Genomic DNA, 57671 nt, shown 5'->3' with positions numbered 1-57671 from the left:
GCGGTCTGTCGCCGAGCCAATCTCACCGACCGCTATTTCTACGAAAGCTTCAGCAGCCGAGACGAACTGCTCGACGTGCTCTACCGTCAGGTCGCCGAGGAGTTCCTGCAGCCGATGACCGCGTTCGCCGCGGCCGACGAGCCGTCCCGGGATCGCGAACTGGCCCAGATCCTGGTCGACAAGGTGCTCGCCGATCCCCGCAAGTCCCGGCTGTTCCTGGTCGAGCCGTACTCCAGCACCGGCCTCGGGCAGACCACCATCTCGGTGATGCCCGAATTCACCCGGTTGATGCAGGACCACCTGTTCGCCCACATCGACGACCCGGTCAAGCGCAGGCTCGCCGCGGTCACCATGGCCAGCGGCAACGCGGGCATGTTCTCCGCCTGGCTGAACGGCTCGCTGCGCGCCACCCGCGACGAGATCGTCGACCACTGCGTCGCGGTGCTCACCGCGTACCGCTCGATGTACCGCGCCTGAATCGCCGCGTGCGCGGCTCAGGCACAACAAGATTGGGCACTGCGACCGCGGTCACATCGGGTTGCCAACGTTTCCATTCGGGTGTTTACTGGCCACCGCAAGGTGCCGATCGTTCGCTGAGGCTCCTTCACGGAAACAGGCCAGCGACCCCGAACGTCGAGAGACGCCCCGGGTCAGGACAGATCTCCCCGGCTTAAGGGGTGATCCCGATTGGCTCCCGGTCCGCCGGGTTCACGCCGTGAAGTGCCAAAGGTCTTACGAGGAGGGGTGCCCACCGGCGTTTTTGCCGGGTTCCCCTGCTGTGCTCTGCAACGATCAAGTCATGACGCGCGGTGGATGCCGTGTGCCGAGAGGCGAGGGAGGTGAGCCGGATGCCCGGCGGTAACAGTCCGAATACCAGTTTGCCCATTATTCACCCAGCGACCACCCCGCCAGCGTTCCGAAGGCGGCCACCGCGGCATACCCTCGCGCGATACCCGGCGCACGGGCGCCGGCGAGTACGCCACGTGGACAAAGCAACCTCGTGACCTAGCCGAGCATCGGCTCGGCGCGGGCACGGGCGGGCGGCGCTGATTGTTCAGGAGTGCGGTCATGACAACAGTGGAAATGATCCTCCGGCTGCTCACCGGCGTCGGTCTGGGCGCGGCCATCGGCTTCGAACGGCAATACCGGGCCCGGATGGCGGGCCTGCGCACCAACGCGCTGGTCGCCGCGGGGGCCACCCTGTTCGTGCTGCTCTCGGCGCACGGCTTCGCGGGCGGCACCGCCGACCCGACCCGGGTCGCCGCGCAGATCGTGTCCGGCATCGGCTTCCTCGGTGCGGGCGTCATCATCCGCGACGGGCTCAACGTGCGCGGCCTCAACACCGCGGCGACGCTGTGGTGCGCGGCCGCCGTCGGCGCGCTCGCGGGTGCCGGGATGTACAGCACGGCCGCGGCGGGCACCGTGGCGGTGGTCGTGGTCAACATCGCGCTGCGCGCCGCCGGACGCGCGGTCGACCGGCAGCCCGAGGCGGGCGGCGAACAGCCCGCGTCCTATGCCTTCGCCGCCGTCACCAACGACGACAACGAGGCGCACGTCCGGGCCTTGCTCGTACAAGCGTTGACGCGCACCGACTTTCAGCTCGTCTCGATCTCCAGCGCGAACACCGGCACGCCGGGCCGGGTCGAGGTGCGCGCCGAACTGTTCGGCGATCAGCGCGACGACCGGCAGATGGAATCCGCGGTCAGCAGGCTGAGCCTGGAGCCGTCGGTGACCAGCGTCGGCTGGCACATCGCGGGTACCGCCGAGGCGAAGGGACCGCAGGCATGACGCTGTTGCGCTCCTACCCCGCCGGGGCCGCGCTCGACCGGCCCCGCAACCGGTACGCCGATGTCGTCGTGTTCGTCGGCGCGGCGGTCCTGGTCTGGCTGATCGTGCGCGTCTCCGCGAGCGCGAACGTGCCGTTCGACCAGGCCGCCGCGCCCGCGACGGTGTCCACCGATCCGGATCAGCTCCCCTACTACGCGGCCCGGTCGCTGCTGCGCATGTTCGCCGCACTCGGGCTCTCGATCCTGTTCACCTTCGTATACGCGACCGCGGCCGCCCGGCTGCGGCGGGCCCGCACGGTGCTGCTGCCGCTGCTGGACATCCTGCAGTCGGTGCCGATCCTCGGCTTTCTCTCGATCACCGTGGCCGGGTTCATCGCGCTGTTCCCCGGCTCGCAGCTCGGTCTCGAAAGCGCTTCCATCTTCGCCATTTTCACCTCACAGGCGTGGAACATGGCGTTCGCGTTCTACCACAGCCTGGCCGCGCAGCCGCGCGAGCTGGACGAGGCGTCGCGCAACCTGAGACTGTCACGCTGGCAACGGTTCTGGCGGGTCGACGCGCCCAGCGGCATGATCCCGCTGGTCTGGAACGGCATGATGAGCTTCGGCGGCGGCTGGTTCTTCCTGGTCGCGTCCGAGGCGATCAGCGTCAACAACCACGAGTACGCGTTGCCCGGCATCGGCTCCTATGTCGCCACGGCGACCGCGGACGGCGATCTCGGCAAGGTGTTCATCGCGATCGGCGTGATGGTCCTGATGGTGGTCGGGGTGAACTTCCTGTTCTGGCGACCGCTCACCGCCTGGGCCGAGCGCTTCCGGGTCGAGGACACCGGCGCGGCCGACGCACCGCGCAGCATCGTGCTGAATCTGTTGCGGCGCTCGCACATTCCGCTGCTGCTCGGCAAGGTGCTCGGCCCGTTGGTCGCGCCGCTGGATCGGGTGATGAGCGTCTTCGGGCTCGCCGAATACCCGCTGCACAGCTCGCCGCTGCGGCGTCGGGCCGGCGATCTGGTGTTCGCCGCGGTGATCGCGGCCGCGGTCGCCTACGGCGCCTACCGGGTGGTCGGCTACATCGACTCGACCGCCGGATTCGGCGAAGTCGGGCACGCGTTCGGGCTCGGCTTCCTGACCCTGCTCCGGGTGGTGGTACTGCTGGTGCTCGCGACCGTGGTGTGGGTGCCCATCGGGGTGTGGATCGGGTTGAACCCCAAGGTTTCCCGGCTCGCCCAGCCGGTCGTGCAGGTACTGGCCAGCTTTCCCGCCAACTTCCTGTTCCCGTTCATCACCGCGGTGCTCGTCTGGAGCGGAGCCAGCCTGAACTGGGCGGGCACCCTCCTTATGGCGCTCGGTGCGCAGTGGTACATCCTGTTCAACGTCATCGCCGGGGCCAGCGCGGTGCCGACCGATCTGCGCGAGGCCGCCGCCAACCTGCAACTCCCGCGAAAGCTGTGGTGGCGCAAGCTGATGCTGCCCGCCATCTTCCCCAGTTACGTCACCGGCGGGATCACCGCAGCCGGCGGAGCCTGGAACGCGTCCATCGTCTCCGAGGTGGTCGACTACGGCTCGACCACCCTCGTCGCCGCCGGACTCGGCTCCTACATCCACGAGGCCACGAAAGTGGGTGACTCGCCGCGGATCCTGATCGGCGTGCTGGTCATGAGCATCTACGTGGTCGGCATCAACCGGTTGTTCTGGCGGCGGCTCTATGCCCTGGCGGAGCGGAGGTACTCGCTGTGAACACCGTACGCACGCTTGCTCTTTCACCGGTCCATCCGCGAAATGATCTTGGCCGGTTCGCTCTTCGCTCGACAGGAGGTCACTCATGACCACGTCCACCACGTCCGAAGTACTGCTCGACATCGCCGCGGTCGGCAAGCGGTTCACCGGCGCGGCGGGCGACGAGCTGCGGGTGCTGGACGGCATCGACCTGCAACTGCGCAGCGGTGAAATCGTTGCACTGCTGGGACGTTCAGGCTCGGGCAAGTCCACGCTGCTGCGCATCATCGCCGGGCTCATCGCGCCGTCCGACGGCGAGGTCCGGTACCGGGGCACGCCGCTGAACGGCAGTAATCCCGGTGCGGCGCTGGTCTTCCAGTCCTTCGCGCTGATGCCGTGGCTCACCGTGCAGGACAACGTCGAGCTGGGGCTCGCGGCACGGAATGTGGCGCCCGCCGAACGCAAGCAGCGCGCCCTCGCCGCGATCGACATGATCGGCCTCGACGGCTTCGAATCCGCCTACCCCAAGGAGCTTTCCGGCGGTATGCGCCAGCGGGTCGGGTTCGCCCGGGCGCTGGTGCTCGAACCGGATCTGCTGCTGATGGACGAACCGTTCTCCGCGCTCGACGTGCTGACCGCGGAGAACCTGCGCACCGAGCTCGTAAACCTGTGGGCCACCGACGATTTCCCCACCAAGGCGATCTGCGTCGTCACGCACAACATCGAAGAGGCGGTGCAGCTGGCCGATCGGGTGCTCGTGCTCGGCGCCAATCCGGGACGGATCATCGCCGAGATCGCGGTATCGCACCCGCGTCCGCGCGATCGGCGGGCGCCGTGGTTCGAGGCCATGGTCGATCAGATCTACGGTCTGCTGACCGGGCGGGACACCGAGCCGGTCGTCACCGGACCGGACAAGGCCACGCCGACGGCCCAGCCGCTGCCCGACGCCTCGGTCGGCGGGCTCGCCGGGCTGGTCGAACTGGTCTACGCCGGTGGCGGGCGGGCCGATCTGCCCGATATCGCCGACGAACTGAACTTCGAGATCGACGATCTGCTCCCCCTGGTCGACGCCGCCGAGCTGCTCGGGTTCAGCACCGTCGAGGACGGCGATGTCCTGCTCACCGATATCGGCACGGCGTTCACCAGCGCCGATATCCAGGAGAGCAAGCGCATCTTCGCCGAGCAGGCCCGCCACCGCGCCCCGCTGGTCCGCACCATCTGTAAAGGCTTGGCGGGCAGCTCCGACGGCAGCCTGCGCGCCGGCTTCTTCCTCGACCTGCTGCGCCGCGGCTTCGGCCCCGACGACGCCCGCCGCCAACTCGACATCGCCATCGACTGGGGCCGCTACGCCGAGCTCTACGACTACGACACCGACTCCGACAAGATCACCGCCGACCCCGCCGCCAAGGTCTTCGCCGGCGTCCGCGGCCGCTGGACCGCCTAGGGTCGTCCGGGTCGATTACCTCGGGGGTAATCGACCCGGTGGGGTGTGCCGAAGCATGCTCAGAGCATGCGAATTACTAGTGCGCTGCGCGGTCTCGCGGTGGGCCGGATCGTCCTCGGGGTCGCGGCGCTGGCCGTCCCCGGGCCTTTCGCGAAAGCGTTCGGAATTCGGCCCACGCCGGAACTGACCTATATGACAAGAATTTTCGGTGCCCGGGCAATCGCGCTGGGGCTGGGATATCTCGGCGCGGCGGGCGCGGAGCGGACACGGTGGCAGCGGCTGGCATTGCTGGTCGACCTCATCGACACGACGCACGGCGCGGTGCACAGTGTTCGCGGGGATGTTCCGCGGCCGGTCGCGCTCGCCATGACGACCCTGACCGGGAGCTATCTGGCGGTCGGCGCGACCAAAATGGCTCGCGATCTGAGGTGACGCGCGGTCAGGGGTCGAGGCGGGATTGCCAGTGGGTGAGGTTTTCCCGGGTGCGGACGGTGTCGGGGTGATCGGGGCCCAGGATGCGCTCGCGGTCGCCGAGCAGTGCGGTCAGTTCGGCGACCGCGCCGGGCACATCTCCGTTCCTGGCGCGGTAGGCCGCGAGGTTGTTGCGGGTCAACAGGGTTTGCGGATGCTCGGGGCCGAGGACGCGCAGCTGATCCGCGAGCAGCGCCCGACTTTCCGCCTCCGCGGCCGCCACCTGCCCGGCTTCGGCTCGGAAGGCCGCGAGATTGCCGCGGGTGACGAAGGTGTCCGGGTGGTCGCGGCCGAGGACCCGCACCTGGTCGTCCAGCACCAGCCGCGCCTCGCGCAGTCCACTGTGCAGGTCACCGTTGTTCGCTCGCAGATAGGCGAGATTGCCTCTGGTGTAGAGGATCTCGCGGTGATCAGGCCCCAGCACCTTGATTCGCTCGGTCAGCGCGCTGTACAGCTCCTGTATCGCCGCGTCCAAGTCCCCGCCGCGCGCCCGATAACCGGCCAGATCGGCCCGCGTGCGCAAGGTGGCGGGATCCTCGGGACCGAGCACGCGCACCTGATCGGCGAGCAGCACCTCGCCCGCGGCGATCGCCCCGGCGGTATCGCCGCCACGGGCTCGCGCGGTGGCGAGTTTGGCCCGGGTGAGCAGTACGCGCGGGTCATCGGACGCCAGCACCCCCAGCTGCTCAGCCAGCAAACTCTGTAGCTCGTCGACGGTAGTCGCCGAATCACCGCCCATGACGCGATATCCGGCCAGATTGCCCCGAGTCGCCAGGGTCTCGGGATGCGCCGGACCGAGCACTCGACGCCGAATCGCCAGCAGCTCTTCGGTTTCGGCGATCGCACCGGCCAGATCGCCCTGTATCGCGCGCAACGACGCCAGCTTGCCGCGGGTACGCAGCGTATCCGGATCGTCCGCGCCGAGGACGCGGCGCTGGTCCGCGAGCACGTCTTCCAGTGCCGCCGCGGCGCCCGCCGGATCGCGGATCTCCCCGCGCGCGGCCGCGAGCCGATAGCGGGTCGACAGGGTGTTGCGATGGTCGGCGCCGAAGATCGCGATCTCGTCGGTGAGCACTCGCTCGTAGTCGGCGACCGCACCGCGGAAGTCACCGCTGTCCGCCCGCCGCGTCGCGAGATACTCCCTGGCGCGCAACGTATCCGGATGCCGATCGCCGATCGCGGCCGCGATCGAGGGCACCCACGCCGCCCACATGTCCCGGTTGTCGGCGGCGCGGGCGGTTTCGAGTTCGACGAGGTGATCGACCGCCCGGCGGCCGTCGCCGCCGGCGAGATAGTGCCGCGCGCCCGCCGCGCGCGCGTATTCCTGGCTCCGCTCGCCGCCGCGCGTCCGGATCGCCAGCAGGATCGCGGTGTGCGCGTCGTCGATGCTCGCCTGCAGCGCACCGCAGACCTGCGTCAGTCCGGCGAGCAGCACGTCGTGCGCGATGCCGAGCGCTTCGTCCGCCGTCCCGGGGCGGCTGCGGGTGAGCAGGGCGCCGAGTCCGGCTGCGGCGTCCCGGATTCCGGCGATACGCAGCGGCCGCTGCCATTCGGCCAGCGCGGCCTCCAGCACCTCGATGGGCAGGACCGGCCCCACGCCCGCCGCGACGAGGATCGCGACCATCCGGCCGATGGCGTCCGCGACCGCCGGTGCCGCGGACTCCTCGGCCAGCCGAAGACGTTGGGCGGCAAGGGTATCGATGTCGGCGCGGAAGGACAGCCGGTCGCTCGCGCGCGGATGGAGTTCGCGCAGCAGCTTGGCCAGCAGCCACCCGGACGGAACCCGTGGATCGGCGGCGGGCCCGAGATCCCCGCTCAGGTAGTCGATGCCCTGGTACCCGGTATCGGCGGAGTGCGCCGGCCGATCGCCGCGCTGCACCTCGGCAGCGATCTCACCGACCCCCGGCCCGGTGATCGCGATCGGATGCATGTGCCCGAGCCGGGGATCGGCCTGCGCCGCCGCGCCGGCCCGGACGCCGACGATGACCCGGACGTGCGGCAGCTCGGGCCGTTCGGTCAGCTCGGCGACGGCGTCGATCAGCAGATCCCGGCTCCCCGGCTCCGGTAGATCGAGTCCGTCGAGCACGAGCGTGATCCGCTGCCCTGCCCGGCGCAATCGGGCCAGCGGGGCGGCCAGCTCGAGCTCGAAGATATCCGGCTCGCCCGCCCCGGCCCAGGGCACGCGGGCGGCGCGGTTATACCCGGGCAGCCGATCCGACAGCTGCTCCGCCAGCTCCCCGACCGCGGTCTCGAGCGAGCTGCTCGCGGTGAGAAACACTGCCGCGGTAACGTATTCGGGCGCAATCGGCAGTCCCTCGGCCACGCTCGGCCGGATCAGCAGTGCCAGCAACGTCGACTTGCCCGACCCGACCGGCCCGACCACCGCGCGCAGGCGCCGCCCGCCCGCTTCGACGAGATCGATCAGGCTCTCGCGCAGCGCGTCGGTCACCACGACATCCCGCGTGAGCTGATCCAGCAGTCCGGCCGCGGGCCGCCCGGTCAGCGCGTCGCGTCGCCGAGCGGCGTTGGGCACCAACCACAATCCGGGATCGCCGCCCGCCGTGCCGGTCACCGTGCCCGCGGTGAAGGACAGGTGCTGTGGTTCCTGGAGCCGGCAGCTGCGCGCGATCGGGTCCACCAGATCGTGGGCGAGCAGGGTCTCACCGCGCAACGGCAGGCCGGTGTCGAATGTCGCCAGCACCGTGCGCGTGAAGCACCCGGAGTACGCGGGCCCGGCCCCCGAGGCGACCAGCAGCTCCATCCGGCCCGCGGCGTCGGCGAGCAGATCGGTCCATCGGGTGGCCGCGCCGCGGAGGCCCTGTTCGGTCTCGCAGGCGTCGATCAGCACGATCAGTCCGTCCAGCGTCGACTCGTTCAACCGTTCCCGGATGCCCTGGGCGAGGTGAAAAGCGTTGTGCGAGCGCGGCACCGCCGGAGAATCGTGCGCGAGCAGGAAGAAGTCGCCGGCACCGGTCGCGACCCCGTGTCCGATGAACGCGACGAGCAGGGTCGCTCGCTGCTCGGACGCGACCCGGAACGCCTCGTCCATCGCCGACACCAGCTCGGCGGCAGTGGGATTCAGCACCGGCCCGGCCGTACCGGTCGCCGCCGACCATCCCCCGGACCGGCACAGACCGCCGTACAGGTCACCGGCCAGCGTTTCGGTGAACCCCAACTCCCCCAGCGCGACACACTCCGACCCCACCACCAGCGCGAGCCGTCCTCCCATGCAAGCAAGATACCCGGCGGACCGGACCGCGCTATCCCGCGAGCCGGGCGCGCCAGTGCGCAAGGGTGGTCTGCGTGCGGATCGTCGCGGCATGGGTCGGACCCAGGGCGCGGAGTTCGGCCACCAGCAGGACCTCCAGTTCGGCGATCGCTGTGCCCAGGTCGCCGTGCTCTGCCTGCCGGGAGGCCAGGTCGTTGCGGGTCGCGAAGGTGTCGGGATGGTCGGGACCGAGCACCCGCAGGCGATCGGCCAGCAGCTGTTCGAGCTCGGCGATGGCACAGGGCAGATCACCCGCGTCGGCGCGATACGAGGCCAGCGTGCTCCGGGTGGTGAGGGTGTCGGGATGATCCGCGCCGAGCACCCGGAGCCGGTCGTCGAGCAGGTGCGTGAATTCGGCGCGCGCACCGGCGATATCGCCGCTGCGCGCGCGAAACGCCGCGAGATTGTTGCGGGCGCTGAGGGTGGCGGGATGGTCCGGGCCGAAGATGCGCAGGCAGTCGGCGAGCAGCTGCTCGAATTCGTGCAGGGCGGCCGCGACGTCGCCGTGCTCGCCGTGCCAGTAGGCGAGGCTGTTGCGGGTGCGCAGGGTCTGCGGGTCGTCGGGGCCGAGGATGCGGGCACGGTCGGCGCGCAGGGCTTCGAAATCGATGATCGCGCCGACCAGGTCGCCCTGGTCGGCGCGGTTGGACGCCAGGTCGTTACGGGTGCGCAGGGTATCGGGATGGTCGGGACCCAGCAGCCGGATCTGATCGGCGAGCAGGCGCTGGTAGTCCGCCCGAGCACCGGGATAGTCGCCGCACCGGGCGCGATAGGTGGCCAGATTCGTGCGCGTGCCAAGGGTTTTCGGGTGATCGGGGCCCAGCACCCGGAGCCGGTCGACGAGCAGCTGCTCGAAAGCCGTGATGGCGCCGAGGTAGTCACCGCTCTCGGCCCGGTGATAGGCCTCACGGCTGCGGGTCGTCAAGGTGTCGGGATGGTCCGGGCCGAGGGTCTCCACGAACGCGGGCACCCAGGCTGCCCACAGATCCCGGTTGTCGGCGGCGCGCGCGGTCTGCAACATCTCCAGGAAGTGCAGCGCGCTGGTGGAATCCCGGTAGGCCAGGCAGTGCCGCACCGCCGAGCCGCGGGCGTAGTCGGCGCCGCGATCGCTCTGACTGTGTTTGATGGCCGCGACGATGGCCCGGTGCGCGTCCTCGATCTCCACGCCGAGCTGCTTGCATTCCGCGCGCAGGCCAGGCAGCAACGCGCCGTGTGTCACGCCGATCGATTCCCGCAGCGTGCCGGGGTGACTGCGGGTGACGAGCGCGCCGAGCGCCACCGTGATATCGCGGATCCGGGCGATGTGCAGGTCGATGCCGAGCGAGGTCAGCGCCGCGTCGGCGAGTTCGATCGGCAGTACCGGCCCGACGCCCGCGGCGATGAGCACGCCGAGATAGGTGCCTGCGGCGCGCACGGTTTCGGGCTGCATCCCGCGCAGCGCCGCGTCGACGCGCAGCGTGACGATCCGGTCCAGGCCGATCCCGGCGGCCACCGCGCCGTCGGTGATGCTCGGGGCCACCTCGAGCAGCATGCGCGCCAGCAGCCAGCCGCCGGAGACCACGTGGGTGTCGTCCTCGACGGCCGTCGGTGTTTCGGACAGCAGGCCCTGGATCCAACGGACCCAGTCGGCGGGGTCGGCCGGCGCACCGGTGCCGCGCGCCGATCCCACCACGGTGGCGATATCGTCGGCGGCGGGCTCGCCGACCTCGATCCGGTGCATGTGCGCCAGCGCAGGCTCGTCTTCCACGCCGGTACCGTCGCGCACGCCGGCGATCACTCGAACATGGCGCAGGTCTTCGCGTTTCGTCAGATCGCAGATGGCGGCGCAGAGCAGTCGCCGGGTGCCCGGCTGGGGCTGGTTGAGCCCGTCGAACACCAGCGTCACCCGGCGGCCCGCGGTGGACAGCCGCGCCAGCGGATGACGCACCGCGATATCGAAGATGTCGAACTCGTCGCGCGATCGGTGCGCGCGCACGGACCGGGCGGCATCGGCGAAACCGGGCAGGCGCGCGCTCAATTGGGCGGCGAGCTCGGCCGCGACCGCCTCGATCGAGCTCGCGGCGGTGAGAAACACTGCCGCGGTGATGTATTCGGGGGTCACCGCCAAGCCCTCGACCAGGCTCGGCCGAATCAGCATGGCCAGCAACGTCGATTTGCCCGCGCCGGTCGGTCCGATCACCACGCGCAGGCGATGCGACCCCGCGTCGACGATGGCGTCCAGGTGCTCGCGCACGTCGGGAGTCACCAGCAGCCCGCGGGTGAGCTGGTCGACGAATCCCGCCGCGGAGCGCCCGCTCACGGCGTCGCGGTGCCGGGCGGTGTTGGGCACCAACCACAGTCCCGGGTCGGCGCCGTGTTCCACCGATACCGCGCCTGAGGTGAACGAAAGGTACTGCGGCTGTTGATGAACGCACTCGCCCGCGATCGGGTCGACCAGATCGGCGGGCAACAGGTTCTCCCCGCGCAGCGGCAACCCGGCGCCGAAGGTGGACAGCATGGTCCTGGTGAAACACCCGGAGAACGCCGGGCCGTCGCTCGCCGCGACCAGCATCTCCATCCGCCCCGCCGACTGTGCGAGCAGATCGGTCCACCGGCGCGCCGCGCCGAGCACGCCCTGCCCGGTCTCGCAGGCGTCGACCAGCACCACCAGCCCGTCCAGCGCCGACTGGTTCAGCCGCTCCCTGATCTCCTGCGTCAGATGAAAGGCATTGTGCGAGTTCGGGTTCGCGGGTGAGTCATGGCCGAGCAGATAGAAGTCCTCGGCGTTGGTCGCCACACCGTGGCCGATGAAGGCGAGCAACAGCGTCGCCTGCCGCTGCGCGGCCGCCGTGAACGCCTCGTCCACCGCCGTGACCAGTTGCGCCGCTGTCGGATTCAGTACCGGACCGTCCTCGTCCGTCGCCGCGCGCCACCCACCGGCCTCGGTCAAACTCCCATACAAACCCGTCGCGAGTTCGCCGGTGAAACCCAGCTCCCCCAGCGCCACACATTCGGACCCGACCACCAATGCGAGCCGTCCTCCCATGCAAGCAACATACCCGCGCGCACCTCGGCATACTGAGACACCCGCAACCCGGCCGTTCGCCCCCTACGCCCGCGCGCGGAGCAACTCCCGTGGTCACGAACCGGATTCACCCAGCCCCGTCGCCTGGGAAACCCGCTGTCCGGGACGTAGTGTGACCACTCGGACTGTCAGTGGGAGGAGATCGGTGCGATGAGCGACCCCGTGGTCGGTTTGACGGGTACGCTCACCTCGCCCATCCGGGGTGCGGGCAGGTTAGGGGAGGTCTTGGTGGCGATTCGCGGAGGCACAGAGCTGTACATCGCCCGTGCGGCCGAAGCGATTCCGGCCGGCGCCGCGGTGCTGGTCATCGAGGTCCATCCCGGACGCATCGTCGATGTGGTGCCCTGGATTCCGCTGACCCCGGAGCCGGCCGAAGGAATTTGAAACAGTAAGGGAGACAACCGTGCTGGGTTACCACGTACCCGACCCGGACGAGGCGATGCTGATCAGCGGCGCCAAGAGCAAGGACAACACGCCGTTCAAGGTGGTGATCGGCCGCGGCAGCTGGGTGGTGCCGCTGTTCCGCAAGGTGCGCTACCTTTCGCTGGCCATGTTCGAGGCCGAGATCAAGGAGCGCTGCGTCACCAAGCAGGCGATCCAGCTCGAGGTGCGCGCGGTGATCGCGTTCAAGGTCGCCAACGACACCCAGTCGATCGTGAATGCGGCGCAACGCTTCCTGTCCGAACAGGAAAAGGAGATGTCGGTGCTCACCGGCCGCATCTTCTCCGGCCACCTGCGCTCGATCGTCGGCTCGATGACGGTCGAGGAGATCATCCGGGAACGCCAGAAGCTGGCCGACGAGGTGCTGGTCGCGTCGAAGGTGGAGATGGGCAATATCGGCCTCTGGGTCGATTCGTTCCAGATCCAGTCCATCGACGACGGAAATCTCGGCTACATTCAGGCGCTGGCCGCGCCGCACAATGCCAGCGTGCAGCGCGACGCGCAGATCGCCCAGTCCCAGGCGGCGCAGCTCGCGGCCCAGGCCGAACAGGAGTCGCTGCGCAGGCAGGCCGAGTACCAGCGCGAGACCGCGATCCTGCGCGCGCAGTACCAGCGCGATATCGACAAAGCGAATGCCGAAGCGGCACAGGCAGGTCCGCTCGCCGAGGCGATGGCGTTGCAGGAGGTGCTCACCGCGCAGGCCGAGCAGGCGCGCAAGGAAGCTGAGCTGCGCGAGCAGCAGCTGCAGACCGAAGTCGTGAAACCCGCTCAGGCGGAGGCGGATCGGGTGCGCATCCTGGCCGAGGCCGAGGCCGATCGCACCCGGATCCAGGCCGCCGCGGCCGCGTCGAACAACCGGATCGCGTTGGACCAGTTGCTGATCGAGCAGTTGCCCGAAATCGTGAAGCAGGCCTCGAACGGACTGGCGAACGCCAATCTCACCGTGCTCAACGGGCCGGACGGAGTCGGCGAACTGGTGAACGGAATGGTCGGTCAAGGGCTCACGGTTTTCAATTCATTACAAAAGGCGCTTTCGTCCAACGACGAGGATAAGGCGGGCTAAGGTGACCGGGTAGTGACCGCGTGGCGAGGAGTGGGTGTTGGTGTCCATCGGGAAATTGGTCTCGTTCGACAGCTCTCGGGGATTCGGTTTCATTCGACCGGAGGACGGCGGTCCGGACGTATTCGTGCATGTCAACGACATCGGCCTGGATGAGGACGAGTTACGCCAGGGCCGGGTATTCGAATTCGACATGACCGAGGGCGATCGTGGGCCGAAGGCGGTGAACCTGACGGTGGTCGGCGGCCAGCCGAACCCGCCGGTGCTACCGCACAAATCGAAACACCGGCCGAACTCCGGGCACCTCACGGTCGCCGAACACAAACGCCTCATCACCGAGCTGCTGCTGGACGCCAGTCCCGCATTGACCGCCGGAGAGATCCTCACCATCCGCGACCGGCTCACCGCCTTCGCCGAGCAACACGGTTGGCTGGACAACTGATCCGTGTTTCGCCGCAGCCGTCAATTCCCGATCTTGTCGGCTGCGGCGCTTACGATCATCGGCAAGTGCCGATGAATTCTGCTCGAACGTGCCGTCTGCATCGGTAAGGAACACGAACCGAGGAGGGTAGTTCGCGTGGACTTACCGGTGATGCCACCTGTCCGGCCGATGCTGGCCAAAACCGCGCCGGGCGTGCCCCGTGAACCCGGGCTCAGCTATGAGCCGAAATGGGACGGCTTCCGCTGCATCGTCTTCCGCGACGGCGCCGAGGTGGAGCTCGGCTCCCGCAACGACCGCCCGCTGACCAGGTATTTTCCCGAGGTCGCCGAGTTGCTGCAGCAGGCGCTGCCGGACCGATGCGTGGTCGACGGCGAGATCGTCGTGGTCACCGATCAGGGCCTGGACTTCGACACGCTGCAGAACCGGCTGCACCCGGCCGCGTCCCGGGTCAACAAGCTGGCGGTGGAGACGCCGGCCAGTTTCGTCGCGTTCGATCTGCTCGCCCTCGGCGACCGCGACCTGACCGAGGAGCCGTTCGCCGAACGCAGGCGACTGCTGGAGACCATCCTCGACACCAAACCCGCTCGGGTGCACCTGACTCCCATCACCCAGGACCCCGACGTCGCCGAGGACTGGTTCACCCGGTTCGAGGGCGCGGGCTTCGACGGCGTCATGGTCAAGGCCGACGGGCTGGCCTACCTGCAGGACAAGCGCGTGATGTTGAAGGTCAAGCACGAACGCACCGCCGACTGCGTGGTCGCCGGCTTCCGCTGGCACAAGGACGGCGAAGGCGTCGGCTCGCTGCTGCTCGGGCTCTTCGACGACGAGGGAAACCTGCACCATGTCGGCGTGGCGAGCAGCTTCACCGCGGCCCGGCGCAAAGATCTGGTCGAAGAGCTCGCGCCGCTGCGGGAGAACGCCCTGGAAAATCATCCGTGGCGCGAATGGGCCGACGCCGCGGCACAGGCCAGGGCCGACGGCAAGATGCCCGGCGGGGTGAGCCGCTGGACCGGCGGCAAGGACCTCTCGTGGGAGGCGTTGCGCACCGAACTGGTCGCCGAGGTCCGCTACGAACACGTGCAGTCCGGCCGGCTCCGGCACGGCGGCAGGCTGGTCCGGTTCCGCACCGACCGCACCCCCGAATCGTGCACCTACGCACAGCTGGACGAGGCGCCGCCCGCCGAGCTGAGTGAGATCTTCAGCGAGGTGCAGTCGTGAGCGAATCGGTCGATATCGAGGTCGACGGCCGGACCGTCACCATCAGCAACCCCGGCAAGGTCTACTTCACCAAGCGTGGCGAGACGAAGCTGGACCTGGTCCGCTACTACCAGGCGGTGGCCGAACCGTTCCTGAGGGTCGTCGGCGGGCGGCCACTGCTGTTGGAACGGTATCCCGATGGCGCGTCCGGGAAGTCGTGGTTCCAGAAGCGGGTGCCCAAGTCGGCGCCGGACTGGTTGCACACCGTGGAGGTGTCCACACCGAACGGCACCACCAGCGACGCGCTCGTCGCGCACGACCTCGCGCACATCCTGTGGGCGGTGAACCAGGGTTGCCTCGGCTTCCACGTGTGGCCGAACCGGGCGGACAATCTGAAGATCGCCGACGAACTGCGCATCGACCTCGATCCGTCGCCCGGCATCACGTTCGACGATCTGAAACAGGCCGCCGTGCTCACCCGCGACCTGTTCACGGAGCTGGGCATCGAGTCGCGGATCAAGACCTCCGGCTCACGCGGCCTGCACATCTATGTTGCGCTGGCACCGAATTGGGACGGCTACCAGGTGCGCGCGGCCGCCGTCGCGCTGGCCAGGGAGCTGGAGCGCAGGCATCCGGACGAGATCACCGCGCAGTGGTGGAAAGAAGAACGCGGCAATCGCGTATTCGTCGACTTCAATCAGAACGCGCCGCACAAAACGGTTTTCGGCGCGTGGTGCGTGCGCCCGAAGGTCGGCGCGCAGGTGTCCACGCCGATCACCTGGGACGCGTTGGCCGAGGTCGTGCCCGACGAACTCACCATCGCCACGGTGCCCGCGCGGCTGACCGAGCTCGGCGATCCGTGGGCCGACCGCACGCCGCAGTCGATCGCGCCGCTGTTGGAGATGTCGGAGCGGGATAGTGGCCTCGGGGTCTGCTCGACGCGCCGTGGCCGCCCCAGTATCCGAAGATGCCGAACGAACCGCCGCGGGTGCAGCCGAGCCGGGCCAAGAAGGAAGAGTAGACCGGGGCCGGTTATTCGGTCGTCCACAGCGCCCAGGTGCCGTTGCGCCCGGGGTTCTCGCAGATCAGCGCGCGGCCGTCGGCGGTGCGGGCCGTCTTGCCCGTGGTGCCGTCGCATTTCGTGCCCGGCTGCTGCGTCGTCGTGGACACGTTGACCGGACCGGACCACTGGTAGCTGCTCGCGCTTTGCAGGCAGAGCAGCGTCGTGCCGTCCGCCCCGGTGCCGATCTGCCCGGCCTGCGACTCGGTACAGGCCGAGCCCTTCTTCAGATTGCTCTGACTCGCCGAGGTGGCGGTCACGCTCGGGGCCGCGGACGGCGGGACCACGGTGGTGATCGCCGGCGGCGCCGGTCGATCCGTCGTGGCCTGCGCGGACAGGTTCATCGTCGGCTTGGTCGCCCGGGTCACGCTGTCCGGCAACACGTTTCCGGCCAGCACGAAGAACCCCACCAGGGCCGTCACCTCGGCCACGCCGATCAGCAGCGCGAACAGCGCCATCACCCGGCCCCGCGGATGTGAGAAGGCGATGAAGCCGAACACGATCGCGACCGGGAACAACCCGAGCAACGCCGCCACCAGCGCCACGATCGCGTAGGGGTTGACGATGGGCGGGATCTCCACCCGCAGCCGTCCGGTGCGGCGCCGGCTCGGCGCGGGCTCCTGCCACCGCTCGTCGGGGTCGGGTTCGGCCCAGCGCTGCTCCTCCGCCGCCTCCGGCCACCGATCGTCCTGCTGCGCTGCCGCAGGCCAGCGTTCCGTTTCACGGCGTTCTGCCCGTGCCATGCCAGGTTCCCTCTCCACACCACACACCGCGCAGGAACCTCGGACGATCCGGACCCGCCCCGATATCCCGACCCACAATAGGGGTCCGGCGGCGACCGGAACATCCGAAAGGTCGAAATACGGTGATGCAACCGTAATAACGAACCGACAACGTTGCGCGCGGTTTCGTGCAAGGACGGTTCATGCTGAGCACACCGTGCGGTCTCGCACGCGCTCCGTGTCACTGATCTTGCGCTGACTCTCAGGAGGAACCATGTTCGGTAGCACCGACCCCGACGGCCGCGACGATCGGCCGTGGCATGCGCAAGCCGGCGATCTGCTCGGCGACAACTACAACGTGCCCGGTTTGATCCTGTGCGCACTCGGCATCGTCGCGATGGCGTGCACGCTCACCGCGGCCGGGTACGGATTCAGCGAATGGGTCCAGATCGGCGCGATCGCGACCGCGACGCTCTGGATCCTCGGTGTCGGTGCGCTGTTGGTCGAGCACCGGCGCTCGGAAGTCATCGAGCTGAAGTACGGGCGGCAGGGGCACGCACCGGGCACGCTACGGCCGGTGCGCTACAGCGCGGCCCCGTCGGCCGCCGAGGTGGTCCCGGAAACGGGCAGCTGACCGCGCGACCGCGGGCACGCTCAGTGCCTGCGGTCCACCCGCGGCAGCGATTCGGTGACCAGGGTCATCAGCATGTCGGCGAGCAGATCGTGCACCTGCGGCCGGGTCAGGGTGGCGCGGGTGATCCATTCGCGCCCCGCCACTTTCACCAGCCCACCGTAGGCGCGGACCATCGCGCGCAATGCCGCACTGCGTGCCGAATCGGCCAAGCCGATCATGAGCAGCAACCGTTCGGCCGCGGCATCGTCGGCCTGATCGAGGATCTGCTGCACCTCGGGGTCGTCGCCGACGCCCTCGTGACTGGTCACCTTCACCCAGGTGCTGCCGTGTTCGGCGATGGTGTCCAGCAGCCAGTGCACACTTGCGTCGACTCGCTCGCGCTCGGTGCCGGTGGGCACGATCATGTCGTCCAGCTTGGGCAGCGTCACCATCCGGCGCACGACCGCGAGATACAGATCGCGCTTGTTGCCGAAGTAGTGGTTGATCAGACCGCGGGCCACCCCGGCGCGCTGCGCCAGCTCGGCGGTCGAGACCGCGGCGTAGGGCCGCTCGCCGAACATGTCGATCGCGCACGCGAGGATCTGCGCGCGCCGCTCGTCGGGTTCGAGCCGGCGCCGGCGCGGCGACGCAGCACCGTCCGCGGTCTCACTCGTGGTATCAGAGAGACCGGGCAATGAGATCCTTCATCACCTCGTTGCTACCCGCCAGGATGCGCAGGACGCGGGCGCCGGTGTAAAGCTGCGAAATCGGATACTCCGTCATGTAGCCGTAGCCGCCGAACAGTTGCAGGCAGCGGTCAACCACGATACCCAGCTGATCGGTGAGCCAGTACTTCGACATCGCCGCAGTCGGGATGTCCAGCTCCCCACGCAGGTGTTTTCCGATGCAGTCGTCCAGGAAAGTGCGGCTGATCTTGGCGAGGGTGGCGCACTCCGCGAGTTCGAACTTGGTGTTCTGCATCGCGAACAGCGGCTTGCCGAACGCCTCGCGGCCCTTCGTGTAGTCGATCGTGAGCTGCACGGCCTGCTCCATCATCGCAACCGCGATAATGCCCGTGACCAGGCGTTCCTGCGCCAGCATCTGCATCATCTGATAGAAGCCGAGGCCCTCGGACGCGCCGAGCAGGTTCGTCGCGGGCACCCGCAGGCCGTCGAAGAACAGCTCGGCGGTGTCCTGCGCCTTACCGCCGATCTTGTTCAGGATGCGGCCGCGCTTGAAGCCGGGAGTGTCGTCGGACACGTCGGCGTAGATCAGCGAGACACCGGCCGCGCCCTTGGTCGGATCGGTCTTGGCGGCGATGATGATGCCGTCGCAGAGCCAGCCGTTGGTGATGAAGATCTTCGAACCGGTGATGACGTATTCGTCGCCCTCGCGCACCGCGCGGGTCTTGATGTTCTGCAGGTCGGACCCGGTGCTCGGTTCGGTCATGCCGATGGAGAGCACGATCTCGCCCGCGGCCGCCTTGGGCAGCACGCGGCGCTTGAGTTCCTCGGTCCCGAATTCCTTGATGTAGGGCGCGATGATCGAGGTGTGCACCGGCATGCCCAAGGCACCGTCGCCCGCCCGGGTCTGCTCCTCGATGATCGCCGCCTCGTGCGCGAAGGTGCCGCCGCCACCACCGTATTCGGCCGGGATGGCGGTGCACAGCAGGCCCAGCTCGCCCGCGCGGTTGTACAGCGCACGGTCCGGATGACCCTGCGCGACGAACTTCTCCTCGTGCGGGACCACCTCCTTTTCGAAGAACGCCTTCGCCAGGTCGCGAACCGCTTCGACCTCGTCGTCACTCCATGCGGCGCGTGCCATCTCAGATCCTTTGCTCGCTCGGTGCTTCCGCATCAGATTCGCGCACTATTGGCAAGCTGTCAACAAGGCGGGCACATGGGTGCGCTGCCGGAAGCGAAAGCGGTCAGCCCGTGGGCCGCTGCGCCTGATTGACGGCGGTGAGCGAGGCGAGTATCGGGGTGTCCGGATCCGCGGAGATGCCCTGCCTGCGCAGGAAACCATCGATCAGTCCCCACACGAATTCGGTGGCCTGGTCGACGAATTCCGCGGTGCGCGTCGAGGGCGCCGGATCGGCCAGCCAGAGATCGGTGATCGAGACGACCACGCCGACCACCGCGCGCGACAGATAGTCGATGCCCGCGGTCTCGATCGGAATGGACTCGGCGATCTCGCGCGCCTGCCGGGCAAAACGGTCCGAGGCGGCGCGGCCGAGGTCGAATTGCAGCACCGTGCCGTCGGACTGCTGGGTCACCTGAGCCTGGCCTAGGAAGCGAAAGACATTGGGATGCTGCAGAATACTGTCGGCATAACCCGTCAGCACCCGGCGCAGCGCGGCGCGCGGAGGCTGCAGCAGGAGCGTCAGATCGTTGCCCGCGGCGGCCGCGGCCGACTTCGCCATCCGGTTGCCGATCTCGGTGTAGAGATCAGCCTTGTCGGCGAACTGCCGATACAGGCGCGGCTTCGTCATCGCGGCTTCGCGGGCGATGTCGTCCATGCTCGGCCGCGGCCCGGCCCGGTCGATCACCCGGATCGCGGCATCGACGATCTCCGCACGGGAGGTCGCCGAGGGTCGGGAGCTGGGACGGGGCACGACCGCAGCATACACGTACTGCCAGTACGGTTATCGACGTGAGGTACGCCATAGTCTGGGCGTACCCCTCGCCTTGCCCGGGTTTACTTCGTACTGTCGGTATCGGAAAACGTACTGGCGGTACGGCACCTGGTGACCGGCCGGCAGCTCGCCCCCGAACGAGGCTGACAACATGACCAACCTGATCGACACCGATACGCCGCGCCCGGACCGGCAGTGGACGGTGACCGCCGACGGCGCCGATCTCGCCGTTTTCGAATGGGGCGACCCCGCGGCCGAACCCTTGGTTCTCGTGCACGGCCTCACCGACACCCATCGCGTGTGGGCCACCGTCGCCGCCCTGCTGAGCGACGGCTTCCGGGTGATCACCTACGACGTGCGCGGGCACGGCAGATCAGACACTCCGGCCTTGCTCGCGGACTTCCGCCTGGACCGGCTGGCCGCCGACTTCTTCGCGGTGATCGACGCGGCGAGCCCGAAGCAGCCGGTGCACACCTGCGGCCACGGCTGGGGCGCGGTGCAACTGTGGGAGGCGGTGTGCGATCCGCGGGCGAACACCCGGATCGCCTCGTTCACCGCCATTTCCGGACCCAACCTCGATCATCTGGGACTGTGGCTGCGCGCGGTCGCGCCGCACGCCAAAGGCATGCTCGGCGATCTCGGCTGGTGGCTGCACGGCGCGCGCTGGACGTTGCGGCCGATCCCCGTCGCGCGGCGGCTGTACCCGCCGCGGGTGCGGACGTTGCTGGTCGAGCGGCTCGGCGGGCTCTCGCCGATCCCGGCCCGGATCGCCCGCACCTGGCGCACCGACCTCGTCTCCGGCGGGCGGATCGCGCAGGCCAACCTGCTGCATCATCTGCGCCGCCCGCGGTTGCGGCGCACCGCGGTGCCGGTGCAACTGCTGGTGGACTCCACCGATCCGTTCGTGCCCGCCGCCATCTACGACACCTCGATCCGCTGGGTGGACCGGCTCTGGCGCTGCGCCGTGCCCGCGGACCACTGGCTGCCGGTCACCGAACCGCTGCTGGTCGCCGAGGCGATCGCCAACTTCGTCGACGACCTGCGCGCCGACCGGGCCGCGATCACCCCGCGCAGCAGCTGATCCCGCACGCCCGCCGGAACACGGCCGCGCGCAACATAATTCGACACCGATACGGAGATGCCATGCCGGACCCTGCGCACCCGCTGACCCAGACCCTCGGCGCACCGCTGCCCGACGAGTTCGGCCGGCTCACCGAGGCCGACCTCGCCGAGCTCGACCGCCTGCTGCGCACCGCCGTCCGCGCCCGCGGCGAACGCCTCGGCGCGGCGGTGGAATCCTCGCTGCAGCTGATCCCCCGGCTGATGCGACCGGCCGTGAAGAAGGCGCTCGGCTTATGAGCGCGCAACTCATGGTGCGCGCGGAAACGACCAAACTCGCGCGCCTGCTGGATATCGCCGACCCGGCGGATCTTGCGTTCCTGCACAGCCTTTCGCCCGAGGCGATCCGGGCGTTCCGGGAACGCGCCACCGACCTGCTCTTCGATCGCGACGCCGCGCGGATGCGGCGGGTCGCGGCGGCGACGAAGTTGGTGCCGACCGTGATCAGCGCCAAGGCCGCCGAGCGCGCGTTCGGACCGGTGCTGTGCGCGGCCGTCGCCGGATCGGTCGAACCGGCCCGTGCGATCGATATCGCGAAGGCGCTACCCGCTCGCTTTCTCGCCGAGACCGCGGCCCAGCTGGACCCGCGCCGCACCGCCGACATCATCGCGTCGGTGCCTACCAGGCTGGTCGCCGACGTGGCCCGGGAACTGTTGCGGCTCGACGACCATGTGACCATGAGCCGGTTCGTCGGCGTCGTGCCGGAGGAAACGATGCGCGCCGCGGCACCGGTGCTCAGCGATGCCGATCTGTTGCGCGTCGGTTTTCTCATGGAGGACAAGTCCGCACTGGACCGGCTGATGGGTTTGTTCACCGACCGGCTCGCCGGAGTGATCCGGGCGGCGCACGAACAAGACCTGTGGACAGAGGGTCTCGATCTGCTCGACAGCGTCGGTCCCGAGAACCGCGCCGCGCTCGGCGATCTCGCGGCTGCACTCGGCGGCGCGGTGCTGGACGGCCTGATCGAGGCCGTCCGCGCGCTGGACGCCTGGGCTTCGCTGCTGCCGGTGACCAGCGCGATGAGCCCGGACAGCTTACGGGCTTTCGCCGAAAGACCTGCGGTACAGGAGGAATCGGTGCTCGCCTCGATCATGAACGCCGCGTTGCAGAAGGGCTTCTGGCTCGATCTGCTGCCGCTGGCAGTGCACCTGCAACCGGAGCAGCTGGCCATCCTGGCCGCGCGCCTGGCCGACAAGCCGGACGACGAACTCGGCGAGCTGGTCACCCAGGCCGACGCAGCAGGTCTGTGGAGCGCGATGTTGCCGATCGCCTTGGCGATGACCGACACCGACCGCAGGCGCATGGCGGGCTTGCCGATCATGCAGGACCCGGACGTGCTGCGCGCGGTGATCGGCACCACCGCCGAACACGAACTCTGGTCCCAGGCTTTGCCTTTGGTCGACGCACTGCCGGCGACCGCGACCCCGATCCTGGCGTCCTGCATCGGCGATCTGAGCCGCGCACAGCTCTTGGCCGCCGTGCTCGTCGCGGCGCGCAGCGACAATATCGACACCCTCGTCGAGATCGCGCTCGCGCAGGATGCCGAGGGCCGGGCCAGGGTGCTCGAAATCATCGACGGCATGGACGATCTCGACGAGTTCCTGGCCGCGCTCACCGCGGACACCCCGAAAGTGGTGTGGGACGGGCTGATCGAGGTCCGCGCGGAAATCCCGGCGCCGTTGCTCGCCCGCCTCACCGAACGTGCCGACCAGCTCGGCCGCACCGCCGCCGCGGAAAATCTGCGGGCCGGCCGGCCCTGATCCGAACCCCCGCGCGACGTCGGATGAGGTGATATTTTCGGGGCGATGACGGGATCGGGGGTTCGGGGCCCTCGCGCCCCGACTACACGGGCTGGCTGGACCAGCCGCTGACACCGGCGGCACCACCACGGCCCTATCCGGACGGCACGGTGCCGCCGCGACGCGCGCTGACCTGGCGCGGGTCCACGCACGGCAAGAGCTGGCAGTGGGCGCTGGGTGCGGCGGCGGCCGTCTCGGCAATCTGGGTCGCCGCCTCGCTCACCACCTCCGGCACCGACCGAACCGCCCCCGCCGCACCCGATCTGCGGGGCTATCACCACGTCGACAACCTCTGCGCGATCACCGATACCGCGCCCTATCTGCGCGCTGGATTCACCCTCGCGCCCACTAGTGCGACCGGCCCGAAATACCCACTGCACCAAACCCTGCTGCACCCGGCCGTCGACACGATGACGTGCACGATTCGGCTCAGCACGCCCGGCGCGCTCGATCGTGGCGACGACAGCACGGTGAAGGTGCGGGCCGTGGTGCACAAACAGACCGATCCCGGCCCCGAATTCACCGCCCGGTTCCAGACCTGGACACAGGCCCCGCTGTCCGAGGACGACGAGATCACCGCGCTGCCCGGCCTCGGCGACGAGGCGTATCTCGTACAACGCAAGAGCGCGGGCGGCACCCGGCCGACCAGCATCACCCTCGCCGTCCGCCACGGCTGGACCACCTACGAGATCAGCTGGCTGCGCCTGTCCTCGGTCACAGCCACCCCCACCAGCAGGCCGCCGACCACCGCCGAAGCGATCGAGCTGCTGCGCGCAACCGCGGACACGACGCTGCGGCTGCTGCGCGCATGACGGCCCGAGCAGGCAACCGGGCGGCAACCCGGTTCGCGCGTTTGCGACAATGAGCGGGTCGATTTCCCAGCTCAGCAAAAGGATGCCTGTACCACCGATGGCCGAAAGCATGATTGATCCGGACGAGCTCGCGACCTGTCTGCGCGTACTGGACAAGGCCGGGCAACTGGAGAAGGACCATCCCGACTCGGTGGCGGTGCAGCGCGCGGTCGGCCACATGTTCAAGAAGCTCAAGCAGCGGCGGCGCACCGAGGCCAGGGCGGCGGTGTCGGCGGCCGATCGCGAGGTCGTCGCCGCGACCGCGACCGGCTCGCCGCAGCGGATCGACGACGAGACTGCGGGCATCCCGCTGGCCTCGAGCGCGGCGGGCGCCAGCGCGGGCACGCTGATCCGCCCGCGCCCCTGCTACATCTGCAAGCAGAAGTACACCCAGGTCGATGCGTTCTATCACCAGCTGTGCCCGGAATGCGCCGCGCGCAGCCACGGCAAGCGGGACGCACGGGCCGATCTGACCGGGCGCCGTGCCCTGCTCACCGGTGGCCGGGCCAAGATCGGCATGTACATAGCGCTGCGATTGCTGCGCGACGGCGCGCACACCACGATCACCACCCGGTTCCCGAACGACGCGGTCCGCCGCTTCGCCGCGATGGAGGACAGCGCCGACTGGCTGCACCGGTTGCGCGTGGTCGGCATCGACCTGCGCGATCCCGCCCAGGTCGTCGCGCTCGCCGACGACGTGGCGGCACAGGGACCGCTGGACATCCTGATCAACAACGCCGCCCAGACCGTGCGCCGCTCCCCCGGCGCCTACAGCGCGCTGGTCGACGCCGAATCCGGACCGCTGCCCGCGGGCCTGCTGCCCGAGCTGGTCACCTTCGGCAAGACGATGCAGGCACACCCCACCGCGCTCACCGCCTCGCTCACCCCGACGCTGTCCGCCGCCGATATCGCCGAACTCGCGCTGGTCGCGGGATCGGCCACCCCCGAACGCATTTCGCGGGGCGTCGCGATCGACGCCGGCGGTCTGGTGCCCGACCTCGCGCACACCAACAGCTGGGTGCAGACCGTCGCCGAGGTCGACCCCACCGAACTGCTCGAGGTGCAGCTGTGCAATTCGGTCGCGCCGTTCATCCTGGTGTCGCGCCTGCGGCCGGCCATGGCCGCGGCCGCCGCCCGCCGCAAGTACATCGTCAACGTGTCCGCGATGGAGGGCCAGTTCTCCCGGGCCTACAAGGGCCCCGGCCATCCGCACACCAATATGGCCAAAGCGGCGCTGAACATGTTGACGCGCACCAGCGCTCGCGAAATGCTCGAGGCCGACGGCATCCTGATGACCGCGGTCGACACCGGGTGGATCACCGACGAGCGCCCGCACTACACGAAGATGCGCCTGGCCGAAGAGGGCTTCCACGCCCCGTTGGACCTGGTCGACGGCGCCGCCCGGGTCTACGACCCGATCGTGCAGGGCGAGCAGGGCACCGACCTCTACGGTTGCTTCCTCAAGGACTATCAGCCTTCACCGTGGTGAGGCCTGATCGCTAAGCTGGTGCTGTGCTGTATCGGCTGCTCGCCGATGCCACCGCCGCCGCGCATTTCGCGTTCGTGGCGTACGTGGTGGCCGGTGGATACCTGGCGTGGCGGTGGCCGCGCACCCTCTGGCTGCACCTGCTCGCGTTCGGCTGGGGGTTCAGCACGGTGCTGTTCGGGATCGACTGCCCGCTCACCCATCTGGAGAATTGGGCGCGCCACCGAGCGGGCGAGGCCGGGCTGCCGCCCAGCGGTTTCATCGACCACTACCTCACCGGGGTGATCTATCCGGAGAACGCGCTCGGCGCGGTCCGGGTGCTCGTCGCGGTGGTCGTCGCGCTCTCCTGGGTGGGCTATGCCGTGCTGCGGCGGCGGGCGGCCGGACCGGCCACCCGCCTCCCGGTGGCCCGCTAGTTCCCTTCGCGGCAATACATCTCGGCTATCACGCGGGCGAACGCTCTTGGCCCAGCCGGGCCGCGACCACTTCTGCCACCGCCGTGGGGCGTTCGTCCACGAAGAAGTGGCCGCCGGGAAAGGTTGTGCGCTCGAAGGTTCCGCTGGTGAACTCGCGCCACTCGTCGGCCTGCTCCGGTCGCATGGTGGGATCGCCAGTGCTGACGAGCGCGGCGATATCGACGGCCAGTTGGTCACCCGGGGTGTACCGATAGGTTTCGACGGCCTGGTAGTCGCCGCGCACGGCGGGCAGCACCAGTTCCGCGAGACTCGGTTCGTCCCGCAGCATTTGGATCGGCGCGGGGTCGGCGGCCAGGCGTTCGAGATCCTTGATCAGGTCCTCGTCCGAGCCGAGGTGCAACCGTTGCGTCTCCGCGAAAGCCGGTGCGGGACGGCCGGACACGAACAGGGCCGTGAGCGCCTGGCCGCCGCGCTCGAGCCGCCGCGCCGTCTCGAACGCCACCGTCGCGCCCATGCTGTGACCGAACAGCGCGAGCCCGTCGAGGTTTCCGTGCCGCAGCACCGCTTCGGCAATCCGGTCCGCGAGCGCGCACAGATCCGTGATCGGCGCCTCGCCGAGGCGGTCCTGCCTGCCCGGATACTGCACCGCCAGCACCGCCGTGCCCGCGCCGAAACATTGTGCGAATTCACGATATGCGGTGGCGGGACCGCCGCCCGGCGGCAAACACAGCAGGTAGCGGCGGGGAGCCGGGTCGGCCCGCAGCACCCGCAGCCACTCGCCCGACTCGATCTTCATGCCCACGGAGATCTCCTTCTCAGCTGGAACTATTACGCTCGTTCGCGTGAACGCGCACACACGGCTGGTCCACGACTACGAAGCCGGAATCGGTGTCACCCCCTCCGCCATTACGCCTGCCCCCGAACCCGGCAGCAATCTCGCTGCGACACTACCGGTCTGGGCACTGGCCGCCGGATCGGTCGCCGCGCTCACCGCCGCGGCCAATCGCCTGCGCACGATCCGCGGCCTGGATCCGGTGGCGCACCGCATCGATCCCGTCCGGATCACCGCCGCGTTCTCCAGCGAACGCCTGCTGCGCTTCCACGGTGCGCCCGCGACTATGTTCGCCGACCTCTCCGGGTTCTTCCCCACCTACGACGGATGGGTCCGCACGCACGCCAACTATCCGCACCACCGCGACCGGTTGCTCACCGCGCTCGGGCTGCCGATCGACGCGCCCGTAGATCTCGCGGTCGCACAGATGGCGATGAGCCGGGCCGCCGATATCGAAGATCACGCCGCCGCGCACGGCGCGATCGCGGTACGGGTGCGCACCGAACAAGAGTGGGCGCAGAGCCCCGCGGGGCGCTCCGCCGCGGCCGGGCCGGTCGTCGCGATCGAACGCCGCCCCGACCGTGGCGAACCCGGATTGCCCATGGGCGCAGCACCTTTCCAGCCACTGCGCGGCCTGCGCGTGCTCGACCTGACCCGGGTGATCGCCGGACCCGTCGCCACCAGGACCCTCGCCCTGCTCGGCGCGGAGGTGCTGCGGGTCGATCCGCCGCACCTGCCCGAGATCCCGTGGCAGTACGCCGACACCGGGCAGGGCAAGCGGTCCACGCTGCTGGATCTGCGCGATCGGTTGCCCCAGTTCAACGACCTGCTCACCGCCGCGGACGTGCTGGTCACCGGTTATCGGCCCGGCGCGCTCGCGCACGCGGGGGTCACCGCGGCCAGACGCCCCGGGCTCATCCACGGGCGGGTCTCGGCATGGGGCGAGTTCGGGCCGTGGGGTGGCCGGCGTGGCTTCGACAGCATCGTGCAGGCGGCCTCCGGCATCGCGATCGCCGAGGGCGCGCCCGCGGTGCCCGGCACGCTGCCCGCCCAGGCGCTCGATCACGCGTCCGGCTACCTGCTCGCGGCGGGCGTGATCGACGCGCTCACCGCGCGCGCCACCGACGGGATCGGCCGCGACGTGCGAGTGTCGTTGGCGCGCACCGCTTCCTGGCTACTCAACGCGCCGGACCGGACGCCGCGCCACCCGCAGGCGGCCGCGCCCGATCCCGCGACCGCGGTGTACCACGGGGAAGCGTGCACCGCCGCACCGGCGATCGCGGAGTACCCCGCATATACGTGGCCCGCCCCTGCCTATGGCAACGACCGGCCCGCCTGGCCGTTGCGGACGCATTAGTCGCCGGTCTGCGATCGCCTGCGGCTGGTCGGGTGTGAACTGCGGGCTGTGCTGGGCCACGTGCCGTGGTGAGCTGCAGGCCGGTCGGCTCCGGGCTGTGAGCTGCGGGCCGGTCGGCTCCGGGCTGCGGGGGGCGGGCGGCAGGGTGGTCGGGTGCGGGGTGCGGGGTGCGGGGTGCGGGGTGCGGGGTGCGGGGTGCGGAAAATCGTTTGCGGTTTCCGGTCGGTGACCGATGAGATGGAACTGCTTGTCTCGTCAGAACAGGCATGACGCTCCTGGACATCGCAGCAGAAGGACCGGCCCCGTGGACAGCACCCTCGACCGCACCCCGGGCGCGGCGCTGCCCCGAGCCGGGCGACGCGAGTGGATCGGGCTCGGCGTGCTCGCCCTCGCCTGTCTCGTCTACGCGATGGACCTCACGGTGCTGCACCTGGCCGTGCCGATGATCAGCGCCGACCTGCACCCGACCAGCTCGCAGCTGCTGTGGATCATCGACATCTACGGCTTCATGGTGGCCGGACTGCTGATCACGATGGGCACGCTCGGCGATCGCATCGGACGCCGCCGGCTCCTGCTCGCCGGCGCCGCGGCCTTCGCGGTGGTCTCGGTGATCGCCGCCTTCGCGCCCACCGCCGAGACCCTGATCCTGTGCCGGGCGCTGCTCGGTATCGCGGGCGCAACTCTGGCGCCGTCCACGTTGTCGTTGATTTTCAACATGTTTCGCGATATGCGGCAGCGCTCGGTCGCGGTCGGTGTGTGGATCGGCGCGTTCTCCGCGGGCGGCGCGGTGGGCCCACTGTTCGGCGGCGTGCTGCTCGAATACTTCTGGTGGGGTTCGGTTTTCCTGCTCGCGGTGCCGGTGATGGCCCTGCTGCTGGTGATCGGACCCAAGGTGCTGCCGGAGTTCCGTGACGATGCCGCCGCCACCCTGGATCCGGTGAGCGCGGCGCTGTGTGTCGCGACCATGATCGCGCTGGTGTTCGGCATGAAGAAGATCGCGCAGGACGGCATCGGCGGTACCGCGCTGCTCGCACTGGCGGCGGGTGTCGCGGCGGGAATAGTGTTCGTGCGCAGGCAGTTGCGCAGGCCCGACCCGATGCTCGACCTGCGGCTGTTCCGGCTCGGCACGTTCCGGATCGCGTTGCTGATCAACGTGGTCGGCATCTTCGTCGCGTTCGGCTACTTCCTGTTCGTCGCACAGTACTTCCAGCTGGTGCTCGGGCTCTCCCCGCTCGGCACCGGCATCGCGATGGCGCCCTCGGGCTTGGGCTTCATCGTCGGTTCCCAGCTCGCGCCGCGCATCGTGCGAGTGGTGCGGCCCGCGTACGTGATCGGCGCCGGCATGGCCGCGACCGCGGTCGGTATGGTGATGATGACGCAGATCGCCGTCACGGACAGCCTCGCGCTCGCCGTCGCCGCGTCGATCGTCAGCTCGCTCGGGTTGGCGCCGGTGTTCGGCATCACCACCGAGCTGATCGTCGGCTCCGCCCCGCCGGAGCAGGCCGGGGCGGCCTCGGGCGTGTCCGAGACCGGCGCGGAACTCGGCGGCGCACTGGGCATTTCGATTCTCGGCAGCATCAGCATCGCGCTGTACCGGGGCGACCTGGCCGAGACTTTGCCCGCCGGACTGTCCGCCGAGGCCGGCCGCTCCGTGCGCGACACCCTCGGTGCCGCGGTGGAAACGAGCGCGGGGCTGCCCGGCGAACTCGGCGAGGCGGTGCTGCTCGCGGCGCGGGAGGCGTTTCTGCACGGCGTGCACGTCACGGCCGGTATCACCGCGGTCGCGGCCGTTGTTCTTTCGGTGATCGCGGTGCTGCGCCTGCGGCACGTCCCGGCGGGCGTGCTGAACGAAGAGCACTGAGCGGCAACGGGTTCCGGCCGGTCATTCGCCCCCGGCGCGGTCGCCCGCGATCGCCGTCAGCGCCTCGGCCAGCCGGTTCCCGTCCGGCAGTGCGCCGTTCGGGGCGATCACCCAGAGCACGCCGAGCCCTTGCGCCAGCACGAAATACAGCTGGGCGATCGACTCGGCCTGCTCCTCGGTGAGGTTCGGGTGAGCCGTCCGCAGCGCCGCGCCCATCTCGCGGTAGATCGTCGGCAGGCTCTCGGCGTAGAAATCCTTCGCCTCACTCGACCGCGCGACCCGCACGATGTTCTCCATGCTGGCGACCATGCTGTCCCGGTTCTGCGCGAACACCTCGGGCATGCCGTTCCACAGCTGCGCGAACCCCGCGAGCAGCGGAACACCGCTGGCCTCCCGGATCATCGACTCCATGTTGTCGCCGATCGCCGTGCCGAGCGCGTCGGCGAGCGCCTCGGTGATCAACTGCTCCTTGGAACCGAAGTGGTAGCCGATCGCGGCCAGGCTCACGCCCGCGGCGGCCGCGATATCCCTGGCCGTGGTCTTGGCGACGCCGCGCTCGACGATGGCTTTGCGCGCACCCGCCAGCAGATCTTCCCGGTTTCCCATCCGGCCAGGTTACAACGTGATCAGACATTTGTGCCAGACACCCGTGCCACACAGGTCCCGGGCGGTGAGCGTGCGGCACGCCGCGGCTAGTCTCGTGGAGTGCGGCAGAAGATCATCATGGACGTCGATACCGGGGTCGACGATTCCCTCGCGCTGCTCTACCTGCTCGCCTCCTCCGAGGCGCAGATCATCGGCATCGCGTCGACCGCGGGCAATGTGCCCGCGCCGCAGGTCGCGGCGAACAACCTCGCCTGGCTGGACGTGTGCGGCGCACCCGAGATCGAGGTCGCACTCGGTGCGCTGACACCGCTCGCGATCCCGCTGCGCACCACCGAGGACACCCACGGCCCGCAAGGTGTCGGCTATGCCGAACTGCCCGCGTCGGATCGTTCGCTGTCACCGCGCAGCGCCGCGCAGATGTGGGTCGATCTGGTGCGCGCCCACCCCGGCGCGATCGTCGGGCTGTGCACCGGACCGCTCACCAACCTGGCGCTCGCGCTGCGGCTGGAGCCCGACCTGCCGATCTTGCTGCACCGCCTGGTGATCATGGGCGGCGCGTTCAATCACCCCGGCAACACCACGCCCACCAACGAATGGAACGTGCACGTCGACCCCGAGGCCGCCAAGGAGGTGTTCGACGCGTTCTCCGCCGCCCCGCCCGACCGCAGGCCGATCGTGTGCGCGCTGGACATCACCGAAACCATCGAGATGCGCCCGAAGCATCTGGCATTGCTCGCCGAACGAGCGGGCAGTCTTCCGGTCGAAACGGTTTCACCGGCCGATCCGGTCGAGACCAGGTCGGCGGCGAGCAACCCGATCGTCCGGCACGTCACGGACGCGGTGCGGTTCTACTTCGACTTCCACCAGCACTACGACCTCGGCTATCTCGCGCACATGCACGACCCGTTCGCGGCGGCGGTCGCGCTCGACCCGGCCTCGGCCGTCACCCGGCCCGCGACCGTCGACGTCGAGTTGGCCGGAACGCTGACCCGCGCGACGACGGTGGCCGACTGGGCCGGCATGTGGGGCCGTGAACCCAACGCGGACATCGTGATCGGCACCGACCAGGACTTGTTCTTCGATCGCCTGATCAGCCGGATCGGCGATTTCGCGCGGGCCGTCCACCCGCCCGCGCCCGATCAGCGACAGGAGTGACCGTGAGCGGCGACCAGGACGACACCGCGTATCTCGCCGAGTTCCGCGCCCGGCTCGGCCTGCCCGGAATCATCGACGTGCACACCCATTTCATGCCGGAACCGGTGATGCAGAAGGTGTGGGCCTACTTCGACGCCGCCGGTCCGCTCACCGCCCGCGCCTGGCCCATCGCCTACCGCGACGACGAGCAGGTGCGATTGAAGACGTTGCGCGGCTTCGGTGTTCGCGCGTTCAGCGCCCTGGTCTACCCGCACAAGCCGGAGATGGCAGCCTGGCTCAACGAGTGGACCGCCGAATTCGCCGAGCGCACACCGGATTGCCTGCACACCGCCACCTTCTACCCGGAGCCCGGCGCCGAGGACTACGTGCGCACGGCGCTGGAGCGTGGTGCGCGATTGTTCAAGGTGCACATCCAGGTCGGTCGTTTCCATCCCGGCGATCCGTTGCTCGATCGCGTGTGGGCGTTGCTGCAGGAGTCCGCGACACCGGTGCTGATCCATTGCGGATCCGGGCCCGTCCCCGGCGAATTCACCGGGCCCGCGCCCATTGCCGCACTGCTGCGCCGCTTTCCGCGACTGCAGCTCATCGTCGCGCACATGGGCGCGCCGGAGTACACCGAATTCTTCGATCTGGCCGAGGAATACCCGCAGCTCCGGTTGGACACGACCATGACATTCACCGATTTCTTCGAAGAAGTCGATCCATTTCCCGACACCGAACGCGGCCGGATGCAGACCCTCGGCGACCGCATTCTCTTCGGCAGCGATTTCCCGAACATTCCCTACACCTACGACCACGCCGTATACGCGCTGGAACGACTGGATATGGGCGATGATTGGCTGCGCCGGGTCTGCTACCGCAATGCCGCGGAACTGTTCGATCTCGAATAGCGTCAGACGGCCGAGACGGTGAAACGCGCGCGGCGGCGTGCGGGACGTTCCGCCTCATCGATCAGACGGCCTCATCGCCGCCACCGCCCTGACCCCCGGCCGCACCGTAGTCACCCGCAACGTCAAAGATTTCGAGGACACCGCGGCAATCATCGTCAACCCGTTCGCAATACGGTCAGCGGGTGTCGAAGGCGCGCAGGAGTTGTTCGGCGGCTAGGGCGGCGGTGAGGGTTCCTTCGCGGACTTGGGCTTCCACTTCGGTGCGGATGGCTTTTACGTGGGGGTTGTCGGCCAGGCGGCGTAGGAGTTGGTCGTGGACCATGGTCCAGGTCCAGTCGATCTGCTGGCGGCGGCGTTTTTCGTCGAATTCACCCGCGTCGGTGAGGACGCGGCGGTGCTGCAGGACGGTGTCCCAGAACTTGTCCAGGCCAACGCCTTCCAGGCCGCTCATGGTGAGTACCGGTGGGCGCCAGAGCGCGTCGTGCGGATGGATGAGGCGCAGGGCGCCGGTCAGTTCGCGGGCGGCGGCTTTCGCCTCCAGCTCGTGCTTGCCGTCGGCCTTGTTCACCGCCACCAGATCGGCCAACTCCAGCACACCTTTTTTGATGCCCTGCAATTGATCTCCGGTGCGGGCCAGGGTGAGGAAGCAGAACACGTCGACCATGTTGGCGACGGTCACCTCGGACTGGCCGACGCCGACGGTCTCCACCAGGATGACGTCGTAACCGGCGGCCTCGAGCAGCACGATGGTCTCGCGGGTCGCCTTCGCCACGCCACCGAGCGTGCCCGCGGTGGGCGAGGGCCGGATATAGGCGTTGCGCTCCACCGATAATCGCGCCATCCGGGTCTTGTCGCCGAGGATGGAGCCGCCGGTGCGGGTGGAGGACGGATCGACCGCGAGCACCGCGACGCGATGCCCCTTGCCGATCAGGTCCATGCCGAGCGCGTCGATGAAGGTCGACTTGCCGACGCCCGGAACACCGGTGATACCAACCCGATTCGATACATTCGCGGTCGCCGAACTGTGCGCCTCCGGGGTCAGCCGCAGCAGCAGCTGCTGGGCGAGGTCGCGGTGATCCGAACGAGTCGATTCGACCAGGGTGATCGCCCGCGCCAGCGCGGCCCGCTCGCCGGCCTGGATCGATTTCGCCAACGCGTCGACGTCGATCGCCCGGCCGCGCGACGGGCGGCGACCTTCGGGGGGCGAACCCGCCCGAAGGTCACCAGCGGTCACGGGAGTGTCCCGACCGGTCATTCGGTGGCGGCGGATTCGTCGGCGCCGCTGCCGATTTCGTGACCGAGCTCGTGCGCGAGCTTCTTCAGCAGGTCGATCGCGGCATCGGCGATGACGGTGCCCGGCGGGAAGATCGCCGCCGCGCCCGCCTCGTACAGCGCGGCGAAGTCGTCCGGCGGGATCACACCGCCGACGATGACCATGATGTCGGGCCGCCCCGCCTCGGCCAGTGCCTGCCGCAGGGCGGGCACCAGCGTGAGGTGGCCGGCCGCCAGCGACGACACACCGACGACGTGCACGTCGTTGTCGGCCGCCTGCTGCGCCACCTCTTCGGGGGTCTGGAACAGCGGGCCCACGTCGACGTCGAAGCCGAGGTCGGCGAAGGCCGTGGCGATCACCTTCTGTCCGCGGTCGTGGCCGTCCTGTCCCATCTTCGCGACCAGGATGCGCGGACGACGACCCTCCGCCTCGGCGAACTCCTCGACCAGATCGCTCGCGGTGGTGATGTTGGTGACCTTGCCTGCCTCGTCGCGGTACACACCGGAAAGCGTACGGATCTCCGCCTGGTGCCTGCCGTACACCTGCTCCAGCGCGTCGGAGATCTCACCGACCGTGGCCTTGGCGCGGGCGGCGTCGATGGCCAGGGCGAGCAGGTTGTTCGCCATGCCGCCCTCGGAAGACGCCGCGGCCCTGGTCAATTCGGCGAGCGCCCGCTCGACCTCGCCCGCATCCCGTTCGGCGCGCAGCCGGCGCAGCTTCTCGATCTGCTCGGCGCGCACCCGCGAGTTCTCCACCTTGAGGACCTCGACCTGCTGATCCTCTTCGGCCTGATACTTGTTGACCCCGATCACCGGCTGCTGACCGGTGTCGATCCGGGCCTGGGTGCGGGCCGCGGCCTCTTCGATGCGCAGCTTCGGGATGCCCTCGCCGATCGCCTGGGCCATGCCGCCGTGCGCTTCCACCTCTTCGATGTGCGCGCGAGCCCGGTTGGCCAGCTGATGGGTCAGCCATTCGACGTAATACGAACCGCCCCACGGGTCGACCGGACGGGTGGTGTTGGACTCCTGCTGGATCAGCAGCTGGGTGTTGCGCGCGATGCGCGCGGAGAAGTCCGTCGGCAGGGCCAGCGCCTCGTCCAGCGCGTTGGTGTGCAGCGACTGGGTGTGCCCCTGGGTCGCGGCCATCGCCTCGATGCAGGTGCGGGCCACGTTGTTGTAGGCGTCCTGCGCGGTGAGCGACCAGCCCGAGGTCTGCGAATGCGTGCGCAAGGACAGCGATTTCGCGCTCTTCGGCTCGAATTTCGCGACCAGTTCACTCCACAGCAGCCGTCCGGCGCGCAGCTTGGCGACCTCCATGAAGAAGTTCATGCCGATCGCCCAGAAGAACGAGAGCCGCGGCGCGAACTTGTCCACCGCCATGCCCGCGTCGATCCCCGCCCGGATGTACTCCACACCGTCGGCGAGGGTGTAGGCCAGCTCCAGGTCGGCGGTCGCGCCCGCTTCCTGAATGTGGTAGCCGGAGATGGAGATCGAGTTGAACTTCGGCATCTTGGCGCTGGTGTAGGCGAAGATATCGGAGATGATCCGCATCGAGGGCTTGGGCGGATAGATGTAGGTGTTGCGGACCATGAACTCTTTCAGAATGTCGTTCTGAATGGTTCCGGCCAGCTGCTCGGGCGCGACGCCTTGCTCTTCTGCCGCGACGACATACAGCGCGAGGATGGGCAGCACCGCGCCGTTCATCGTCATCGACACGCTGACCTGATCCAGCGGGATGTGATCGAAGAGCTGACGCATGTCGAGAATCGAGTCGATGGCGACACCGGCCATGCCGACGTCACCCTGCACGCGCGGGTGATCGGAGTCGTAACCGCGGTGCGTCGCCAGGTCGAACGCGACCGAGAGGCCCTTCTGCCCGGCCTGCAGGTTGCGGCGGTAGAAGGCATTCGAGTCCGCGGCGGTGGAGAAGCCGGCGTACTGGCGGATGGTCCACGGCTGATTGACGTACATCGTCGGGTAGGGCCCGCGCACGAACGGCGCGACGCCCGGCACGGTGTCGAGCGGATACCCCTCGGCCACAACGGCATCCCGGTCGGCCCTGGTGAACACCGGTGGCACGTCGATGCCTTCGGGCGTCGACCAGGTCAACTGCTCGGGCGCGTAGTGGTTCGCCGCGGCGGCCTCGCGCACGTAGGCGTCGACCTGCGCGGCGTCCACCGCGGCGGGTGCGGCGGCCGGGTCCGTCAACGGAACCTCGGCGAAACTGCCTACCACGTGTTTGATTTCCCTGGTCGTCATCAGGCTCCCACCTTCTCCAACAGGCCGGACAGCGCCGCGACCGCATCGATCTTTGCCGCGAGGAATCCGTCAGGTCGTTGTGCGTCGCTCAATTCGGCGACCGCTTTCGCAGCACCGGCCAGCAACACCGTTTCCACCCCGGCGGCGCGCAATTGCGCCACCGCCGCACCGGCTTCGGTGCCGTAGCGCTTGTCCGCACCGCAGAGCACCGCGATCGGCGCACCGGCTTCGGTTGCAGCGGCGGCGATTCCGTCGATCGCCAGCGGTCCCGGATTGATCGATTCGATCCCGCCGGAGGCCAGCAGGTTCGCGATGAAGGTCACCCGCACGTTGTGCTCGGCGACCGAACCCAGCGGCACCAGCAGCGCTTTCGGCCGGGCGCCGTGCGCGGCCAGGTAGGCGTCGGAGCGGTTGCGCAGCTCCTCGAACGCCGCGCCGTAGCGGGCGACGCGACCGGCCTGCCTGGCGGCTTCGGACAGTGGCTGCTCGGCCAGGTTCGGGAATTCGTTCACCCCGGTGACGGCCGTCTTCCGGTGTGCGACATCGGCATCGCGGGCCGCCTTGGTGGCGGCGATGCGCTCGGCCAGCAGACCGGAGTCCAGCGCCGCGAGATAACCGCCGGCCGCCTCGATCTCCTGCATGAATTCCCACGCCTTCGCGGCGAGTTCGCTCGTGTAGTCCTCGACGTACCAGGAGCCCGCCGCGGGGTCCTGTACGAACCCGAGCCGCGACTCCTCGAGCAGCAGCAGCTGAGTGTTGCGCGCCATGCGGTCCGCGAACGACTTCGAGACGCCGAGTTCCCCGGCGGGCAACGCCGAATCGAACGGCAGCACGGTCACCGAGTCCGCGCCGCCGACCCCGGCGCCGAAGGCCGCGAGGGTGGTGCGCAGCAGGTTCACCCACGGGTCGCGCTGGGTCATCATGGCCGCGGAGGTCACCGCGTGCTGCGGGGCGCCACCGAAATCGGGCGCACCGCACACGTGCGCGACCCGGGCCCAGAGTTGCCGCGCGGCACGGAACTTCACGACCGTGGCGAACTGGTCGTCGGTGGCCGCGAATCGGAAGGCCAACTGCTCCAGCGCATCCGCGATGTCCAGGCGCTCGGTGAGCGCACGCAGATACGCCAGGCCCGCGGCAACCGCGGCACCCAGTTCCTGTGCGTCCGAGGCGCCCGCGTCGTGGAAGGCGGTGCCGTCCACGGTGATCGCGCGCACCGTCTCCGCACGGCCGGCCGCCGTCTCGGCCAGCGTGATCGTCTCGGTCAGGCCGAGATCGCCGCGCTCGGCGAAGCGACTGGTCAGCGGTGCGGCGCCGAGCGAGACGCGAATCTGCGCGCGGTCGGTCGCGTCGTAACCGTCGAGCACCGCGAACACCTGCGCGGCCGCCTCGGCCGTGACCTCGCCCGCATCCAGGGTGAGCGGCGCGAGATCGAACAGCACGCCGGCGAGGGTGGCGGGCAGGTCCGCGACGGCGACGCCACGCTCACCGACGCCGAGCCACAGCGCGCTGATCCCGCTCTCCAGCCCGGCCATGATTTCGCGATTGACCGCTGCCGTGTCGGAGCCGCCGAAGTAGGCGCTCACATGCCAGCCGCGGTGCACGTCGCGGGTGGCGTCGCCGCCCCGCACGAACGGGAACGTGCCGGGCAGCGGCTGTTCCGGCCGTTCGTTCCGGCGCGTGTACAACGGCGCTATCGTCAGCCCGTCGTAGGTGGTTTCATCGAGGAGCTGCTCGGGCTCCTCGGGCAGATCGGCGATGTCGACGCGCCGGACCTTCGCCAGCACCCCCGCCACACCCTTGCGCCACGCGGCATACTCGGGCACCGGTTCCGTCCCGGGCTCTGAAGCAATCGGCATAGCTTGCTGTTCCTCTTCCACTCGACTGCAGGCGCACCCGTGGTTTGTGCCGAAAACCTCCGCATTCGCCCTGTTCAGCGACCACTTTGGTTAACGAGCATTCGTCCCGTTTCTTCTGATGCTAGCGGCACCCGCCGCACGCGTTGCTCCCTAGTACCACTACCACCCGGTAATCTGGCCCCGGTGACCAGGCTGATCCGTGACCCGCGAGTGCTCGCGCTGCTCGTCGGCGCGGCGGCGCTTTTCGTGGCGGCGCTGCTGGTTCCGCTGCCGAGCCCGCAGCAGATCCAGGACTGGGCAGGCTCGGTCGGACCGATCTTTCCGCTGCTGTTCTTCGTGGTGCACGCGCTGGTGACGGTCGCGCCGATTCCGCGCACCGTGTTCACGGTCAGCGCCGGGCTGCTGTTCGGTCCGGTGCTCGGCATCGCGCTCGCGGTCGGCGCGACGTCGGTCAGCGCCGCACTTGCCATCCTGCTGGTGCGGGCGCTGGACCGCGAACAGGTCGCGTCCCGGCTCACCCATCCGGCGGTTCGTGCCGTCGACGACCGGCTGCGGCGGCGGGGCTGGCTCGCGGTCGGCTCGCTGCGGCTCATCGCGGCCGTACCGTTCTCGGTGATCAACTACTGCGCCGGATTGTCCTCGATCCGCTTCTGGCCGTACATGATCGCCACCCTGCTCGGCGTGCTGCCCGGTACGGTCGGCACGGTGATCCTCGGCGACGCGCTCACCGGCGACACCCACCCGGCGATGATCGTGTTCTCCTGCGTTCTGATCGCGATCGGCATCGCGGGTCTGGTCATCGATGCCCGGATGACCACCGAGCCCACGCCGGAACCGGAACCGGTCGCTGCCGCCGCCGAATAGCCGCCCGCGTTCCCGCTCCGGCAAACCAGAAGGCGCGCCGGAAAACAGATCGGCGATCAGTCGACGGTGAGTTCGATGGGGACCGCGATCACGTCGACCATCGCGCCGTTGCGCAGCACCGTGACGGGGAGCTTGGTACCGATCGCGTCGGCGAACAGCTGTCGTTGAATGCCTTGCGCGTCACGGACTTCCGCCCGCGCGACACTGAGCACCAGATCGCCGCGGCGCAAGCCTGCGGCATCCGCGGGGCCGCCGCGCACCACCTCCATGATGCGCACCCCGGCGGCCTGGCCGGTCCGTTGCGCCACCGGCGCGGGCAGCGGCGCGGGCATGCCGACGAGCCCGAGATAGGCGCGGCGTACCCGGCCTTCGGTGTGCAGGGTGCCGATGATGCGGCGGGTCGTCGCGTTGATCGGAATGGCAAGGCCCAGACCGATACCGGCGACAGCGGTGTTGATGCCGACCACACGACCGGCCGAATCGGACAGCGCCCCACCGGAATTGCCGGGATTGAGCGCGGCATCGGTCTGGATGACGTCTTCGATCACCCGCCCGGCGCGCCGGGACGCCACCGGTACGGCCCGTCCGAGCGCGCTCACCACACCCGCGGTGACCGACCCCGCCAGGCCGAGTGGGCTGCCCACGGCGACCACCAGCTGCCCGACGACGAGTTCGTCCGCGTCACCGAGTTCCACCGCGCCGGGCGCGCCGTTCCGCGCGCGCAGCACGGCCAGATCGGAGAGCGGATCGATGCCGACCACCTCGAATTTCGACTCCACGCCGTCGGCGAAGACCACCTCACCACCGTCGGCCGACCCGATCACGTGCGCGTTGGTCAGCATGAACCCGTCGTCGGTGAACACCACCGCCGATCCGCTCCCCCGGCGCGTCCGCACGCTCGCCACATGGGGCGTGACCGACGCGGCCACCGAGATCACCGTACGTGAATAGGCATCCATCGCGGCATCGTCGTCCACGGCAGCCACCACCCCTGTTCAGGTCTGCATCAACCCTTACAGGATGCCCGCAGATCGCCGCGGCCGCACCGACTTCGGGCGCGATCCTAGGTGCGCGGGGCTACCGTCGCGCCCTCGAAGAACTCCGCCTGGGTGATGGCGAGGCGGTTGGTCACCAGCTCGAGCGCCAGCTCCAAGACCTCATGGGCGGTGGGCGCGACCACCTGGGACTGTTCGAGGCGGCTCGTTCCGCATTCGACGCGGACCCGGCAGCGCCAGCCCGCCCCGGCGGGATAGGGCTGCGGCCGGCCGATCGTCACGCCGAAGCGCACGCCGTCGCGTAGGAATTCATTCGTGGCCAGCAGGTCGTCCTGCGGCGTGATCATCATGGTCATGCCGTTCACGCCCTGCCATGGAGCAATGTTGCAGCTACAAGTCGGTTCCTCATCAGATGCTCCCGGGACTTCTCGAAAAGCTAGGGCACTTACGACTATCCGTCCTGGACGAACGTAACCCGTTTTCCGGAACTCTGCAACCTCTCAGCAAACATTTGGCCGCGGCCGTACCGCTCGGCGATTCCCGGCGGTGGACAGTCGTTCCCGAACACCTCTTGCCCAAACCGTCTGAGACGGTATCGTACTAGTAGTACCGCATACTGACGGTACCGAGCTCAATGAGGTGCGAAATGACCGACCAACGGGTGCGCACAGCGCAACGCACGGGCAGCGGCTATCCGAAGGCGCGGCGGATCAGATTCCGCTTCGGCGAGCCGGTTCCGATGGCCAAGTACTACGCGGGCGGCGACATGGTGTTCAGCCATTTCATCGCCGGGCTCTCCGCGGGCTTCCCGCCCGGCGAGGAGTCGTTCATCCGCTCGGTACGGCGGTTCGCCGATCAGATCACCGATCCGGTGTTGAAGGAGCGGGTGTCCGGATTCATCGGGCAGGAGGCGACCCACGGCCGCGAACATCGGCGGCTCAACGACCGGCTCGTCGAAATGGGTTATCCCATCGAATGGCTCGACGCCCCGAGCGTCGTCGAGCGGCAGAAGCGCTTCGAACAGCGCATCCCCGCGCACCTGCACCTGGCCGCCACCGCGGCGGCCGAGCACTACACGGCGGTGCTCGCCGAACGGGTGCTGTCCAGCCCGGAGATCCAGGCCCTGGCCGGGGACGAAGAAGTGCGAAACCTGTTGAACTGGCACGCCTTCGAAGAGCTGGAGCACAAGTCGGTCGCCTTCGACGTCTACCGCGCGGTGGGCGGCACCGAGACGATGCGCATCCTCACCATGGCCACCCTGGTCGCGCTCACCGTCCCGTTCACCGCGGTCGGCCTGACCATGTCGCTCAGTCGCGACCCGGACGCCCGGCGGTATCCGCTGAGCCTGGTCAAAGAGGCCTTCACGCTGTTCCGCGGCCCGGTGTTCCGTGGCCTCGGCCGGGAACTGGTGCTGTACCTGCGGCCCGGTTTCCACCCCGACGACATCGACTCGCGCGAGCTCTTGCAGCGCTGGCAGCAGGAGCTGTTCGGCGCCGAAGGCTCCCTCGTCGGCCACCTCCGATGAGCGCGGGCGGTCCCGACCACGAGGTGATCGTGGTCGGCGCGGGCTTCGGCGGCATCGGCGCCGGTATCGCTCTGCAGCGCAAGGGCATTCACGACTTCGTCATCGTGGACAAGTGGGATCGGGTCGGCGGCACCTGGCACGCCAACACCTATCCGGGTGTCGCGGTGGACATCCCCTCGTTCATCTACAGCTTCTCCTATGAGCAGCGCGGCGACTGGTCGCGAATCTTCGCGCCCGGCAGCGAGTTACGCGACTACGCCGACGGCATGGTGGACAAGTACGGGCTGCGGCCCAAGCTGCGGCTGAACACCACCATCGTGTCCGCGGTGTACGACGAGGGCGAGCGCCTGTGGATGCTCGGCACCGACGGCGGGCGCACGCTCACCGCCCGCCACGTGGTGATGGCGATCGGCGGGCTGGAACGCCCGAAGCTGCCGGACATCCCGGGCCTGCACGACTTCGGCGGCACGCTGATGCACACCGCGCTGTGGGACGACGACGTGGCGTTGGCGGGCAAGCGGGTGGCGGTGATCGGCACCGGCGCGACCGCCCTGCAACTGGTGCCCGCGATCGTCGACGAGGTGGCCCATCTGAGCGTGTTCCAGCGCACGCCGATCTGGGTCTTCCCGAAAACCGATGCGGCGGTGGGCCCACTCGGTCGTGCGATCCTCGGGCGGCCTTGGCTGCGTTCGGGGATCCGCATGCTCGGCACGGTCGCCACCGAGGTGGGCATGGGCGGGATGGTCGTCGGCCCCACCTGGCTCGCGGACGCGGGACGCAGGCTGGCCGAGATCCCGGCCCGCCGCTGGATGCGCGCCCAAGTGCACGATCCGGTCGTCCGGGAGAAGCTGATTCCGGCCTACGGCCTGGGCTGCAAGCGCCCGTCCATGTCGAACGAGTATCTCGCCACGTTCAATCGCCCCGACGTCAGCCTGGTCACCGAGCCGATCGGCTTCATCGGCGAGCGCGGCATCACCACCGTCGACGGCAACGAACACGCGATCGATGTGCTGATCTGCGCCACGGGATTCAAACTGTGGGAGAAGGATTCGGTCCCGCCCTTCCCGGTGACCGGCCGCGACGGGCGCGATCTCGGCGAATTCTGGGACCGGCACCGGTTCCAGACCTACCAGGGCGTCTCGGTGCCCGGGTTCCCGAACATGTTCACCATCACCGGACCCTACGGTTTCGTGCTCGGCTCCTACATCTGGATGATCGAGGCCACCGCGGCGCACCTGAGCCGGGCCATCGCCGAGACCAAGCGGCGCGGCGCCACCGAGTGCGAGATCAGTCAGCAGGCCCACGACGCGTACTTCGCCAAATGCCTGCAACGACAGGAGAAGAACTTCCTGTTCACCTCGGCTTGCGCAGGGTCGAACACCTATTACATCAACAGTCACGGTGATTCGCCGTTCCGTCCGTCAACGCACGGCGAGATGTACTGGCACAACCGGCATTTCGATCTCGACAACTACCACTATCGGCAACCCGCCCCGGCCCGCCACACGGGCGTGATCCTCGAGGAATCCGCATGAGACGCACCAATATCCGGCCCGAACTGGTCGTGGTAACCGGGGCCGGCAGCGGCATCGGCCGGGCGATCGCGCTCCGGTTCGCCAAGGCGGGCGCCCACGTCGTGGTCTGCGACCTCGACCCCGATACAGCACACGCCACCGCGGCCATGATCCACGCTCAGGGCAGGCGAGCGAGCGCGGTCGAACTGGACGTGACCGATCCGGACGCCTGGGAAACGTTCGCCCGCAACGTCTTGGCCGATCACGGCGTGCCGGATGTGCTGGTCAACAATGCGGGCATGCTGGTCAGCGGCGCGTTCGTGGACCTGTCCCCCGCCGACTGGGAGCGCCAGCTGAGCGTCAACCTGTTCGGGGTGGTGCACGGCTGCCGGGTGTTCGGCAAGCAGATGATCGACAACGGCACCCGCGGCCACATCGTGAACATCGCCTCGGCGGCCGCGTTCACGCCGACACCGGTGATGTCGGCCTACTCGGTGTCCAAGGCCGGGGTGAAGATGCTCACCGAATGCCTGCGACTCGAGTTCGGGCCCAAGGGCATCGGCGTCAGCGCGATCTGTCCCGGGGTGATCAACACCAATATCGGCGAACACGCCGTGACGGTCGGCGTCGATCAGGAACTCGTCACGCGCGGAAAGGAACTGGCCAGGCAGGTCCAGGAAGTCGTTGCAAAACTACCCTTCTCGCCGCTGAGTCCGGATCTGGTGGCGCGGGCGGCCCAGCGGGCGGTGCGCTACGACCTGGCGGTCGTACCGGTCCGGGCCGAGGCGTGGCTGGGTTACTTCCTGCTGCGCATCGCGCCGGGCGTGAATCGGCGGATCGCCCAGCCCCTGGATCTCGCACGGATGGAACGGATCGGCCGGCGGGCATTGCGCCTGCTCGACCCGGGGCGCCCGATTCCGACTGCCCCGCAGCAGGTTTCGGCACAGGTCGAGGTGTCGTGACTCACTCCGTCCGGAACGCGAGGTGCACCGGCTGATCGACGTCGATCGGCAGGTTGTTCAACCGGGCGACGCCGTCGAGCATGCCCTGGGCGATGATGCCGACATGCTCGGCGAACCGCTCGGTGGACATCACCTCGGTGCGGGCCCGGTTGGCACCGAGCCACCAGTCGGTGGCCGAGCCGACCGCGCCGAAGATGGCGTACGCGGTCAGCTCCAGGCTGCCGGTGTCGACGTCCTGCCCGGCCAGGCGCTCCTCGATCAGCTGAGCGGCCAGCAGGGCCGAGCGCTGCGCCACCTCGATCGCGCGCTCGGGCTGCTCGGCCTGCTGGGCCATCCTGCTGTGCACCAGGAAACGGAACACGTCGGGCTGTTCCTCGACCACCGCGACGTACTCGGCGATGGCGGTGTGCAGCAGATGGGCGAGGGTATCGGTGGTCAGGCTGATCCGGGCCAGCACACGCTCCCACAGCGTGCTCTGCACCCGTTCGAGGATCGCCAGGTACAGATCCGTCTTGTCCGCGAAATGCCGGTACAGCTTGGGTTTGGCACACCCGGCGGCCCGCGCGATATCGTCCATGCTCACATCGGGCCCGTGCGCGACGAGCGCCCGGAACGCGGCGTCGACGAACTCGCCGCGCACCTGCTCCCGGTGCGCACGCCAGCGTTCGGTCCTGGCGTCCGGGCGCGGTGCCGCGGGCGAACTGCTACCGGCGGCCGTCATGCTTGTCATGATATGGAACGACGCGCCGGACCACGGCATTCAGGCCGCGAGCCGCGCGCCTGCCACGGGCGGTTTGGCAAGATCAGCGCAGCCAGCCTTTGCGTTTGATGTAGGCCAGCGGAATCACGGCCGCCACCAAGGTCATCAGCGTGGTCGCCAGGAAGCCGTGCTGCCACTCCAGCTCCGGCATCCAGGTGAAATTCATGCCGTAGAAGGTGGCGATCAGCGTCGGCGGCAGGAACACCGCGGTGATGATGGTGAACACCTTCACGATCTGGTTCTGTTTGACGTCGAGCCAGGTCATCACCGACTGCTGCAGATACCGCACCTTGTCGTGTTCGAAGCCGGCATGCTGCTTCACGCCGTCGATATCGGCGATCAGGATGGCGATCAGGCTCTCCAGCTCGGCGCTGTGCACGGCGATATCGGCCATCAGATGCCGTGCCGCACGGGCCAATTGGAGCTGGGTCTCCTGCGTGCGCGAGACGATCTCCTCGGCGGCGTTCATCCGGGACATGGTGCCGCGCATGTCGGCGACGCCGATCTCGCGGCCGCGCTGATCGTAACCGTTGGTGGCCATCTCGATCTCGTCGTTCATCGCCTCCAGCGCGTCGCTGGCGTAGTAGATGACCCGCTCGGACGCCTCGTTGAGCGCCCACAGCAGCGCGTACATGACACCGTGCGCGGAACCGGTGAGCGCCGGATTGCGCCGCATCTTCGCGATGGCCTTGTCGAACGGCACGAAATGCTCGTCCGGTTGCAGGGTCACCAGGAATTCGGCGCCGAGCGCGAACACGATCGTCTCGCGTTCGATCGCGTCGCCGCGCTTGTAGTTGGCCACCACCGGCAGATAGAGGAAGTTGTCGGTTTCCCAGACCCGCTGGCGCGCGGCGGCGAAATCGACGCCGAGCCGCTCGCGCAGCACCGCGGCGGTCTCCGCGTCGGCGGCCGCCAACGGAATCCAATGTTGTTGCAGGACTTCGGTATCGAAACGGTCGGCGGCCGTGACGCCGCTGGTGGGCCGCATCGGTCAGCGTCCGTAGGAGGAGTGGGCGGGCGAAACCGACGACGAACCGACCGGCCCCTGCGGGTGCGCGTAGTGCATGGTCAGCAGTCCGACACTGATCAGCAGATAGAGCCCGATGGTGAACCAGATCGCCTGACGCTCCAGATTCGGTGCGCGGTGCGGTGTTTCGGCTCTCTTGAACATGGTCGCCATGGCGAACTCCAATACTTCGTGACGTCTGGTGCGGCTGCGGCCCGCTCCACGCGAGTCCGGCGCCCGCGCGCACGCGGCATCGAGTCGCGCCCGGGCCTCGGCGCGGCCGCCGGAGACGGACGCGCCTACTGCACAGGTCCGCGCCTCGTGCGCCGACCTGTCGGTCGAAGAATGTCGAAATCCGGTGCCGCGTCGGGCGATCGGCGGGCCGCTACCGGCCCGGATCGCGCGGGCAGATCAACGACGAACCGGCACAACCCGTTTCGCCGAGGCGAACCTGCTGGAGACGTCGATACTGTCAACCGGCATCAGCCGCTCACCCCGCTTCGTTGGTTGCTCATCCACGCAGAATTGCGCACCCATAATTAGAAACCCGGTGACCGGTGTTCGTCAATCAGTTGCGCAAGTATTCGACTCCGTGCCACGCTACGGGCAGGTTGGAGGCGGACGTGACCGAACACGGCGAGCCGGACCTCATCCCGGCGGCGGAACTACAGGACGCGGCAGCGGTTTTCGGCATGCTCGCGGCTACCGCCCGGCTGCAGATCCTGTGGCTGCTGAGCCAGGGCGACCGCGATGTCGGTACCCTCGCCACCGAGATCGGTCAAACCGTACCCGCGGTCAGTCAGCATCTCGCAAAACTCCGACTGGCCGGTTTGGTGAATATGCGTAAAGCGGGCAGACGCAATGTCTATTCGATCGCCGATTCCGGTATCGCCGATATCGTGCGCCTCGCGTTCCGGCATCACCGGCTGCGCGGTGGTGCGCTGCCGGGCTCCACGTCCGAGCGCTGACCGACCAGGAGTGAGCAAGATCGCCCCTGCTCAGGTGGCCTCGTTCGGCGTGTCTCGGTACCGTCACCTGGTCTGACCCGAGATCGATCCAGAAAAGGGGCGGTGATGAAGCCGTTCGCTGCCCGCATCGCCGGATTCGCCGCGTTCGCCGGACTCCTGGCCGCATGCGGTACTCCCCCGCCCGACGCCGCACCCGCCGTCACCGCCCACCCTTACGCCGACTGTGCCCCGGTGACCACGGATCAGATCCGCGACGCCGTGCGGGCCACCGCGCTGCTCGCGCACCACACGCCGCAGGCCTGTCTCTGGGACGCCCAGATCGGCGACGGCGACGCCGGCGTCAGCTTCACCTTCTCGGCCCGCGATTCACTCCAGCAGATCTGGGACCGCGCCCGCGCCGACGGCTTCGAAACCGAGCACATGGTGATCACCAAGCACGTGCTCGGCACGGTGACCGCCACCGCCTTCTACATCCGCAACCCGCACGACCCCGGCGACTGCGCCGTCGCCGCAGCCGCCAACGGCGCCATCATCTGGCGCATCCAGAACCGCACCCAGTCCACGCAACTGAACCCCTGCGCCGCCGCCCTCCAACTGGCCACCCTCATGGTCGACCTCTCCCCCTAGACGAATGGTGACCCACACCGTTCACGGACGAAGGCGCCCCAGCAGCTCGTCCGTAGCCGGATAGGGACGCTCCTGCGACAACAGCGGGGCGGGACACCCGGTCGCCCGCTCAGAAGAGGAAATAGCGTTGGGCCATGGGGAGTTCGGTGGCGGGTTGTTCGGTCCAGACTTCGCCGTCGATGCGGACGGTGAAGGTGTCGGGGTCCACTTCGATGCGGGGCATGGCGTCGTTGTGCGGCATGTCGGTCTTGGTGCGGGCGCGAACGTTCTTGACGGGGGCCAGTTTTCGGTGCACGCGCAGGCGGTCGGCGAGGCCGTCCTCGATCGCCTGCTCGGAGACGAAATGCAGGGAGGTGGCGGCGGCGGCCAGCGGGGCGGCGCCGAACATGGGACGCGGGAGCACGGGCTGCGGGGTCGGGATGGACGCGTTCGCGTCACCCATCGCGGCCCAGGCGATCGCGCCGCCCTTGAGCACGGCGTGCGGGCGCACCCCGAAGAAGGCGGGCTCCCACAGCACCAGATCGGCCAGCTTACCGACCTCGACCGAACCGATCTCGTGGTCCAGGCCGTGCGCGACGGCCGGGCAGATGGTGTATTTCGCGATGTAGCGCTGCACCCGGGCATTGTCGGCGGCGCCGTCGCCGGGCAGCGCGCCGCGGCGGCGTTTCATCACGTGCGCGGTCTGCCAAGTACGTAGCACCACCTCGCCGATGCGTCCCATCGCCTGGGAATCGCTGCCGATCATGGAGATCGCGCCGAGATCGTGCAGCAGATCCTCGGCGGCGATGGTGGACGGCCGGATCCGGCTCTCCGCGAACGCCAGATCCTCCGGGATGGACGCGCTGAGATGATGGCACACCATGAGCATGTCGAGATGCTCGTCGAGGGTGTTGACCGTGTGCGGGCGGGTCGGATTGGTCGAGCTGGGCAGCACGTTGAGATGCGCTGCGACCGTGATGATGTCGGGCGCGTGCCCGCCGCCCGCGCCCTCGGTGTGATAGGCGTGGATGCCACGCCCGGCGATCGCGCCGAGGGTGTCCTCGACGAAACCGGCCTCGTTCAAGGTGTCCGAGTGCAGCGCCACCTGCACCCCGGCGGCGTCGGCGACCCGCAGGCAGGCATCGATCGCGGCCGGGGTGGAGCCCCAATCCTCGTGCAGCTTGAAACCTGCCGCGCCGGCGCGCAGTTGCTCCCACATGGCGTCGGCGCTGACGGTGTTGCCCTTGCCGAGCAGCACGATGTTCAGCGGCCAGCCGTCGGTGGCCTCCAGCATGCGGGCCAGATGCCAGGCGCCGGGCGTCACGGTGGTCGCCTTGCTGCCTTCGGCCGGGCCGGTACCGCCGCCGATCAGCGTAGTGATGCCGCCACCGAGCGCCTCGTCCATCAGCTGCGGGCAGATGAAGTGCACATGGCAGTCGATCGCGCCCGCGGTGAGGATACGGCCGTTGCCGGAGATGATCTCGGTGGACGGGCCGACGACGAGGTCGGGATGCACACCGCTCATCGTGTCGGGATTGCCCGCCTTACCGATGCCGCAGATGCGTCCGTCGCGAATGCCGATGTCGGCCTTGATGATTCCCCAGTGATCGATGATCACCGCACCGGTGATCACGGTGTCCGGCGCGCCGTCGGCGCGGGTGGCGCGCGACTGCCCCATCGACTCGCGCAGCACCTTGCCGCCGCCGAACACGGCCTCTTCACCCGCGAGACCCGGTCCGCCGCTGCGGTCTTCGGTGATCTCGATCAATAGATCGGTGTCGGCCAACCGGATCCGGTCGCCCGTGGTCGGCCCGAAAAGCTCCGCGTAGCGGGCCCGGCTCAATTCGGTCACGATGCCTCCCCTGTCCGGCGCGCAGCCGAGTCGACGGGCGAATCCGGTTGCGGCACAGCCACGATGTCGTTGCTCACTTGGCGTCCAACCGGCCCGGCGGGTTCGCGCTGATGCCGTACACCTCGCGGGTGCCACCCAGCGGGACCAGCGAAACACGCTGACCGAGACCGGGTTCGAAGCGCACCGCGGTACCCGCCGGGATATCGAGCCGGTGGCCGTGCGCGGCCGCCCGGTCGAAGCGCAGCGCGGCGTTCGCCTGCGGGAAATGCACATGGCTGCCGACCTGCACCGGCCGGTCGCCGGTGTTGACCACGTCGAGTTCGATCCGCACCGCGCCCGCGTTCAACGCGATAGTCCCCGCCGCGCAGAGGTATTCACCGGGAATCATGCTGCGCGTCCTTCTAGGCGATCGGGTGGTGCACGGTGACGAGCTTGGTGCCGTCCGGGAAGGTGGCCTCGACCTGGACGTCGTGGATCATCTCCGGCACACCGTCCATCACGTCGGCGCGCGCGAGCACCGTGCGCCCGGAGGACATCAGTTCGGCGACCGAGCGACCGTCGCGCGCGCCCTCGAGCACGTGATCGGTGATCAGCGCGACGGCTTCGGGATGGTTGAGCTTGAGTCCACGAGCCTGTCTGCGCCGGGCCAGTTCGGCCGCATAGCTCAGCAGCAGCCGTTTCTGCTCGTGCGGGGACAGGCGCATCCGGGCTCCTCACCGGGTCGGGTTGCAAGGGTGACGGTCATTCTGGCACGCCCGTTCCGGCGGCGCGGCGCGAGCGCCCGCTCAGCGCTCGGCGGGCAGGTTCTGCAACCGCACCTGGCCCCGGGCCACTACCCGCTGCTGGTCGTCGGTGATCACGACGACCCACAGCTGTTGCAGCCGGCCGCGATGGATCGGCGTCGCTTCGCCGTAGAGGACGCCCTCGCGCACCGCACGCAGGAAGTCGGTGTTGTTGTTCACGCCGACGACGGTGCCGCGCCCGCCGTACCAGATACCGCCGCCGACGCTGGCGAGCGTTTCGATGACCGTGCAGTACACGCCGCCGTTCTGGATGCCGGCGGGCTGGTAGAGCTGCGGCGCGACGGACCACTCGCCACGCACCCGATCCGGGGTGGTCTCGGTGTAGCGCAGGCCGATCAGGTCGGTGAAGGTGCCCTCGCTCGCCTTCGTCATCAGCTCGGGGGTGATGTCCGCCATGAAATCGCCCATGGTGGTCTGCTGCTCTGTCATGACGTCCACTGTTGCACAGCGGTTGCCGAGGAACTCCGCTGGCTCAATTGCCCGCCAGCGTGACCGCCCGGCCGTACAGCGGTTGCGTCGGACGATTGCTGTGCGCGAACAACGTCCGGTAACGATCGACGCCGGCCGACCCCACCGCGACCGGATGCTCCAGCACGGTCCAGGAGACGCCTTCACTACAGGGCGGCGTGGTGAGCGAGCCGCGATACCGGAATTGGTCCAGGTCGGCGGGCAGCAGGGCACGCAGGTCGAGACCGGCGGCCGCGGCCGGGACACCCGGCGCCGCCGGTGCGGCCGCGAGGATCGGGTCGAGGACCGACGGCCCGGCCGCGGCCTGCAGCAGCACGCCGAGCACTGCCAAAGCGCCCGCGCCGTTCTTGTGCACGAGGTGCAACTCCATCGCGGTGCCCGCGCCGTCGACGGTGTGCTCGCTCGGCAGGTGGAAGTGGAACTGAGCCAGTTCGAACTCCGCACCCCCGATGACGAGCCGATTCCCATTGCCCGCGGGGAGATTGGCCTGCACAGTGTGCCCGTTGTTGACCAGTTCGAGCGCGGGCACCGTCGCATAGTCGATGTCGATGTGCTCGTCCGGTTCGAGCCGGGTGTGGCTCGGCAGGTCGATCGGCGACTGTTCGTGGCCGTTCTGACAGGTCAGGTAGGCGTGGTCGAGGTCGGCCCAGTGGTCGGGGCCTTCGGCGTCGTAATCCCAGTGCGGGCCGCTGGGTGTCGCCACGTGACTACGCAATTGCGGATCGTGGCCACCGCACGCGGAGACGAGTAGCAGCGCCGCCGCGGCGGTGAGGCCCGCGAGACAACGACGACGTGAGAATCTTCGGACGAGCACCCGGCACACTCCTCGGCACGCGATGAGTAGCCGAGAAGGTCTGCAGGACAGCGCAAACGGATGGTCGGCGACTCGAAATCGGACGAATCCCCCAGGGGTTCAGGAGAATTCACGTCCGCGACGGCGTCCGACACTAGACCCGGGAATTCGCGCCACGCCAGAGGCGAACCGAGCGACATAGGTCACAGCAGACAGAGCTGAGGGCCCCACCCGGAGGTGAGGCCCTCAGCGGCAATGGATCGGGGGTCACCGCAGCCCTCGGGACTCTCGCTCAATCCTTACGCCGGTTATGAGTATAGGTCAGGCTTACCTAAGTAAGCAAGCCCGTCGTGCGACGCACCGGCAATCCCCGGCGCTCCAGCGCCGCCAACAGGCCCTGACCACGCCGGGTGCCGACCACCGCGTCGGTCCGCGCCAGGTCCGGCACGTAAGTCGAAGCGCCCGCGATGGATTCGCCGACGAGCTGCCAGAAGCGCCGCGGGTTCAGACCCGAGTATCGCGCCATGCTCGACTGGATGAGCGTCAGCGAGGGTTCGCACCGATGCGCGAGCCAGACGTACATCGCACCCTCGCACGGCAGCGCCACCACACCCGGCTCACGCGCCAGCGCATCGCCGTCGACCACGCGAATCGTGGTGTCGCCCAGGCCCGCCCAGTCGATGCCGCCGTCGTTGTCGGTGTGGATCCACAGGTTCTCCAGCCCCGGATCCCAGGCCCGCCCCTCCGAGACCAGCAGCGCGGTCACCCGGCCGACCACCGCGTGGATGAGCGCGGTGGCCACCACCTCCGCCGCCACGTCGGCGCGGATCATCTCGGCCGCGTGCCGCCGGTACATCAGCTCGATGCGCCCCTCCCGCACCCCGTCGGCCAGCCGCCACCAGCGCCGCTTGCCCTGCTCAGCCATCGCCGCCACCGCGTACACGCGCGGATGTTCAGGCTGCAACGCGCGCAACCTGGCACAGGCGTGATCGAACGCCATGGTCGTATGGCGTGGCGGGCAGGTGGTCATGAGCTCTGGCATTGCGCGAACCTCCTGAGGGGTTGGCCGTCGCGGTGGGTACAGCAAGATAGGTTAGGCTTACCAGACCAATCAGTACTGTGCCAGACCGAATCAGGAGTAGTTCGTCACCGTGACCACGCTTGGGACCGCACGGCGGCGGCGTCTGACCGGACTTCTCGTCCTGACCGCGCTGCTCCTGCTCACCACGATCGCGAGCGTCGCGATCGGGACCAGGTCGCTCTCGCCCGGCACCGTCTACGACGCCGTGCAGCACGCCCTCACCTGCGCGGGTGGCCCGTTCAGCTGCCCCGCCGGATCCACCGCCGAGGAGATCGTCCGGGGGCTCCGGCTGCCACGCACCGCACTGGCGCTCGCCACCGGCGTGGCGCTCGGCATGGCGGGCGCGCTCATCCAGGGTTACACCCGCAACCCGCTCGCCGACGCCGGCCTGCTCGGATTGAACGCGGGCGCAGGCTTTTTCGCCGCGCTCAGCATCTATCTCTTCGGCTTCACCACACCCAACCAGTACATCTGGTTCGCGTTCGTCGGGGCGTTGCTCGCGGGGGTCGTCGTGTTCGGCGCCTCGGCCGTCGGCGGCGGCAAGGCCAGCCCGCTGAGCCTGGTGCTGGCCGGCGCGGCCGTCACCGCCTTCCTGCAAGCCATGACCCAGGCCGTGGTGCTGCTGGACGCCACCGCGCTGGACACCTACCGCTTCTGGGTGGTCGGCACCATCGCGGGCCGCGACGCCACGGTGCTGTGGCAGGTGCTGCCGTTCCTCGCGTCCGGCGTCGTGCTCGCCGTGATCGCCTCGCCCGGCTTGAACCTGCTGAGCCTCGGCGACGAGGTGGCGCGCGGACTCGGGGTGAACATCGGCCGCAGCCGCGCCCTCGGGCTGGCCGCGGTGGTGCTGCTCTCCGGCGCGGCCACCGCGGCGGTCGGGCCGATCGCCTTCCTCGGTTTGATCGTGCCGCATATCGCGCGCGTCGTGACCGGGCCCGACTTCCGTTGGATGATCCCGTATTCCGGGTTGATCGGCGCGATCCTGCTGATGGTCGCCGATATCGTCGGGCGAGTGGTCGCCCGGCCCGGCGAACTCCAGGTCGGCGTCATGCTCGCCCTGATCGGCGCGCCCTGCTTCATCGCGTTCGTGCGCCGTCGAAATCTGGTGAGCCTGTGACCGTCTCGTTGAAAACCCGCAGCGCGCGCCCGGCCCTGCGCGTCGGCCCGGTCTCGCTCGTGCTGCGTCCGGCCATGGTGCTGATCGTCGTCGCACTGGCCGCGGCGATGCTGCTGCTGTTCTGCCTCGACATCGCCACCGGCGACTCGCATATCCCCCTCGGCCGGGTGCTCGACGTGCTGTCCGGCGGCGGCACCCGCTCGCAGCGCTTCATCGTCCTGGATTCGCGCCTGCCCCGGGCGCTGACCGCCCTGGTCGTCGGTGCGGCCCTTGGCCTTTCGGGCGCGATCACGCAGTCGATCCTGCACAATCCGCTGGCCGCGCCGGACATGCTCGGCATCACCACGGGCGCCAGCCTCGGCGCGGTGACGGTGATCGTCGGCGCGGGCGGCACCGGCCTGGCCGCGACCATCGGCGCACCACTGGCCGCGCTCACCGGTGGCCTGCTCACCGCCGCGGCCATCTACCTGCTGGCCTGGGGACGCAGCCCCACCGGCGATCAGGGTGTCACCGGGCTGCGGCTGGTCCTGGTCGGCGTCGGCATCAATGCCGTGCTGCTGGCGGGCATCAGCTGGTTGATCACCCGGGCCACGCTGCAGGACGCGCAGCTGGTCCAGTTGTGGCTCAACGGATCTCTCAACAACGCCGATCGATCCCGTTTGCTCCCAGCGGCATTCGCACTCGCCGTGGTGGTGCTGGTCGCGCTCGGCTCGGCCCGCACGCTGGCCGCGCTGCGGCTCGGCACCGACACGACCCGCTCGCTCGGCGTGCGCATCCAGACCCAGCAGGCGATCCTGATCGGCGCGGCGGTGGTCAGCTCCTCGGTGGCGACCGCGGCCGTCGGGCCCGTGGCCTTCGTCGCGCTGGCCGCCCCGCAGATCGCCCGCCGGCTGCTGCGCACCCCTGGCGAACCGCTGATCGGGTCGGCGCTCGTCGGTGCCATCCTGGTGGTCGGCGCGGATATCGCGTCCCGCTCGGTGTTCCCCGCCGACCTTCCGGTCGGCATCGTCACCGCCGGGCTGGGCGGCCCGTTCCTGCTCTATCTGCTCGTGCGAATGAATCGGAAGGCGACGCTGTCATGACCACAGATGCCGCGGACGGCAGGCAGCCGGCGCCGACTCGGCTCGCCGCCGTCGACGTCAGCCTCGGCTACGGCGACCGGGTGATCGTCGACGGCCTCACCCTCGACATCGCGCCCGGCGTGATCACCACCGTGATCGGCCCGAACGGGTGCGGCAAGTCGACCCTGCTGCGTTCGCTCGGCCGGCTGCTGCGCCCGCAGCAGGGCCGAGTGCTGTTGGACGGCAAGGCCATTTCGACGATGAAGACCAAGGACGTGGCCCGGGTGATCGGCATGCTGCCGCAGTCGCCGGTCGCGCCGGAGGGCCTCACCGTCGCCGATCTCGTCGCGCGCGGCCGGCATCCGCACCAGTCCTGGTTCCGGCAGTGGTCGGTGGACGACGAAGCCGAGGTGATGACCGCGCTGGAGCAGACCGGCATCGCCGATCTCGCCGATCGCGCGCTCGACGAGTTGTCCGGCGGCCAGCGCCAGCGCGCCTGGATCTCGATGGCGCTCGCGCAGGGCACCGATATTTTGCTGCTCGACGAGCCGACCACCTATCTCGACCTCGCGCACGCGGTGGACGTGCTCGACCTGGTCGACCGGCTGCACGCCGAACTGGGCCGCACGGTGGTGATGGTGCTGCACGATCTGAATCTGGCGATCCGCTACAGCGACGAGCTGATCGTCATGCGCGACGGCCGGATCGTCGCGCAGGGCCGTCCCGCCGACATCATCGACGTGCAGTTGCTGCGCGAGGTCTTCGATCTGGATGCCTCGGTGCTGCAGGATCCGGTGTCCGGGCGGCCCATGATCGTGCCGATCGGCACCCGGCACGTGGTGGGTAAAGCAGGTGGCCCTGCTATGTCCAAATCCGCCGCATATGACAAATGACACACCAGCTATTCCATAGTTACGACACCGTGTAGTACGCATCGGCGTCGTTGAGTCCCTAAAATTGTGGGATGGCAGGACTTGGTGAACTCGAGAAAGCGGTCATGGACCAATTGTGGTCAACCGACGAACCGCAGACCGTCCGGCAGGTGCACGAGGCATGACCGCGCGCACCGGTACGCGCCGGTGCACACCCGCGACGAGCTCGTGGCCAGTTTGATGGTCGACGCGCTGCAGCAGGCCGACGCCGCGGGCAGCCGCGCCGCGGCCCTGGTGCACTTCGTCGAACAGGTCGGCAAGGATGAGGCTGCCGCGCTGCGGGAGGCACTCGCTAAGCTCGAAGCATCCGAGGACACACCGCCACCGCAGTAGACTCCTCGTGACCTTGCCCCCAACGCAGTGAGCTGAGTCGATGAACGCAACCGCGCCGGTATTCGCCGGTCTCGCATTGCTTCTCGCGGGGCCTGCCCCGGCCCTGCTCAGCCGGGCGACCTGGACATACCGGACGCCCCGCGCAGCAGTCGTGCTCTGGCAGGCGATCGCGCTGGCCGCCGTGCTCAGCGCGTTCGGCTCCGGACTGGCCATCGCGGCCGAACTGCTGGTGCCGGGTTCGGACGGCCGGCCCACCACCTCCCCCACCCGGGAGATCGACGCGCTCGGTCTGCCGCTGTGGCTCGCCTACGTCTTCGTGTTCATGCTCACACTGCTGGTCGGCGCGCGGCTCATCTACGCGATCGTCCGGGTCGGCGTGCACACGCGCCGGCGCCGCGCCCGGCATCGGATGCTCGTCGACCTGCTCGACCAGAGCGGCCCGCACCGGCGCGCCGCCGATATCCGCGTGCTCGCCGCCACCGAGCCGATCGCCTACTGCCTGCCCGGCCTGCGCCAGCGCGTGGTGATCAGCGAGGGCACGCTGACCAACCTGGACGACGCCGAGATCACCGCGATCGTCAGTCACGAGCGTTCGCACCTGCGCGCCCGGCACGACCTGGTGCTCGAGGCGTTCACCGCGGTACACGAGGCGTTTCCGCGGGTGGTCCGGAGCAAAGCCGCGCTCGGTTCGGTGAAACTGCTGATCGAACTGCTCGCCGACGATTCCGCGGTGAAGGTGACCGGCCCCAAACCGCTGGCCCGCGCCCTGGTCGCCTGTTCCAAGTCGACCGCGCCCCAGGGCGCGCTCGCCGCGGGCGGACCTACCACGCTCATCCGCATCCAGCGTCTCACCGGGCGGATCGGGGACGTGCGCGTCGCCAGCGCCGCCTACCTCGGTTCCGCGGCCATTCTGGTCGTGCCGACCCTGGCCGTCGCGGTACCTTGGCTGGTCGAATTGAGTCGGCTGTTCCGCGGCTGAACTCATAGGACGTATCCTGGACACTTGGCCTACCGAACGGTCGGCCGCATCGCCCCTTCGCGCTGCATCCCGAAAACCCGCTGTCCGCAGCGCGCGCTGCACCGTAGCGTGCACCGCCCCGACCCACTCTGCACAGCGCGTTCTGCCCTGCGAACACGCCGTCTTACGAAAGGCACACACCACTCGTGACCCCCTCGACCACCGTCGCCGCGGCGCCCACCGTGTCATTTACGGACCTGGGCCTGCCCGCCGTGCTCGTACAGGCACTGCGGCGCGACGGCATCGAGGCACCGTTCCCCATTCAGGCCGCAACGGTGCCGGACGCCCTGGCGGGCAAGGATGTGCTCGGCCGCGGCCCGACCGGATCCGGCAAGACCCTCGCCTTCGGACTGCCCATGCTGGCGCGCCTCGCCGGCGCCGCGTCCCAGCCGGGCCGCCCCCGCGGTCTGGTGCTGGTGCCCACCCGCGAGCTGGCCGCGCAGATCGAACGTTCGCTGGACGCACCGGCGCTCGCGCTCGGCCTGCGGGTCGCCTCGGTGGTCGGCGGCGCGCCGATCAAGCGGCAGGCCGACCGCCTCGCCCGCGGCGTCGATCTGCTGATCGCCACCCCGGGCCGGCTCGCCGATCTGGTGATGCAGCGCTCCGCCTCGCTCGCCGACGTGCGGATCACCGCGCTCGACGAGGCCGATCACATGGCCGACATGGGCTTCCTGCCGCAGGTCACCAAGCTGCTCGACCAGACCCCGAAAGACGGTCAGCGCCTGCTGTTCTCGGCAACCCTGGACGGCGAGGTGGACAAGCTCGTCAAGCGCTACCTGCGCTCCCCCGTCACGCATTCGACCGCGCCGCCCGCCGCGTCGGTCGCGACGATGACCCACCATCTGCTCTTCGTGCGCGACAAGCTCGTCAAGCGCGCCGTCGCGTCCGAGATCGCCGCGCGCGAGGGCCTGACCATCATGTTCGTCCGCACCAAGCACGGCGCAGACCGGCTGGCCAAGCAACTGCGCGGGGTCGGCATCCCGGCCGGTGCGCTGCACGGCGGCAAGGCGCAGAACAACCGGACCCGCACCCTCGCGGCGTTCGCCGACGGCTCGGTGCCGGTGCTGGTCACCACCGACGTCGCCGCGCGCGGCATCCACGTCGACGGCATTTCCCTTGTGGTGCATGTCGATCCGCCCGCCGAGTCGAAGGCCTACCTGCATCGCGCGGGCCGGACCGCGCGGGCCGGCGAGGACGGTGTGGTCGTCACGCTGGTGATGGACGAGGAGCGGCGCGACGTCGAAACGATGACCCGCAAAGCCGGCGTCGACATCAAGGGCATCGCGGTGCGCCCCGGCGACCGCACCCTGATCGAGATCACCGGCGCGCGTCAGCCC

General features: G+C 69.1%; 53 protein-coding genes, 2 pseudogenes and 1 riboswitch (1 of these 56 running past the window's edge). Of the genes and pseudogenes, 33 read left to right on the top strand and 22 right to left on the bottom strand.

The window, feature by feature from the left end; translation table 11 throughout:
• From TY25_RS09945 to TY25_RS09925, 5 genes are all read left to right on the top strand, one after another.
• Positions 1-477, top strand: the 3' portion of a protein-coding gene (locus TY25_RS09945) for a TetR/AcrR family transcriptional regulator (protein WP_042255636.1). The gene continues 153 nt to the left of window position 1, outside the view; 477 of the gene's 630 nt are visible here — the last part of the coding sequence; the start codon falls outside the window, past its left edge; the stop codon is at positions 475-477.
• Positions 478-578: 101 nt separating this feature from the next.
• Positions 579-749, top strand: a riboswitch (M-box (ykoK) riboswitch).
• 319 nt (positions 750-1068) lie between these two features.
• Positions 1069-1788, top strand: coding sequence for an MgtC/SapB family protein (locus tag TY25_RS09940; protein WP_042255635.1), 720 nt, complete (start codon positions 1069-1071; stop codon positions 1786-1788).
• Positions 1785-3521 (top strand): ABC transporter permease, encoded by a 1737-nt coding sequence (locus TY25_RS09935; protein WP_042255634.1) that lies wholly within the window; start codon positions 1785-1787, stop codon positions 3519-3521. Before TY25_RS09940 ends, TY25_RS09935 begins: the two co-directional genes overlap by 4 nt.
• A gap of 85 nt (positions 3522-3606) precedes the next feature.
• Positions 3607-4944 carry an ABC transporter ATP-binding protein gene (locus tag TY25_RS09930; protein ID WP_042255633.1) on the top strand — a complete coding sequence of 446 codons (1338 nt, stop codon included), beginning with the start codon at positions 3607-3609 and terminating at the stop codon, positions 4942-4944.
• A 66-nt stretch (positions 4945-5010) separates the two neighbouring features.
• Positions 5011-5376: a hypothetical protein gene (locus tag TY25_RS09925; protein ID WP_042255632.1), complete on the top strand. Its 366-nt coding sequence runs from the start codon at positions 5011-5013 to the stop codon at positions 5374-5376.
• Between the two features lie 7 nt (positions 5377-5383).
• Here TY25_RS09925 and TY25_RS40425 read toward each other — a convergent pair whose 3' ends face one another.
• Together TY25_RS40425 and TY25_RS40420 are read right to left on the bottom strand one after the other, a co-directional pair.
• Positions 5384-8644, bottom strand: coding sequence for an ATP-binding protein (locus TY25_RS40425; protein WP_052382900.1), 3261 nt, complete (start codon positions 8642-8644; stop codon positions 5384-5386).
• A 31-nt stretch (positions 8645-8675) separates the two neighbouring features.
• Positions 8676-11708: a tetratricopeptide repeat protein gene (locus tag TY25_RS40420; protein WP_081868786.1), complete on the bottom strand. Its 3033-nt coding sequence runs from the start codon at positions 11706-11708 to the stop codon at positions 8676-8678.
• Positions 11709-11897: 189 nt separating this feature from the next.
• On the opposite strand from TY25_RS40420, the gene TY25_RS09910 reads away from it, so the two are divergent.
• The 5 genes and pseudogenes from TY25_RS09910 (at position 11898) to ligD (ending at position 15908) form a co-directional block, all read left to right on the top strand.
• Positions 11898-12131: an NfeD C-terminal domain-containing protein gene (locus tag TY25_RS09910; protein WP_042255631.1), complete on the top strand. Its 234-nt coding sequence runs from the start codon at positions 11898-11900 to the stop codon at positions 12129-12131.
• 19 nt (positions 12132-12150) lie between these two features.
• Positions 12151-13251 carry an SPFH domain-containing protein gene (locus tag TY25_RS09905; RefSeq protein ID WP_014984781.1) on the top strand — a complete coding sequence of 367 codons (1101 nt, stop codon included), beginning with the start codon at positions 12151-12153 and terminating at the stop codon, positions 13249-13251.
• 34 nt (positions 13252-13285) lie between these two features.
• Positions 13286-13690, top strand: coding sequence for a cold-shock protein (locus TY25_RS09900; RefSeq protein WP_042255630.1), 405 nt, complete (start codon positions 13286-13288; stop codon positions 13688-13690).
• 135 nt (positions 13691-13825) lie between these two features.
• Positions 13826-14908, top strand: coding sequence for an ATP-dependent DNA ligase (locus TY25_RS09895; protein ID WP_178075607.1), 1083 nt, complete (start codon positions 13826-13828; stop codon positions 14906-14908).
• Positions 14905-15908 (top strand): annotated as a pseudogene (ligD, locus tag TY25_RS09890) (non-homologous end-joining DNA ligase). Before TY25_RS09895 ends, ligD begins: the two are co-directional and overlap by 4 nt.
• An 11-nt stretch (positions 15909-15919) precedes the next feature.
• On the opposite strand, the gene TY25_RS09885 reads toward ligD, so the two are convergent.
• On the bottom strand, positions 15920-16690 hold the full coding sequence (locus TY25_RS09885; RefSeq protein ID WP_042255629.1) for a DUF4190 domain-containing protein: 771 nt from the start codon (positions 16688-16690) through the stop codon (positions 15920-15922).
• Positions 16691-16943: 253 nt separating this feature from the next.
• On the opposite strand from TY25_RS09885, the gene TY25_RS09880 reads away from it, so the two are divergent.
• A complete protein-coding gene (locus TY25_RS09880; protein ID WP_042255628.1) occupies positions 16944-17303 on the top strand; it encodes a hypothetical protein in 360 nt (119 codons plus the stop codon).
• Positions 17304-17323: 20 nt separating this feature from the next.
• On the opposite strand, the gene TY25_RS09875 is transcribed toward TY25_RS09880, so the two are convergent.
• The 3 genes from TY25_RS09875 to TY25_RS09865 all read right to left on the bottom strand — a co-directional run bounded on the left by TY25_RS09875 (position 17324) and on the right by TY25_RS09865 (position 19896).
• The gene (locus TY25_RS09875) at positions 17324-17977 is read right to left on the bottom strand and encodes a TetR/AcrR family transcriptional regulator (protein ID WP_014984775.1); all 654 of its coding nucleotides are present in this window, start codon (positions 17975-17977) and stop codon (positions 17324-17326) included.
• Entirely contained in the window at positions 17961-19106 is a 1146-nt protein-coding gene (locus TY25_RS09870) for an acyl-CoA dehydrogenase family protein (RefSeq protein WP_042255627.1), read from the bottom strand. Before TY25_RS09870 ends, TY25_RS09875 begins: the two co-directional genes overlap by 17 nt.
• A gap of 103 nt (positions 19107-19209) precedes the next feature.
• A complete protein-coding gene (locus TY25_RS09865; RefSeq protein ID WP_226887357.1) occupies positions 19210-19896 on the bottom strand; it encodes a TetR/AcrR family transcriptional regulator in 687 nt (228 codons plus the stop codon).
• 172 nt (positions 19897-20068) lie between these two features.
• Here TY25_RS09865 and TY25_RS09860 point away from each other — a divergent pair, with 172 nt between their 5' ends.
• From TY25_RS09860 to TY25_RS09835, 6 genes are all read left to right on the top strand, one after another.
• Complete coding sequence (locus TY25_RS09860; protein ID WP_042255626.1) at positions 20069-20998, top strand: alpha/beta fold hydrolase; 930 nt, start codon at positions 20069-20071, stop codon at positions 20996-20998.
• Positions 20999-21060: 62 nt separating this feature from the next.
• Positions 21061-21276 (top strand): hypothetical protein, encoded by a 216-nt coding sequence (locus TY25_RS09855; protein ID WP_042255625.1) that lies wholly within the window; start codon positions 21061-21063, stop codon positions 21274-21276.
• A complete protein-coding gene (locus tag TY25_RS09850; RefSeq protein WP_042255624.1) occupies positions 21273-22796 on the top strand; it encodes a hypothetical protein in 1524 nt (507 codons plus the stop codon). Before TY25_RS09855 ends, TY25_RS09850 begins: the two co-directional genes overlap by 4 nt.
• A 149-nt stretch (positions 22797-22945) precedes the next feature.
• On the top strand, positions 22946-23647 hold the full coding sequence (locus TY25_RS09845; protein ID WP_042255623.1) for a hypothetical protein: 702 nt from the start codon (positions 22946-22948) through the stop codon (positions 23645-23647).
• Positions 23648-23744: 97 nt separating this feature from the next.
• On the top strand, positions 23745-25175 hold the full coding sequence (locus TY25_RS09840) for an SDR family NAD(P)-dependent oxidoreductase (RefSeq protein WP_042255622.1): 1431 nt from the start codon (positions 23745-23747) through the stop codon (positions 25173-25175).
• Positions 25176-25198: 23 nt separating this feature from the next.
• A complete protein-coding gene (locus TY25_RS09835) occupies positions 25199-25588 on the top strand; it encodes a DUF2784 domain-containing protein (RefSeq protein ID WP_042255621.1) in 390 nt (129 codons plus the stop codon).
• Between the two features lie 28 nt (positions 25589-25616).
• Here the strand turns inward: TY25_RS09835 and TY25_RS09830 are convergent, their stop codons facing one another.
• Entirely contained in the window at positions 25617-26384 is a 768-nt protein-coding gene (locus tag TY25_RS09830) for a thioesterase II family protein (protein WP_042255620.1), read from the bottom strand.
• A 46-nt stretch (positions 26385-26430) separates the two neighbouring features.
• Here TY25_RS09830 and TY25_RS09825 point away from each other — a divergent pair, with 46 nt between their 5' ends.
• Together TY25_RS09825 and TY25_RS09820 are read left to right on the top strand one after the other, a co-directional pair.
• Positions 26431-27777 carry a CoA transferase gene (locus TY25_RS09825; protein WP_081868785.1) on the top strand — a complete coding sequence of 449 codons (1347 nt, stop codon included), beginning with the start codon at positions 26431-26433 and terminating at the stop codon, positions 27775-27777.
• Between the two features lie 304 nt (positions 27778-28081).
• Entirely contained in the window at positions 28082-29638 is a 1557-nt protein-coding gene (locus TY25_RS09820) for an MFS transporter (protein ID WP_042255619.1), read from the top strand.
• 21 nt (positions 29639-29659) lie between these two features.
• Here the strand turns inward: TY25_RS09820 and TY25_RS09815 are convergent, their stop codons facing one another.
• Positions 29660-30244: a TetR/AcrR family transcriptional regulator gene (locus TY25_RS09815; RefSeq protein WP_042255618.1), complete on the bottom strand. Its 585-nt coding sequence runs from the start codon at positions 30242-30244 to the stop codon at positions 29660-29662.
• A 99-nt stretch (positions 30245-30343) separates the two neighbouring features.
• Between TY25_RS09815 and TY25_RS09810 the strand changes: the two genes are divergently transcribed.
• A complete protein-coding gene (locus TY25_RS09810) occupies positions 30344-31399 on the top strand; it encodes a nucleoside hydrolase (protein ID WP_275451567.1) in 1056 nt (351 codons plus the stop codon).
• 2 nt (positions 31400-31401) lie between these two features.
• Positions 31402-32289, top strand: coding sequence for an amidohydrolase family protein (locus TY25_RS09805; RefSeq protein WP_042255694.1), 888 nt, complete (start codon positions 31402-31404; stop codon positions 32287-32289).
• 175 nt (positions 32290-32464) lie between these two features.
• Here the strand turns inward: TY25_RS09805 and meaB are convergent, their stop codons facing one another.
• Genes meaB through TY25_RS09785 form a run of 3 tightly spaced genes read right to left on the bottom strand, consistent with a single transcriptional unit; the run spans position 32465 to position 37676 of the window.
• Positions 32465-33544: a methylmalonyl Co-A mutase-associated GTPase MeaB gene (gene meaB / locus TY25_RS09795; protein WP_226887358.1), complete on the bottom strand. Its 1080-nt coding sequence runs from the start codon at positions 33542-33544 to the stop codon at positions 32465-32467.
• Positions 33541-35820, bottom strand: coding sequence for a methylmalonyl-CoA mutase (gene scpA, locus TY25_RS09790; protein WP_042255616.1), 2280 nt, complete (start codon positions 35818-35820; stop codon positions 33541-33543). Before scpA ends, meaB begins: the two co-directional genes overlap by 4 nt.
• Positions 35820-37676 (bottom strand): methylmalonyl-CoA mutase family protein, encoded by a 1857-nt coding sequence (locus TY25_RS09785; protein ID WP_042255615.1) that lies wholly within the window; start codon positions 37674-37676, stop codon positions 35820-35822. Before TY25_RS09785 ends, scpA begins: the two co-directional genes overlap by 1 nt.
• Before the next feature lie 183 nt (positions 37677-37859).
• Here TY25_RS09785 and TY25_RS09780 point away from each other — a divergent pair, with 183 nt between their 5' ends.
• Positions 37860-38540 (top strand): TVP38/TMEM64 family protein, encoded by a 681-nt coding sequence (locus TY25_RS09780; RefSeq protein WP_172595838.1) that lies wholly within the window; start codon positions 37860-37862, stop codon positions 38538-38540.
• A 56-nt stretch (positions 38541-38596) separates the two neighbouring features.
• On the opposite strand, the gene TY25_RS09775 is transcribed toward TY25_RS09780, so the two are convergent.
• Together TY25_RS09775 and TY25_RS09770 are read right to left on the bottom strand one after the other, a co-directional pair.
• A complete protein-coding gene (locus tag TY25_RS09775; RefSeq protein WP_042255692.1) occupies positions 38597-39499 on the bottom strand; it encodes a S1C family serine protease in 903 nt (300 codons plus the stop codon).
• A 104-nt stretch (positions 39500-39603) separates the two neighbouring features.
• Positions 39604-39891 (bottom strand): hypothetical protein, encoded by a 288-nt coding sequence (locus TY25_RS09770; protein ID WP_106387040.1) that lies wholly within the window; start codon positions 39889-39891, stop codon positions 39604-39606.
• A gap of 290 nt (positions 39892-40181) precedes the next feature.
• On the opposite strand from TY25_RS09770, the gene TY25_RS09765 reads away from it, so the two are divergent.
• The 3 genes from TY25_RS09765 to TY25_RS09755 are packed head-to-tail and all read left to right on the top strand — an operon-like array spanning position 40182 to position 43536.
• Positions 40182-41060, top strand: coding sequence for a metal-dependent hydrolase (locus tag TY25_RS09765; RefSeq protein ID WP_042255613.1), 879 nt, complete (start codon positions 40182-40184; stop codon positions 41058-41060).
• A complete protein-coding gene (locus TY25_RS09760; protein WP_042255612.1) occupies positions 41057-42595 on the top strand; it encodes a flavin-containing monooxygenase in 1539 nt (512 codons plus the stop codon). Before TY25_RS09765 ends, TY25_RS09760 begins: the two co-directional genes overlap by 4 nt.
• Positions 42592-43536, top strand: coding sequence for an SDR family NAD(P)-dependent oxidoreductase (locus TY25_RS09755; RefSeq protein WP_042255611.1), 945 nt, complete (start codon positions 42592-42594; stop codon positions 43534-43536). The genes TY25_RS09760 and TY25_RS09755 overlap by 4 nt, the downstream gene beginning before the upstream one ends.
• Before the next feature lies 1 nt (position 43537).
• On the opposite strand, the gene TY25_RS09750 is transcribed toward TY25_RS09755, so the two are convergent.
• The 3 genes from TY25_RS09750 to TY25_RS09740 form a co-directional block, all read right to left on the bottom strand.
• Entirely contained in the window at positions 43538-44257 is a 720-nt protein-coding gene (locus TY25_RS09750; RefSeq protein ID WP_052382897.1) for a TetR/AcrR family transcriptional regulator, read from the bottom strand.
• An 82-nt stretch (positions 44258-44339) separates the two neighbouring features.
• Positions 44340-45284, bottom strand: coding sequence for a CorA family divalent cation transporter (locus TY25_RS41555; protein WP_081868784.1), 945 nt, complete (start codon positions 45282-45284; stop codon positions 44340-44342).
• 3 nt (positions 45285-45287) lie between these two features.
• Positions 45288-45476 carry a hypothetical protein gene (locus tag TY25_RS09740; protein ID WP_014984745.1) on the bottom strand — a complete coding sequence of 63 codons (189 nt, stop codon included), beginning with the start codon at positions 45474-45476 and terminating at the stop codon, positions 45288-45290.
• Between the two features lie 449 nt (positions 45477-45925).
• Here TY25_RS09740 and TY25_RS09735 point away from each other — a divergent pair, with 449 nt between their 5' ends.
• Together TY25_RS09735 and TY25_RS09730 are read left to right on the top strand one after the other, a co-directional pair.
• Entirely contained in the window at positions 45926-46270 is a 345-nt protein-coding gene (locus TY25_RS09735) for an ArsR/SmtB family transcription factor (protein WP_226887359.1), read from the top strand.
• Positions 46271-46375: 105 nt separating this feature from the next.
• Positions 46376-46897, top strand: coding sequence for a DUF3558 family protein (locus tag TY25_RS09730; RefSeq protein ID WP_042255608.1), 522 nt, complete (start codon positions 46376-46378; stop codon positions 46895-46897).
• Between the two features lie 109 nt (positions 46898-47006).
• Here TY25_RS09730 and TY25_RS09725 read toward each other — a convergent pair whose 3' ends face one another.
• From TY25_RS09725 to TY25_RS09700, 6 genes are all read right to left on the bottom strand, one after another.
• Positions 47007-48728, bottom strand: a complete 1722-nt coding sequence (locus tag TY25_RS09725; protein ID WP_029899846.1) for an urease subunit alpha — start codon at positions 48726-48728, stop codon at positions 47007-47009.
• Between the two features lie 73 nt (positions 48729-48801).
• Positions 48802-49116, bottom strand: coding sequence for an urease subunit beta (locus tag TY25_RS09720; RefSeq protein ID WP_042255607.1), 315 nt, complete (start codon positions 49114-49116; stop codon positions 48802-48804).
• A gap of 13 nt (positions 49117-49129) precedes the next feature.
• Positions 49130-49432 carry an urease subunit gamma gene (locus tag TY25_RS09715; RefSeq protein WP_042255606.1) on the bottom strand — a complete coding sequence of 101 codons (303 nt, stop codon included), beginning with the start codon at positions 49430-49432 and terminating at the stop codon, positions 49130-49132.
• A gap of 81 nt (positions 49433-49513) precedes the next feature.
• A complete protein-coding gene (locus TY25_RS09710; protein ID WP_088607213.1) occupies positions 49514-49960 on the bottom strand; it encodes a PaaI family thioesterase in 447 nt (148 codons plus the stop codon).
• Positions 49961-50003: 43 nt separating this feature from the next.
• Positions 50004-50813: a carbonic anhydrase gene (locus tag TY25_RS09705; RefSeq protein WP_042255605.1), complete on the bottom strand. Its 810-nt coding sequence runs from the start codon at positions 50811-50813 to the stop codon at positions 50004-50006.
• 310 nt (positions 50814-51123) lie between these two features.
• Positions 51124-51834 carry a hypothetical protein gene (locus TY25_RS09700; RefSeq protein ID WP_042255604.1) on the bottom strand — a complete coding sequence of 237 codons (711 nt, stop codon included), beginning with the start codon at positions 51832-51834 and terminating at the stop codon, positions 51124-51126.
• A gap of 109 nt (positions 51835-51943) precedes the next feature.
• On the opposite strand from TY25_RS09700, the gene TY25_RS09695 reads away from it, so the two are divergent.
• From TY25_RS09695 to TY25_RS09670, 6 genes and pseudogenes are all read left to right on the top strand, one after another.
• Positions 51944-52990 (top strand): FecCD family ABC transporter permease, encoded by a 1047-nt coding sequence (locus TY25_RS09695; protein ID WP_042255603.1) that lies wholly within the window; start codon positions 51944-51946, stop codon positions 52988-52990.
• A complete protein-coding gene (locus tag TY25_RS09690) occupies positions 52987-54072 on the top strand; it encodes a FecCD family ABC transporter permease (protein WP_042255602.1) in 1086 nt (361 codons plus the stop codon). The genes TY25_RS09695 and TY25_RS09690 overlap by 4 nt, the downstream gene beginning before the upstream one ends.
• Complete coding sequence (locus tag TY25_RS09685) at positions 54069-54944, top strand: ABC transporter ATP-binding protein (protein WP_042255601.1); 876 nt, start codon at positions 54069-54071, stop codon at positions 54942-54944. The genes TY25_RS09690 and TY25_RS09685 overlap by 4 nt, the downstream gene beginning before the upstream one ends.
• Positions 54945-55015: 71 nt before the next feature.
• Positions 55016-55316: pseudogene (locus TY25_RS09680) on the top strand (BlaI/MecI/CopY family transcriptional regulator).
• A 40-nt stretch (positions 55317-55356) separates the two neighbouring features.
• Positions 55357-56295 carry a M56 family metallopeptidase gene (locus tag TY25_RS09675; protein WP_042255600.1) on the top strand — a complete coding sequence of 313 codons (939 nt, stop codon included), beginning with the start codon at positions 55357-55359 and terminating at the stop codon, positions 56293-56295.
• Positions 56296-56480: 185 nt separating this feature from the next.
• A partial coding sequence (locus tag TY25_RS09670; RefSeq protein ID WP_042255599.1) for a DEAD/DEAH box helicase occupies positions 56481-57671 on the top strand: 1191 nt, incomplete at its 3' end.

This window comes from Nocardia brasiliensis NBRC 14402 (genome assembly GCF_000308475.2).
In the GTDB taxonomy this organism is placed as follows: Bacteria; Actinomycetota; Actinomycetes; order Mycobacteriales; family Mycobacteriaceae; genus Nocardia; species Nocardia brasiliensis.
This window is presented reverse-complemented; position numbering and strand designations above follow the sequence as displayed.

What these genes read in the sequence shown, in the direction of transcription:
- TY25_RS09930 (WP_042255633.1), top strand. Translation starts at nt 3,607, where the DNA reads ATGACCACGTCCACCACGTCCGAAGTACTGCTCGACATCGCCGCGGTC.
- TY25_RS09760 (WP_042255612.1), top strand. Translation starts at nt 41,057, where the DNA reads ATGAGCGCGGGCGGTCCCGACCACGAGGTGATCGTGGTCGGCGCGGGC.
- meaB (WP_226887358.1), bottom strand. Translation starts at nt 33,544, where the DNA reads ATGACCGGTCGGGACACTCCCGTGACCGCTGGTGACCTTCGGGCGGGT.
- TY25_RS09730 (WP_042255608.1), top strand. Translation starts at nt 46,376, where the DNA reads ATGAAGCCGTTCGCTGCCCGCATCGCCGGATTCGCCGCGTTCGCCGGA.
- TY25_RS09860 (WP_042255626.1), top strand. Translation starts at nt 20,069, where the DNA reads ATGACCAACCTGATCGACACCGATACGCCGCGCCCGGACCGGCAGTGG.
- TY25_RS09775 (WP_042255692.1), bottom strand. Translation starts at nt 39,499, where the DNA reads ATGGATGCCTATTCACGTACGGTGATCTCGGTGGCCGCGTCGGTCACG.
- TY25_RS09720 (WP_042255607.1), bottom strand. Translation starts at nt 49,116, where the DNA reads ATGATTCCCGGTGAATACCTCTGCGCGGCGGGGACTATCGCGTTGAAC.
- TY25_RS09855 (WP_042255625.1), top strand. Translation starts at nt 21,061, where the DNA reads ATGCCGGACCCTGCGCACCCGCTGACCCAGACCCTCGGCGCACCGCTG.
- TY25_RS40420 (WP_081868786.1), bottom strand. Translation starts at nt 11,708, where the DNA reads ATGGGAGGACGGCTCGCATTGGTGGTCGGGTCCGAATGTGTGGCGCTG.
- TY25_RS09710 (WP_088607213.1), bottom strand. Translation starts at nt 49,960, where the DNA reads ATGACAGAGCAGCAGACCACCATGGGCGATTTCATGGCGGACATCACC.
- TY25_RS09715 (WP_042255606.1), bottom strand. Translation starts at nt 49,432, where the DNA reads ATGCGCCTGTCCCCGCACGAGCAGAAACGGCTGCTGCTGAGCTATGCG.
- TY25_RS09685 (WP_042255601.1), top strand. Translation starts at nt 54,069, where the DNA reads ATGACCACAGATGCCGCGGACGGCAGGCAGCCGGCGCCGACTCGGCTC.
- TY25_RS09755 (WP_042255611.1), top strand. Translation starts at nt 42,592, where the DNA reads ATGAGACGCACCAATATCCGGCCCGAACTGGTCGTGGTAACCGGGGCC.
- TY25_RS09700 (WP_042255604.1), bottom strand. Translation starts at nt 51,834, where the DNA reads ATGCCAGAGCTCATGACCACCTGCCCGCCACGCCATACGACCATGGCG.
- TY25_RS09870 (WP_042255627.1), bottom strand. Translation starts at nt 19,106, where the DNA reads ATGGCACGCGCCGCATGGAGTGACGACGAGGTCGAAGCGGTTCGCGAC.
- scpA (WP_042255616.1), bottom strand. Translation starts at nt 35,820, where the DNA reads ATGACGACCAGGGAAATCAAACACGTGGTAGGCAGTTTCGCCGAGGTT.
- TY25_RS41555 (WP_081868784.1), bottom strand. Translation starts at nt 45,284, where the DNA reads ATGCGGCCCACCAGCGGCGTCACGGCCGCCGACCGTTTCGATACCGAA.
- TY25_RS09675 (WP_042255600.1), top strand. Translation starts at nt 55,357, where the DNA reads ATGAACGCAACCGCGCCGGTATTCGCCGGTCTCGCATTGCTTCTCGCG.
- TY25_RS09740 (WP_014984745.1), bottom strand. Translation starts at nt 45,476, where the DNA reads ATGGCGACCATGTTCAAGAGAGCCGAAACACCGCACCGCGCACCGAAT.
- TY25_RS09910 (WP_042255631.1), top strand. Translation starts at nt 11,898, where the DNA reads ATGAGCGACCCCGTGGTCGGTTTGACGGGTACGCTCACCTCGCCCATC.
- TY25_RS09925 (WP_042255632.1), top strand. Translation starts at nt 5,011, where the DNA reads ATGCGAATTACTAGTGCGCTGCGCGGTCTCGCGGTGGGCCGGATCGTC.
- TY25_RS09840 (WP_042255622.1), top strand. Translation starts at nt 23,745, where the DNA reads ATGGCCGAAAGCATGATTGATCCGGACGAGCTCGCGACCTGTCTGCGC.
- TY25_RS09770 (WP_106387040.1), bottom strand. Translation starts at nt 39,891, where the DNA reads ATGACCATGATGATCACGCCGCAGGACGACCTGCTGGCCACGAATGAA.
- TY25_RS09785 (WP_042255615.1), bottom strand. Translation starts at nt 37,676, where the DNA reads ATGCCGATTGCTTCAGAGCCCGGGACGGAACCGGTGCCCGAGTATGCC.
- TY25_RS09830 (WP_042255620.1), bottom strand. Translation starts at nt 26,384, where the DNA reads ATGAAGATCGAGTCGGGCGAGTGGCTGCGGGTGCTGCGGGCCGACCCG.
- TY25_RS09765 (WP_042255613.1), top strand. Translation starts at nt 40,182, where the DNA reads ATGACCGACCAACGGGTGCGCACAGCGCAACGCACGGGCAGCGGCTAT.
- TY25_RS09850 (WP_042255624.1), top strand. Translation starts at nt 21,273, where the DNA reads ATGAGCGCGCAACTCATGGTGCGCGCGGAAACGACCAAACTCGCGCGC.
- TY25_RS09940 (WP_042255635.1), top strand. Translation starts at nt 1,069, where the DNA reads ATGACAACAGTGGAAATGATCCTCCGGCTGCTCACCGGCGTCGGTCTG.
- TY25_RS40425 (WP_052382900.1), bottom strand. Translation starts at nt 8,644, where the DNA reads ATGGGAGGACGGCTCGCGCTGGTGGTGGGGTCGGAGTGTGTCGCGCTG.
- TY25_RS09885 (WP_042255629.1), bottom strand. Translation starts at nt 16,690, where the DNA reads ATGGCACGGGCAGAACGCCGTGAAACGGAACGCTGGCCTGCGGCAGCG.
- TY25_RS09750 (WP_052382897.1), bottom strand. Translation starts at nt 44,257, where the DNA reads ATGACGGCCGCCGGTAGCAGTTCGCCCGCGGCACCGCGCCCGGACGCC.
- TY25_RS09935 (WP_042255634.1), top strand. Translation starts at nt 1,785, where the DNA reads ATGACGCTGTTGCGCTCCTACCCCGCCGGGGCCGCGCTCGACCGGCCC.
- TY25_RS09815 (WP_042255618.1), bottom strand. Translation starts at nt 30,244, where the DNA reads ATGGGAAACCGGGAAGATCTGCTGGCGGGTGCGCGCAAAGCCATCGTC.
- TY25_RS09880 (WP_042255628.1), top strand. Translation starts at nt 16,944, where the DNA reads ATGTTCGGTAGCACCGACCCCGACGGCCGCGACGATCGGCCGTGGCAT.